The following is a 55,368-nucleotide window of genomic DNA, read 5'->3' on the forward strand; positions in this document are numbered from 1 at the left end:
CGGAGTACCTGCTTGACTTGGCCTGAACAGTATCGAGATTGGTCCTCATAACTATACAGGACATCCTGTATAGTTATCGCCGTAATCCACCCCCACCAGGTTCTCCCATGGCTTTGTCCCAGCCCTTGGCCGGTGCTCCGGCCCTGTCGCGTGCCCGTCGCTGGGCACTGTTGTTCACCGTCGCCGCCGGCCTGCTGCTGGTCACGCTCGACAACTCCGTGCTCTACACCGCCCTGCCCACGCTGACCGAGGAACTCTCGGCCAGTGCCGGCCAGGCGCTGTGGATCATCAACGCCTATCCGCTTGTGATGGCCGGCCTGCTGCTGGGTGCGGGTACGCTGGGCGACCGCATCGGCCACCGCCGCATGTTCCTGATCGGCCTGGTGGTGTTCGGCGTGGCATCGTTGGCAGCGGCGTTCGCCGACACCGCAGGGCAGCTGATTGCCGCGCGCGCCTTGCTGGCGGTCGGCGCGGCCGCGATGATGCCGGCCACGCTGGCGCTGATCGGCCTGAGCTTCCACGAAGCGCGCGAACGCAACATCGCCATCGCGATCTGGGGTTCGGTGGCGATCGTCGGTGCGGCACTTGGCCCGATCATTGGTGGCTGGCTGCTGCAGCATTTCTGGTGGGGCTCGGTGTTCCTGATCAACGTGCCGGTGGTCGTGGTCGCGTTCGTGGCCACGCTGCTGCTGGCACCGGAAGGCCAGCGCGACCCCTCGCGACCGTGGGACCTGGTTTCGTCGCTGCTGGCTCTGGCTGCACTGTCCGGCCTGGTGCTGGCGATCAAGTCACTGATCGCTACGCCGCCGTCGTATGCGCTGGGTGCAGGCGCGCTGCTGCTGGCCGCCATCAGTGGTGCGGCGTTCGCGCGCCGCCAGCAGCAGCTGCCGCACCCGCTGCTGGACTTCGCGATCTTCCGCAATCCGGCGTTCCTGGCCGGCACGCTGTCGGCGGTGTTCACCCTGTTTGCGATGGCCGGCCTGCAGCTGGTCACTACCCAGCGCTTCCAGCTGGTGGCGGGCTTTTCGCCGCTGCAGGCGGGCCTGCTGGTGTCGGTGGCCGCGCTGGGCAGCCTGCCCAGTGCGCTGCTGGGCGGCAGCATCCTGCACCGGGTGGGCCTGCGCCCGCTGATCTGTGGCGGCCTGGCCGCAGGTGCGCTGGGTGTCGGCGTGGTGGCATTCGGCTTCCCGCACGGCCTCGGCTGGGTGGTCGCCGGCATGGCGATCACCGGCTTCGGCATGGGTTCGGCCATCTCGGTGGCGTCCACCGCCATCCTCAACAACGTACCGGCGCACCGTGCGGGCATGGCCTCGTCGGTGGAAGAGGTGTCCTACGAGTTCGGCGGCCTGCTGGCGGTGGCGATGCTGGGCAGCTTGAGCGCGGCGATGTATGGCGCATTCCTGCCGGTCTCGGCCGACATGCCCGCGCTTGCACGGGAAGGCTTCACCCAGGCGCTGCACGTGGCACGTGAAAGCGGGCAGGGCGAGTGGTTCGCACTGGCCACGGCCGCGTATGACCGCGGCTACCAGATCGTGCTGCTGGTGATCACGGTGGTGCTGGCGCTGGGCGCGTCGATCATCGCGCGCCTGCTGCGCGGGCGCGTCGGCAGCCGCGTGGGTGCGGCCGATCGCGTAAAATGACGTTATGAGAACCAGCAAGCGCGACCGCATCCTCGACGCCGCCGTCAACGTGATCAATCGTGATGGCGTGCGCGCAGTGACCTTCGAGTCGGTGGCGGCCGAGGCCAAGCTGACCCGCGGCGGCCTGCTGTACCACTTCCCGTCGCGCGAGGCGCTGCTGCGCGGCATCGACGAGCACCTGGTGCAGGCCTGGGAGACGTCGATGGAAACGCTGCTGGGCAAGCGTGCAGACGAAGCCTCGGCGCTGGAGCGTTACCAGACCTTCGTGCGCGTCTCGGCGCAGAGCGCTACCCGTGCCGAGCTGATGTTCATGCTCGAATCGGCCGACCCGGACGCCGATGAGCGCCCGTGGGGGCCGGCGGTACGGCGTTGGGCGCCGTTGCCGCCGTCGACCGGGCAGAGCGACCCGGCCGCGCTCGACAATTTCGTGGCACGGCTGGCCGCCGACGGCCTGTGGATCTACGAGGCGATGTACGAGGGGCAGCTGGATGAAAGCGTGCGCGCCCAGGTGGCCGAACGGATCGCCGGGCTGCTGGCGAAGCCCGATGGAACGTCCAGTTGAGCGGGCAGCCGGCGCGCCGACATCGCCCGTGGCAGAGCCGACCGCCGGTCGGCTGCCCTTCGGTCAGGCCACGGAAATGCCGCTTCGATCGCCCGTGGTAGAGCCGACCGCTGGCCGGCTGCCCTTCGGTCAGGCCGCGGAAATGCCGCTTCGATCGTCCGTGGTAGAGCCGACCGCTGGTCGGCTGCCCTTCGGTCAGGCCACGGAAATGCCGCTTCGATCGCCCGTGGTAGAGCCGACCGCTGGTCGGCTGCCCTTCGGTCAGATCACGAAAATGCCGCTTCGATCGCCCGTGGTAGAGCCGACCGCTGGTCGGCTGCTCTTCGGTCAGATCACGAAAATGCCGCATCGGTAGAGTCGACTGTTGGTCGACTGCCCTTCGGTCGGACAACGAAAATCCCGCGCGTCGCGCGATGGTCGACCAGCGGTCGACTCTACCCCTCATCCATTTACCCAGCCTGCGCGGCGCCCGCGGCCAGCCACGCCCTCGGCGAAGCCCCCAGCCGCTTGCGGAACGCCTTCGACAACGATGCGGTATCGGCAAACCCCACCTCGATCGCCACCTGCTTGACCGCCACGCCGGCCCGCAGCTGCGCGCAGGCCAGGCTCAGCCGCCAGTCCAGCAGGTAGCTGGCTGGCGTTGCCTGCATCACGTCCTTGAACACGGCCGCGAACGCGCTGCGCGACATGCCGGCGGTCGCGGCCATGCGCGGCAGCGTCCATTCGTCCTGCGGTGCCTGGTGCATCGCCACCAGCGTGCGTGCCAGCCGCGCATCGGACAGCCCCCGCATCAACCCGTGGCTGACGCCGGCTGCATCCGGGTGGTCGACCACCCAGCGCAGGATCTGGATCAGCGCCACCTCGAACAGGCGGTTGGTCAGCAGCCGTGACCCGCAGCGCTGGCGATCGGCTTCGGCGAACAGCAGCTGCAGGGTGTCATCCAGTTCGGTGATCGCGGCCAGCGGCACCACCATCACCGGTGGCAGCGACTGCACGATCGGATTGCGCGCGCCACCATCGAAATCCAGCGTGGCACAGGTGAAATCCGGGCCGTCCAGCGGAGCGTTGAAGAACACATGGTGCAGCGGCTGCGGATACAGCAGGAGGCTGGGTGTATCGATCTTCAACCGGGGCAGCGCGCTATCGCCCCCAGGATGACGGACTTCCATCTCACCCTGGCGCAGGATGTGCAGGAACGCACGACCGGGCTGCGGCTCGAAGACATGCTGCCCGCACAGCAGGCCACTGTGGAACAGCGCCGCCTGCACCCGGAAGCGTTCCAGCAGCGAGGAGAGTCGATCTGGCGCAGGGGTGGCGGTGCGCATGCGCATGGACGTATGGACAACATATGTGGCGAATTGAGGACGTTCCGTCCAGGGAGTCTACCTAGGATGAGCGGGTCGTCCAATCCCGGGCGCTTTCCCAAGGAGATCCACCATGTCCCGTGTCCCCCTGATCGATGCCGCCAACACCACCGCCGACCGCCAGGCCCTGCTGGGCCAGGTCCACGCTGCCTTCGGCGCCACCCCGGCCATGTTCCGCGCCGTGGCCAACTCGCCGGCTGCCCTGCAGAGCATGTGGGGTTCGTTCGGCGCGCTGGGCGGCGGTCGCCTGTCGCCGCTGCTGGGCGAGCAGATCGCCGTGGCCATCGCCAACCGCAACGCCTGCGAGTACTGCCTGGCCGCGCACACGGCATTGGGCCGCAAGGCCGGCGCCAGCGGTGAGCAGATGGCTGCCGCGCAGATCGGCCAGTCCAGCGACCCGGCCACTGCGGCGGCGCTCGACTTCGCGTTGAAGGTGGTCGAGCAGCGTGCGCAGATCGCCGACGGCGACGTGCAGGCGCTGCGCGCGGCCGGCTTCGATGATGAGCAGGTCGTCGAGATCCTCGCGCATGTGGCGCTCAACCTGTTCACCAACTACGTCAACGTGGCGTTCGACGTGCCGGTGGACTTCCCGAAGGTCGCGCTGCGCTGAGGTGTACCGGTCCGGGGGACGCAGTGCTCCCGGCCATCCTCAGCGGGCGTGGCCGTCGTGCGCCTGCAGCCGCTCCGGATGGGTATACACATTGAACCCGCTTTCCCGCGCGAACCCGACCAGGCACAGGCCGGCGCTGCGGGCCAGATCGATCGCCAGCGCGGTCGGCGCGGACACTGCCGCCAGCACGCTGGCGCCGGCGCGCACTGCCTTGCTCACCATCTCGTAGCTGGCCCGGCTGGAAATCACCAGCAGGCCGCCTTCGATGGCGTGTTCGTTGTGGTGCAGGGCGCCGATCAGCTTGTCCAGTGCATTGTGGCGGCCGACGTCCTCGCGTACCCAGCCGATGCGCCCACTGGCGTCGGCCCAGGCCGCGGCATGGATCGAGCCGCTTGCCGCATTCATCGGCTGGTGCTGCGCCAGGCTGGCCAACGCCCGCTGCAGGGCGGTGGCGGAATAGCTGCGGCGCTCGCGGATCTGCGGCAGTGGGCGCAGCACTTCTTCCAGCTGGCGCGTGCCGCACAGGCCACAGCCACCACGGCCGGGCAGCAGGCGTCCCTTGTCGGGGTCGAGGTTTGCGCCGGGCGCAGCCTCGTCCACGGTCATCTGCAGCTCAATGCCTTCCAGCTGTGGGTGGATATCGATCGACAGCAGCTGCGAGGGCGCGCTGATCAGGCCTTCGCTGAGCGAAAATCCGAGTGCGAAGTCCTCCAGATCACAGGGTGTGGCCATCATCACGGCAAAGGGGGCATCGTTGTAGCGCAGCGCCACCGGCACTTCCTCGGCCACCACGTCGACCTGCTGCTGTTGCGTGCCGCCGCGCCAGCGCTGCAACGGGCGTTGGGCGGTGCCGGCAGGCGGGGTGTGCGGCGGGATCGAATCAGGCATGCAGCGCGTCCGGACAAGGGAGAAACGCGGGCGGGCCACCGCCGGCGGTTTCGAGGATAGCGCAGTGGTTGCGCGCAGACGCGGCTGTAACCGTTGCCATGGCAGGTTGTGCTGAAATCAGCCGGTGCCCTCTGGCGAAGCGCCGTGGGCCGTGCTTGACTGTGCGGCTGGTCGTGCCACTGAATGCACCGCCGGACCGCGTTGTGCCGTTCGTTGTTGCGTTCCTACTGCCAGGTTCCCGAACATGTCCGAGCAGAAACCGCCGCGTTACAAGCCCTACAACCAGCCCGCCGGAGGCTGGGGTGCCGCCGGCGCCACGGCCAAGGTGCTGCTGCAGCAGAGTGTGATCGGCAAGGGATCGAAGGCATTGCTGGCGATGAACCAGCCCGGTGGCTTCAAGTGCCCCAGCTGCGCGTTCCCCGATGCCGACGAACGCAAGAAGCTGGAGTTCTGCGAGAACGGCGCGAAGGCACTGGCCTGGGAAGCCACCCAGTTCCGCGCCGGCCGCGAACTGTTCGCCCGGTACACCGTGACCGAACTGATGGCGCAGACCGACTACTGGCTGGAGATGCAGGGCCGGCTGACCGAGCCGATGCGCTACGACGCAGCCACCGACCACTACGTGCCGTGCAGCTGGGACGATGCCTTCGCGCTGATCGGCCGCCACCTGCAGGCGCTGGACAGCCCGCACCAGGCCGAGTTCTACACCTCCGGCCGCACGCCCAATGAAGCCGCGTTCCTGTATTCGATCTTCGTGCGCGAGTTCGGCACCAATAATTTCCCGGACTGCTCGAACATGTGCCACGAGCCGACCAGCCGTGGCCTGCCGCCGGCCATCGGGGTGGGCAAGGGCACCATCGTGCTGCAGGATTTCGAGCATGCCGAGGCGATCTTCGTGATCGGCCAGAACACCGGTACCAATTCACCGCGGATGATGAGCAACCTGGTCGAGGCGCGTAAACGCGGCATCCCGATCGTGGCGGTCAATCCGATGCCCGAGCGTGCGCTGATCCGCTTCGCCGAGCCGCAGGACGTGGTGCAGATGGCCACGTTCGGTTCGACCGAGATCACCAGCGAGTTCGTGCATATCCGCATCGGCGGCGACCTGGCCCTGATCAAGGGCATGATGAAGGTGATGTTCGAGCGTGAGGCACAGGGCGAGCGCGTGCTCGACCATGATTTCCTGTCGGAACACACGGTGGGCCTGGAGGCGCTGCGCGAAGACGTGATGACGCAGGACTGGGACCAGATCGTGCAGGTGTCCGGCATTTCGCAGGCGCAGATCCGCCGCTGTGCGGAGATCTACATCCGTTCCAAGGCCACCGTGATCTGCTACGGCATGGGGCTGACCCAGCACCAGTACGGCTCGCGCCTGCTGCAGCAGGTCGCCAACCTGCTGTTGCTGCGTGGCAACTTCGGCAAGCCCGGCGCCGGCATCGGACCGATCCGTGGGCATTCCAATGTGCAGGGCGACCGCACCGTCGGCATCGACGAGAAGCCCAAGCCGGCCTATCTGGACCGCGTGCAGCAGGTGTTCGGCTTCGACCCGCCGCGCGAGCATGGCCACCATGTGGTCGAATCCATCGAGGCGATGCTGGACGGCAGCGCCAAGGTGTTCATCGGCCTGGGTGGCAACTTCATCCATGCCGTGCCCGATACCCCGCGTGCGTATGAGGCAATGCGTGGTCTGGAGCTCACCGTGGGCATTGCCACCAAGCTCAACCGCGGGCACCTGGTCCATGGCCGCGATGCACTGATCCTGCCGGTGGTGGCGCGCTCGGAGCGCATCGTTACGCCCGCCGGCGAGCAGTTCGTCACCATCGAAGACGCGATGTCGAATGTCACCGCGTCGCGCGGGGTACTGGAGCCGGTCAGTGCCGAGGTGTTGCCCGAGGTCGAGATCGTCTGCCGGATGGCACTGGCCACGCTGCCCGACAGCAGGGTTGACTGGGCCGGCTGCATGCACGACTACGCGCCCATCCGCGAGCTGATTGCCGCGGTGTATCCGGAGATCTACACCGGCTTCAACGAGCGCATCCAGCAGCCACACGGTTTCCATCTGGACATTCCGCCGCGCCGCCACGTGTGGCCCACGCCCAATGGCAAGGCCAACATCCTGGTGATGCCCGGCCTGGACGTGGACGATCCGGTGCACGATCCAGACATGTTGCGGTTGGCCACGGTACGCTCGCATGATCAGTACAACACCACCATCTACAGCTACAACGATCGCTATCGCGGCGTGTACAACGATCGCATGGTGCTGTTCATGAATATCGAGGACCGGCTGGCGCGCGGGCTGGAGAAGGAAGCGCTGGTCAGCCTGGAGACGATCAGCGGCGATGGCGTGCAGCGCCGCATCGAGGGCCTGACGGTGCTGGACTACCCGATGCCGCGCGGCGCGCTGGCCGGTTACTACCCGGAACTGAACCCGTTGCTGCCGCTGGACTACTACGACCGGATCAGCGGCACACCCGCAGCGAAGTCGATCCCGGTGCGGATGCGGGCGATGGCGGCGGCGATTGCGTGACGCGCATCGGCTATCATCGGCGGGTGAACCTGCCTGGCCTGCTGCTGCGATGGATGCTGCTCGTTGCCCTGGTGCTGAATGCACCGGCGCTGGCGCTTGGCTCGTCTTCGTACGACGGGTCGGCCAACCAGGATCACTGCGCTGCACCGCACGCGGCTGCGCTGGCGGCAGCCGGCTGCTGCGATGATGCGGCCCGGGCGGCCTGCCAGAGCGGTGAGTGCGAATGCCCGCCAGCCTGCCTTGGCATGCTGGCCACGTTGAGTGGAACGCCCGCCTCGCCGTGGCGTGAGGCGCCTGTAGCTGCCCGTTCCCAGCAACGCGCATCGCCGCCGATGCCGGACCCGTTGCGTCCCCCCATCGTGTGATGTCCTGCAGGCGCTCAAGCGCCTGCCATGACTGTTCGGCTCTTTCTCGCCTCTGCCTGCGCCTTCGATGCGCGGGCGGCGGGCCGCGTTGCCCGCCTCAGCAAAGGAATCACTCAATGAACCGTTCTCTCTCCCTCGGCCTGCTGCTGGGCACCGTGCTGGCCACCACCGCCTGTGCACGTGCCGCCGAAGAATCCGCCGCCGCACCGGTCGCCAGCAAGGCTCCGGTGGCACCGATCCAGGCCAGCCCGGCCAAGGTCGATCCGGCCCTGCCGGTGGCCATCGTGCACAAGACCGCCAGCTGTGGCTGTTGCGGTATCTGGGTCGACCATCTGAAGGCCGCGGGCTTCCAGGTGGACGTGCGCGATACCGATGACATGAATCCGATCAAGGTCCGCCTGGGCGTGCCGGTCGGCAAGGCCTCCTGCCATACCGCCGAGATCGGCGGTTATGTGGTCGAAGGCCACATCCCGGCCGAGGACATCAAGCGCCTGCTGGCCGAACGCCCGGCCGCACGCGGGCTGGTGCTGCCCGGCATGCCGGCCGGTTCGCCGGGCATGGAAATGCCGGATGGTTACGTGCAGTCGTACACCGTCGAGCTGGTGCGGACCGACGGCAGCACCGAGCCGTTTGCCCAGCACGGGCAGGGTGGCTGATGGAAGGCGGGTGCCGGTCGTCCTGACCGGCACCCTTCGACGCGTCTTGTGTAGGGCTGAGCCTATGCTCGGCTGTGTTTGGCCGGCAAGCCGAGCATGGGCTCGGCTCTACAGGATCAGCGTGCCGTGGCTGTTTCCTTGGCCAGCTGTGCGTCGAACTTCTTCTCGGCCGCATCCGCGTAGGCCTTGCAGGTCAGGGCGTTGGCTCCGGCCTCTGCACCCGCGGCATAGTTCCAGTTGCTGGCGCCCGGATGCGGCGTCAGCAGCAGGTCGCAGGGCAGGGCGCGCACCGTAGCGAAGCTGCGCCGGTAGTCCTCGACCAGGCGTGGATAACGAGCGTTGCCCTGCAGCTGGTAGCCCGGCGCACTCAGGCTGTCGGCGTAGGCGATGCGCACCGGCTGGCCATCGCGGGTATCGGTCCAGGTCCAGGCGGTGCTGCCTGGGGTGTGCCCCGGCATGAAGTGCGCGGTGAACGCGATGCCGCCTACGGTGACCCCTTCGCCATCCATGATGATGCGGTCGGCGCTGGCCGGCGGAAAGGTGATGCTGTCGCCAAAGTGCAGGTCGTTGCTGCCGCCGCGCGCCAGCAGCACGGCCGATTCGGCGTTGGCCGCTACGCTGGCGCCGGTACGGCGCTTCAGCTCCGCCACCGGGCCGGCATGGTCGGCGTGTGCGTGGCTGAGCAGGATCAGCCGTAGATCCTGTGCTGCCACCCCGCGTGCCTTCATGTTGTCCAGCAGGTGACCGGCCATCTGCGGCATGCCGCCGTCGAGCAGTACCGCACCGTCGGCGGTCTGCACCAGCAGCGCGGTCAGGTCCTCGGTGCCGATCTGCCAGGTGTGGTCGGCAATCTGCAGCGGTGCCATCGGCTGCAGCCACGAGGCGTCCACGGTGTAGGCCTGCAGCTGCGGCAGCGGTGCGTCGGCGGCAGTCACATCAAAGGCAAGTGTGGCAGTCAGGGCAAGGGTCGTCAGGCAAAGGCGCATGGCGGAGAGGTGTCTGGGCAGGGTCGGATGAAACTACCACGCGGGCCGCGCGGACCGTTTCGCGAATAATTCATGGCTGCGATAAGGTGCGCCGCAGACTGCCCAGGGATTGTTCGCTGGCCATGGATTGTGAATCCACCTCCACGGGCTGGAGCGCAGAATCGGCCGGGGCTAGCCTGCTACCAGGCTCAAGGAGGTGGACCATGCACGTGCTCATGGTGATGCTGGGTGGCGTACTGCTGCTGGGGGTATTCGTGCTGTTTGGCCATCTCTGGAGCACGGGCACCTCGCAGCTGCCCACGGCACTGATCGCCTTCATCGCCACCTGGCTGCTGGTGGCCGTGGCCAACATGTGGGTAGGGGTCAGCAAGGCCGGCTACGCGGTACGCGAGGAGCTGCCGATCCTGTTGCTGGTATTCGCCATGCCGGCGCTACTTGCCGGTTTCCTGTACTGGCGCCTGGCGCGCTGAAGGAGTTCCATGAGTACCCGACTGCGCCTGCCCGCGCTGCGCCACCGCGATGGCCATCATGCCCGCGTGACTTACGAAGAACTGTTCTTCGACCTGGTCTACGTGTTTGCGGTCACCCAGCTCAGCCACCATCTGCTGCACCACCTGGACCTGGCCGGCGTGCTGCAGACCCTGGTGCTGTGGTTCGCGGTCTGGCTCGGCTGGCAGTACGCGTGCTGGGTCAGCAACTGGTTCGACCCGGAGGCGCCGCGCATCCGGGGCCTGATGTTCGCCACCATGCTGCTGGCGTTGTTGATGTCCTCGTCCATTCCCGAGGCGTTCGCCGATCGTGCGTGGATCTTCGCCGGGGCGTACGCCACGATGCAGGTCGGACGCACCGCGTTCGTGCTGCTGGAAGTCGGCCGCAACCATACGTTGGCGCCGAACTTCCGCCGCATGCTGGCCTGGGTCAGCGTGTCGGCCTGCTTCTGGCTGGCCGGCGCGGCGGCCGAGGGCCACCTGCGGCTGGCACTGTGGGCGATGGCGGCGGCCTGCGAATACATCTCGCCGATGTTCGGCTTCGCGTTCCCGGGCATGGGCCGGTCGCACACCCGCGACTGGACCATCGAGGGCGGTCACCTGGCCGAACGCTGCCAGCTGTTCGTCATCGTCGCACTGGGCGAGACGTTGCTGGCCACCGGGGGCGTGCTAAGCGATGTCGAGCACTGGAGCCTGCAGGTGATCTCGGCGGTGCTGGCCACCTTCGCTGGCACGATTGCCATGTGGTGGCTGTACTTCGGCATCTCCAGCCGCGATGCCACAGAGGCCATCACCCACGCCGAAGACCCGGGCCGGATGGGCGCCAATTTCCATTACGTGCATGCCCTGCTGATCGCCGGCATCATCGCCACCGCGGTGGGCAACGATCTGGTCATGGACCATCCGGCGGCGGCCGTCACCACGGTGTACGCCACGGTGATGGTGGCGGGCCCGCTGATCTATCTGCTGGGCAGTGCCCTGTACAAGCACGTGGTCTATGGGCGCGCGCCGCGCTCGCACCTGCTGGGCGCCGCCGCACTACTGATGCTGGGCCTGGTGTTGCCCTGGATGCACCTGCTGGCCGCCGGATGGCTGACCAGCCTGGTGCTGCTGGGCGTGGGGTTGCTGGATGCGCGGCTGAAGCGGCGCACCCGGCCGTTGCCGGGCTAGAACCCGCCGCCGGTCTTGAAGTCACCGCCGCCGCTGATACCACCGCCGCTGTGGAAGCTGCTGCCGCTGGAACTGGAGCTGGAGCTGGAACTGGAGCTCGAACTGGAGCTCGAACCCGAGCCGGAACTGCTGGAACCGCCCGAAAGCAGGTCGAACAGGCCGCCAGAGGAGCGGGTGGTGCTTCGGCTGCTGGTGGTGCTGAAGAAGGATGCGGCGACGGTGGCCGGCGCGGCGGCCCGGTAGCTCGGCGCCTCGTAGGCCTGGCGCTCGATGTCTGCTGCCGCCTGGTAGCTCCTCCGCGCCGCCTGCAGGCTGTCCAGGCGCTTTTTCAGCACGGCCATTTCGCGGGTGTGCTCGCCTACCATCCCATCGATCTCGCCCAGGCGCAGGCGACTGCGATGGATGCGCTCGAGCACGGCATCGTCCTCGCCGGAGGCGGTGGCGGCCACGCGCCGGTACAGGTCGTCCATGCTCTTGGCCGACAGCGTGCGCGCCAGCGCGGTGAGCAGGGCGCTGCCTTCGGCATCGGTCCAACTGCGGAAGCCGTCGATCTGTGCCTGCTTGGCATCCAAGGTCTGACGATGCAGCTGCTCGGCCAGCAGCGCCTGCGCTACTGCGCCCTGTGCCGTCTGCAGCTGCTGGCGCAGCGGGTCGCCACCGGCGCGGGCGAGGGCGGCATCGCGGGCCTGCTGTACCGGTTGGCGGGCCGCCTCCACGTCGTCGCGGGCGCGTCGGGCATGTTCCTGCAGATAGGGCGGAAGCTCGACCAGCGTGGCGTACTCGCGACGGGCACGGTCAAAGCCGCACAGTTCGGCCAGCCAGCCGTCGACGGTGCGCACCAGTGGCCAGCCGCGGTAGGCCGTGCTGCCGTAGCTGCGCCGGTGCAGGTACATGAAGATCGGGTCGGCCTGATAGGCGCCGGCCTTGGCGTCATGCTCCGATTGGGCAGAGGAAGCCATGCGCTCGACCGTGTCGGCGCGTGCCACGGCCAGCTGCAGGTCGTCCTGCAGCACCCTGTAGGTGGGTTCCGCTTCCAGCGTGGTGTCCACCTGGTCCTGCAGGGCCTGCCAGCGTTCGCCGGCGGCGTCGCGTGCGGCAACGGCCTCCTGCGACCGCTGCTGCAAGGACTGCTCGATGTCCAGCAGCGCCTGCAGTTCGTCGTCCAGCACCGCCGCTTTGCGGTCACGGCGCTGCAGATCGGCGCTGGACTGCTGCAGCAGGTCCCGGGCCAGCATCGGCGGCGCATCGTTTGCGGCCTCGGCCTGCAGGCGCGCCAGGGCGTTGAAGTCGTCGCGGACCCGCCCGTGCAGCGCTTCCTGTTCCTTGATCAGCTCCCGGCACTGATCGCCACGCGCGGCCAGTTGTGCCTGCACCTGGCCGATATCGGTTTCGACATCGGCAATCGCGTCGTTCAGGTCTCTCATGTCAGTTCCTTACCCATCACCATTGGGTGATGTAGCCACCGGTGGCGGGCATGCGGAACCGCGGCGACAGGCTGCCGCGCGGCTTGCTGCCGATCTGGTCGTCTTCGATGATGCCGTTGTCCTGCTTGTCGGCGGCAACCCGGTTGTAGGTGGCCTCGGGCACGCGTACGGCAAACACCGAGACCCGTTCCTCCTTGCCGGTTTCCTCGTTGCGGATCGGCAGTTCGGCAGCATTGCCGGCCTCGTCCAGCGCTTCGGTCACCAGATAGTAGTTGCGGCCACCATTGGCCTTCTCGTTGTAGCGCCAGACGCCGGTGCGTTCATCGTCACGGTTGACGATGCGGTAGACCAGGGTCTGCGACAGCAGCCCCACCAGCTGGCTGACCTCGTCCAGGGCCGGCCCGGCTTCGGCCAGCGTCTCGACCCGGATCAGGCGGGCGGCCTGCTCCAGCGCACGTTCGAAGCGCTTGCGGTCTTCGCCGGCGACACCGGTGGCGAGGCCGTCGGCCTTGAGCTGGGCCAACCGCTCGTTGAGCGCGGCCAGCGTGGCGGCGCTGCCGATCAGCTCCTTCAGGGTTGCTACCGCCTGGCCGGCCGCGGCGATGTCGCCCGCGCGCAGTGCCACGTCGCCGCCGGTGTAGGCGCGTGCGCGCGCCTGCTCTGCATCCGGCGCGAGGCGTGCCGCCTTTGCAGCGGCGTTGGTGGTATCCAGCAGCTCGCTGGCCTCGATCGCCTGGCCGAGAATGTTCACCCGCTCGGTCAGCGGCGGCAGGGTTTCCCTGGCATTCGCCAGCAGCTGCGCGGCGGCCTGCCGATGCTGCTCAACCTGCGCGGCCGCCTGCTCGCCGGTGGCACTGCCACCACTGCTGAGCCGGGTGAGCTTGTCCTTGCGCACAAGGGTCGGCTGTGCGGCCAGCGCGGCGGGAACCCCGGCGAAGCGCCGCTGTGCTTCGGCCAGCGCGGCCTGTGCGCCTTCGGCCAGTGGCTGCAGGCGCCCACCGCTGGCCGTGGCACGTGGCAGCAGCCCCTGCAGGGCCTGTTCCTGTGCCGCCAGCAGGGCGCGCGCTGCAGCAGCCTCCTGTTGCTGCGCGGCCACCTTGTCGTTCAGCACCTGCACGTTCTTCTGCACGTTGCTCTCGTGCACGAACGCTCCGAAGCTGCGTGCCATGACCAGCAGCATGCCGAGCACCAGCAGCAGGAAGGCCGCCAGCAGCGCCCACTTCAACAGGCGGGCCCGATCGATCCAGCGCCGCGCCAGCCACGCCTTCCAGCCACGCGGCGCGGTGTAGAGGTAGCGCTGCTCGCGCTGGGCCTGGATGCCGGCCTCGAGGATCTCGTCGGAGACCTCGATGCCCTGCGAGCGGTACAGCTCAAGCAGGCGCTGCTTCAGCGTCGCCTTGTCGTGGCCGCTGTCGGCCAGCGCCTTCATTTCGGCATTGCGGTAGCGCAGCTGGTCGACCACATCCATGGTCAGCAGCGCAGCCTGCAGCTCGGCAGGGGCCATCGTCGCACTCACCTCAGCGCGGCTCCGGGCTCGGCGGCGCCTGCAGCAGGGCGGCGAAGCGCTGCTTGCCCTGTTCGACATACTCGGCGATCTCGGCCGAGTCGCGGGTCGCCTGGCCGCGCAGCTGCTCGATCTCCTGCAGCGAGGTCTCCTGGAAGCGCACCACCGCATCGACCAGCTTGCGCACCGAATCGACGCCGATGGTGGCGCCGTAGCCGGCCTTCAGGCCCTCGTGCAGCACGTCATCGCCAATGTTGGCCACCGCTTCCAGGCCCTTGGAGGTGCCCTCGGTCATCGCATTGAGCGCCTGCGTGGACTCATGCAGGCCCATCTGCGTGGTGAAGGCCAGGTTCAAGGCGGTGAAGCTGGTTTCATTGGTGGAGAAGAACACCACCGAGCGCTCGTTGACGCGGCGCTTGATCTCGTGCGACTGGTGCACGCGCAGCATGATCGCCTCGGAGGTGGCGTAGTTCACCTGCAGGTTCTCGGCCAGGTCCTTGGCCAGCTGGTAGCGCGACTCCTCGGCCTGGTTGTTGCGCAGGGCCTCGTCGCGGGCCATGACCAGGCGGCCGGTGTCGGCGGCATCGGCGGCCGGATCGGCCGACTCCACGCGCTGCTGCGCCTGCTTCAGCGCCTCGCGGGCATCGGCCAGCGCCTGCTCCTGCAGCTTCAACAGCTCATGGGCCTGGATCTCGGCATCCTTGATCGACAGGCGGAAGTCGCCGTACATCTCCAGCACGCGTGACTCGCGCTGCAGCTGCTCGGCCGAATCGCGGCTGACTTCCAGGAATGTGCGGCGGATCTTCTCGAACCGGCTCGGGATGTCGCCGCGGGTGACCTTCATCCACAGGTTCTGCAGGCGCTCGCCCATGTCGATCCTGCCGTCGCGCACCTGCTCGACCATGGTGCTGGCATCGTCACGGATGCTGTCGAACGCGCGGATGATCTCGGTATAGCGGTCGGACACCTTGGCCGAGCTGATTTCATCACGCATCACGGCATTGAAATGCCCGGACTGCTGCAGCACGCGGGCAATGGCCACCACGCGGCCCTGGTCAAGGGTGGACAGCTGCGAGACCAGCGCGATGGCCGGTGCGTTGTTGTCCTGGGGAGCGGCCAGGCCCAGGCTGCGCAGCGTGGCCATGGCGCGGTCGAGGTACTTGATCGGCGCGGTAGCGGCCGGCGTGGCAAGGAGGGTGTTCTCGGACATTTCGACGGCTCCGGTCAGGGCAGGCAATGAGGAACCTGCCGCGCGGAACGGGCAGGTTGCTGCGAAACGAAGGGGAAGGGGAGCGGCAGCCGTGCGGCGCACGACAGGCGGGCCCGGTCAAGGGCCGACGGCCCGGTATGGGCGAGGGTGGTGTCCTGTTCAAGCATGGCGCATTCCCTGCAGATCGCCCCCCTGGCGATTCCGTCCCATTGTAGCGGCGGTGATGGGCAGGTGAAGCCCCACCGATGGCAGGGTGGAGTAGCGTTGGCGCACGCTCATCGGTTGCGGCAAGCGAGGGCTTCGTGCAGAACGTACCGCAATGGTTGCTCTGGGCGGGACTGTCCGCCGTGTTCGCAGCGCTGACCGCGCTGTTCGCCAAGGTCGGCGTCAAGGGTGTCGACCCGGACCTGGCCATGGCCATCCGTACCCTGGTGGTGGCGGCGGTGATCCTGCCGCTGGTGGTGGTCACCGGCAAATGGTCCAACCCGTTGCTGCTGCCGGGGCGCACCCAGCTGTTCCTGGTGCTGTCGGCGCTGGCCACCGGTGCGTCGTGGCTGTTCTACTTCCGCGCACTACAGAGCGGTGAGCTGGCCAAGGTGGCCGTGGTGGACAAGTTCAGCGTGGTGCTGGTGATCGTGCTGGCCTATCTTCTGCTGGGCGAGCGGCCCAGCCTGCGGGAGTGGAGCGGCATCGGCCTGGTGCTGGCCGGGGTGATCGTGCTGGCCACGAAGAAGTAGCAGCGTTGAACCGACCAGAGGGGAGAGCAGGATGCAGGGCGAAGCACACGGTACGTTTGAAGTGGATCTGCGGCCGATCGGTGGCAATGACGGCCCGATTGCGGTGATGTCGATCAACAAGACCTTCGCCGGCGACCTGCACGGCAGCAGCGTCGGCCAGATGCTGGCCTTCCGCACGCCGGTACAGGGCTCGGCCGGCTACGTGGCGATGGAGCGGGTAACGGCCACGCTGGCCGGGCGCCAGGGTGGGTTCACCCTGCAGCACAACGGACTGATGACCCGGGGCAGGCCGGAGCTGAGCGTTGTGGTGGTGCCCGATTCGGGCAGTGAAGGACTGCTCGGCCTGAGCGGCACGCTGGAGATCACCATCAGCGAGGGCCGCCATGACTACCGGCTGGTCTACAGCCTGCCGGACGAGATCTAGCGGAGTTCCGCTGCCATCGCCGCGAGCCGGGCGACGGTATTGAGATTGCGCGCCGTGCCCTGTGCCGAGCCGGGAATGCGCAGGCGCGAGTCGGCCATGCCGGCGCCGTAGTGGATGAAGATCTCGCGCGTGCCGAGTGCAAGCTGTTCGTCGCGCCGGCCGGTCACGCCATCAAGCGGGTCGGCAGGCAGGCTGCCGTCGAGGAACAGGGCGACCACACGGTTGCCGGCGGCATCCGGAAACGGATTGCGTGCCACCACGCCTGCGATCTCGCTGGCCGAACGCACCAGTACGCCCACCGGCTTGCCGGCATATTCCTGGAGCCGCTGGCCGAGGGCCTGGCGCACGCCCGTTTCGTCGAGCGAGCTGCGCAACACCACATTTCCGCTGGCGATGTACGTGCGGACATCGGCGAAGCCTGCGTCCTCGCACATCGCCACCAGTTCGCGCATCGGCAGCCTGCCGGTGCCGCCGACGTTGACCGCGCGCAGCAAGGCGACGTGGACGTTCATGGCGTCCCCGCCTGCAGGCGGTCGTACATGCGCACCAGGTCGACCAGGGTGCGCGCGCCCATCTTGCGCATCACCTGCGCGCGGCGCACCTTCACCGTAATCTCGCTGACGCCGAGGTCGCCGGCGATCTGCTTGTTGAGGCGGCCACGCACCACGCCATCGACCACCTCGCGCTCACCCGCGTTGAGCGTGTTCCAGCGCTGCTGCAGGGCATCGAGCGCCTCGCCCTCGCGGCGGCGCTGGCGGTCGATCTCGATGCCCTTGTGGATCGCATCCAGCAGTTCCTGGTCGCGAAAGGGCTTGGTCAGGAATTCGATGGCACCGTCCTTGATCGCGTTGACACCCATCGCGATGTCGCCGTGGCCGGTGATGAACACCACGGGGAGCTGCAGGCCATGGCTGCCCATCGTGCGATGGAATTCAAGACCGCTCTGGCCGGGCATGCGCACGTCCAGCACCAGGCAGGCCGGCGCGTCTTCCAGGTCGTGTTCGAGGAAGGCCTGGGTGGAGGCGAAGGCCCGCACCTGCAGGCCCATCGAGGCCAGCAGGTCTTCCAGCGCCGCGCGCACCGACGGATCGTCGTCGACCACATAGACAATGGGCGCCGGATCGGCGATGGGTGCAGTGGGCTTACGCATGGTGGACATCCGTGGCGACGGGCAGGTCGAAGACGAAGCAGGCACCGCCGCCTGCCGGTCGTTCGGCGCGGATCTGGCCGTCGTTGGCCTCGATCATCGAGCGGCTCAGGCTGAGGCCCAGCCCCAACCCGTGCGACTTGGTGGTCCAGAACGCGTCGAACACGCGCTCGGGATGGTCGGCGGGCAGGCCGACGCCACGATCGCGTACGCTGAGGCTGACCCGTTGGCCCTCACGCCGGGTCAGCAGCGACAGACGCCGGTCGCCTGCGGGTACGGCTTCCATTGCATCCACCGCATTGAGGATCAGGTTGCCGATCACCTGCTGCACCTGTACGCGATCGGCCTGCACCGGCGGCAGGTCGGCGTCCAGCAGCAGGGCCACGGCCACGCCATGCTGGTCCAGTTCGCTGCGCGACAACGCCAGCATTTCCTCCACCGCCTGGTTCAGGTCGAAGGCGCGCCGTTCCGGTGCCGCGCCCTGGGTCAGGCCGCGGATGCGGGCGATCACGTCACCGGCGCGGTGCGCGTCTGCCAGGATGCGGGCCACGGTCTGCCGGGCCTTGTCCACGTTCGGCGGGTCCTGCGCCAGCCAGCGTTGGCAGGCTTCGGCGCTGCTGGCGATGGCCGCCAGCGGCTGGTTCACTTCGTGGGCGATGGAGGTGGTCAGCTCGCCCACGGTGGAGGCGCGCGCTACCCGCAGCAGACGGCCCTGTGCTTCCTGCACGGCGGCCTTGGCCGCTCCCATGTTCAGGGCGAGGTAGGTGGTGATGCCGATCACCAGCATGCCGATCACCGAATTGACCAGGCCGATGCGGTAGGTGCCGAAGCGGGTCAGGAAGAAACTCAGCCCGGTCAGCGCGATGCAGGCGATGGCCAGGGAGATCAGCCCGCGCGCACCCAGCACGCGCGATGCCGCGAGGATGACCGCTGCGTAGAAGCAGGCAGCAGCAACCGCGTAATCGGTGACGGTGTCGATCAGGAAGATCGCGGCCATCACGACGATCAGGGCCAGCAGCACCAGCGGGCGGCGGGGCGACAGCGATGGCATCGGGACGGCTCCCTGGCGTGGGGTGAAAGGATAGCAAAGCCGCCATCGGCAGATGCCGATCTTGGTCGGCAGGCTCTTTTACTGTGGGTGCCGACCGTTGGTCGGCACAAGCCAGAACGATGTCTGGTAGTGCCGGCCGCTGGCCGGCAACTGCACGGTGTTGCCGGAGCTCATGAGGTTGCCGGCCAGCGGCCGGCACTACCGCAGGGATGGACACGGTCTCTGAAGGTTCTCTGCCGACCAAGGTCGGCACCTACCAAAGCGGTGCACGGTGTTGCCGGCCAGCGGCCGGCACTACTCCTCCAGGCTGGCGTTCCAGAATCCCTGCAGCACACCGGGCGTGGTCGCCAGCGTCGCAAGTACGGCGTCCAGTTCGCCGGCATCCACCGTGGTGGCATACAGCACCGCTTCGATCTCCACATCGCGCTCACCGAACGGGCGCTGGTCCACCGCGCGCACCGGGTAATGCGCCTGCTCAAGCAGCAGCAACAGCTGGTCCAGCACCTCGGCCTGCTGCTCGCGCTGGCAGACCACGTTGATCGCATAGGTCGCCTCGCTGAACGCTTCCGGCAGCGGCTGCCGCTGGATGCGGTTCACCACCGGCCGCAGCAGGGTATTGGCGGCCAGCACGAAGACGGCGGCCAGCACCGCTTCCGGCAGCAGCTTGATACCTGCACATGCTCCCACCGCCGCCGATCCCCACAGGGTGGCGGCGGTGTTCAGGCCGGACACCTGCGCGCCGTCCTTCATGATCGCGCCGGCGCCGAGGAAGCCGACGCCGGAGATCACATAGGCCACCACATGCAGCGGCGAGGGTGGTCCGCCGTACAGGTCATGGAAGCGCACCGCCAGATCAACGAACACTGCCGCACCCACCGCCACCAGCGTATTGGTACGCAGGCCGGCGGTGCGTTGCCGCAGCTGCCGCTCCAGGCCGATGACCGTGCCCAGCACGAACGCCACCGACAGGCTGATCAGCGAGCTGAGCGTGGCGCCGGCGTTGAACGCCGGCAGGTTCGGATTGATGTCCATTGTGTTTCCCCCTGGACAAGCGGCGGGCGCTTACTGCCAGCCGTAACGACGGATGTAGAACTTCTTCAGCGCGGTGGTCAGCACCGCATAGCCGAACAGGATCGCCACCAGGAACGGCCAGTAGCCGGCCGGCAGGGCCTGAAGCTTGAAGTAGCCGGCCAGCGGGCTCATCGGCAGGGCCACGCCGATGGCCATGATCAGGCCGGTCATCAGCAGCAGTGGCGGCGCGGCGATGCTCTGCAGGAACGGCACCTTCGGCGTGCGGATCATGTGCACGATCAGGGTCTGGGTCAGCAGGCCGACCACGAACCAGCCGGACTGGAACAGGCCCTGGTCGGCCGGCGTGCGTGCATCGAACACGTACCACATCAGCGCGAAACAGCTCAGGTCGAAGAGCGAGCTGATCGGCCCGAAGAACACCATGAAGCGGCCGATGTCCGCCGGGTTCCACTTCAGCGGATTGCGCACCAGTTCCTCATCCACGTTGTCGAACGGAATGGCGATCTGCGAGATGTCATACAGCAGGTTCTGCACCAGCAGCTGCAGCGGCAGCATCGGCAGGAACGGCAGGAAGGCCGAGGCCACCAGCACCGAGAATACATTGCCGAAGTTGGAGCTGGCGGTCATGCGGATGTACTTCAGCATGTTGTTGAACGTGCGCCGGCCCTGGATGACGCCTTCCTCCAGCACCATCAGGTTCTTTTCCAGCAGGATGATGTCGGCCGCCTCCTTGGCGATGTCCACCGCGCTGTCCACGCTGATGCCGATATCGGCTGCGCGCAGCGCCGGCGCATCGTTGATGCCGTCACCGAGGAAGCCGACCACCTTGCCCTGCGCCCGCAGCTCGCGTACCAGCCGCTCCTTGTGCAGCGGCGTCAGCCGGGCAAACACGCGATGGTGGTGCAGCGCCCGCGACAGCGCGCCGTCGTCCATGCGCTCGATCTGCGGGCCGGTCAGGATGGTGTCCGCGTCCAGCCCCACCTGTGCGCAGACACGGGCGGTCACCAGTTCGTTGTCGCCAGTGAAGACCTTGACCTCGACACCGTGTGCGGCCAGCGCCTGCAGCGCCTGCGCAGCCGACTCCTTCGGCGGGTCCAGGAAGGCCACGTAGCCGACCAGCGTCAAACCGCACTCGTCCGCTTGCGAGTAGGCGCTCTGACTGGCCGCGGTCTCCTTCATCGCCACCGCCACCACGCGCAGGCCCTGTTCGTTCAGTTCCTCGGTGGTCTGCCGCACCCGCGCCAGGCGGCGCTCGTCCAGTGGCATGTCCTGGCCGTTCTCGCGCACGGTGCTGCACACCGCCAGCATCTCTTCCACCGCGCCCTTGCAGATCAGCTCATGGTGGTCCTCGCGCTCGGACACCACCACCGACATGCGGCGGCGCTCGAAGTCGAACGGAATCTCGTCCACCTTGTGGTAGTCCTGCGACAGCCGCAGCGAACTCTGCAGCTCCACGTGCTCCAGCACCGCGCGGTCCAGCAGGTTGATCAGCCCGGTCTGGAAGTGGCTGTTGAGGTAAGCGAACTTCAGCACGTCTTCCGAATCGTGACCGAACACATCGGTGTGGCGCTCCAGCGCGATCCTGTCCTGGGTGAGCGTGCCGGTCTTGTCGGTGCACAGCACTTCCATCGCGCCGAAGTTCTGGATCGCATCCAGGCGCTTGACGATCACCTTGCGCCGCGACAGCAGCACCGCGCCCTTGGCCAGGGTGGAGGTGACGATCATCGGCAGCATTTCCGGCGTCAAGCCCACCGCCACCGACAGCGCGAACAGGAACGCCTCGGTCCAGTCGCCCTTGGTCCAGCCGTTGATCAGCAGGACGAACGGCACCATCACCAGCGCGAAGCGGATCAGCAGCCAGCTGACACTGTTGACGCCGGCCTGGAACGCGGTGGGCGCACGGTCGGTGGCTGTGCTGCGCTGGGCCAGCGTGCCGAAGTAGGTGCGGTTGCCGGTGGCCAGCACCACGGCGGTGGCCGTGCCGGACACCACGTTGGTGCCCATGAACAGCAGGTTGTGCTGCTCCAGCAGGCCAGCCAGGCCGTCGCCGGGGTGCGCGAACTTTTCCACCGGCAGCGACTCGCCGGTCATTGCGGCCTGTGCCACGAACAGGTCCTTGGCGGTCAGTATGCGGCAATCGGCCGGAATCATGTCGCCGGCCGACAGCACGATGTGGTCACCGGGCACCAGCTCACGGATCGGCAGGTCCAGCAGGCGAGCCGGACGACGGCTGTGCAGGTGCGCGCCGAAGTACTGGTCGGCCACATCGGCGGCCTCGGTGCCCGGATTGCGGCGCAGCACGCGCGCGGTGTTGCCGACCAGCGCCTTCAGCCGCTCGGCGGCACGGTTGGAGCGGCCTTCCTGCACGAAGCGGATCAGCGTGGACAGCAGTACCATCGCACCAATCACGATCGTGGCCTTGATGTCCTCGGTCAGCCAGGACACCGCCGCCAGTACGGTCAGCAGCAGGTTGAACGGATTGCGGTAGCACTGCCACAGGTGCCGCCACCACGGCAGCGGCTTTTCGTGATCCACCTCGTTGGGGCCGAGCGTGGCCAGCCGCTCCTCGGCTTCATGCGGGCTCAGGCCATCGGCATGCGACTCCAGCGTGGCCAGCAGCTCGGCTTCTTCCTGCTGGGCAAGGGTGACCAGGCCGGTGGTAAGCGCGAACGGCGCCGCTTCGGCGCTGCCCGGGCCAAAGCCGGCTTCGGGCATCGCACGACGGCGGAACAGGTTGCCTGCGCGACGGCTGCGCAGGAAGGCGTTGAACCAGGCGTTGAGCAGGCTCATGGGACGCTCCTCGAATGTCAGAGCCGGCCGCAGCCGGAACACGAACGGAATGGGTGAGACAGATCAGGCGTGGCGCATGGCCAGCACCGCCGGCGACCACGGCTGCATGTGCAGGCGCTGGCTGCCGCCGATGCATAGCGGCTTCATCGCATCGCGCAGCGGGTAGGGCAGATGGCGCAGCACGGTGATGCGTTCGCTGATCGGCAGCAGCGACAGCGCGTCAGCCACCACGCGCGGCGAACCGAGCGACAGCGAACGGCCGAACATGACCGGGCCGTGCTGCAGCAGCTGGCTGCGCAGGGCGGCAGCATCGCGCTCGCCAATCAGGCGGCGCAGGGTGATGTAGAGGATCTTGTAGGACATGGGGGTGATCTCCAGGCAGGCGGCGCCTGGCGATCCCCCGTCACTCAGGCAGGCAGGGACCGGCGGGCAGGCGCCAGGAACAGGCAACAAGCGGTCATCCGGGGCGCGGTGCGCCCGGCAGGGTCGGGGTCCATCTGCGTCTCCATGAGGGGAGGGTGCCAGCCAGGGTTGCCCTGGCCAGTGGCGCTATTGTCCGCCCCTGAATGGGGCAGGCCTAGAGGCCCGTGGGTTAGCCCGGCTATACCTTGGTATAGCCGGGCGTATGCGGTGCCGATCGAGGGTTCAGTGATGGGTCAATGCGCGCCGCTGGTCTGCTTGCAGACGTCGTACTCGCCACGGGTCAACGTCTTGTCACGGTCGGTATCGCAGGCATGCAGGCGCTCGGCCCAGTCGGGTGCCACGGCATCCACTTCGGCCAGCGTGACGATGCCGTCCTTGTTCTTGTCCAGCGACTCATACGGCGGTATCAGCTTCACTTCGGTGACGTCCTCGGCGGCGGTGGCCTTGCTCGCCTCCTGGGTTCTGGAACAGGCGCCCAACAGCAGGCCGATGGTGATGACGAGGACAGCAGGAACGTAGCGAATACCGGTCATGACAGGCTCCAGAAGTGGGGACGCGGGCCATGGGTCTGGATGGCCACGGCCGGATATTCGGCCCGGATCTGTAAGCGAGCTGCGAAGAACCGACCGGGTCGCCAGATGGCGGTGGGCGCCCGTTCACCCGCACGCCCCATGCGTGTACCAGCCGCCGATGCTGTTCCAGGGCGTGCCGTCGCGATGTGCAACGGGCCAGACCGCCGCGGCCGAGTGCGCGGACAGGATTTCCGGGTTGACCTGGGCGGAGCCACTTTGCGAGGTCGGAAATATCTGACCTTTTTGCAAGTTGTTGCATGGCCTGATTGTAAATCTGCCGTGAAACTAACCGCTCGCCTCTCCCCGCGGGTTCGTCATGCAACGCGCACTCCTTCTCCTCCTGCTGGCCCTGTTCGCCAGCAGCGCTCATGCCACGACACCACAGATCAACGTGGGTCTCCTGTTCGATCATCTTGCGCCCGCGCACAGCAACCTGCTCAAGCGCATACGCAATACCGGTGATGTGACCGCATACGTGCGCGTTGAGGTCACCCAGATGCACTTCGATGCAGACGGCAAGGTTGTCGAAACGCCAGTGGACACCGTGGCGCTGGTACGCAATGCACCTGGCGCGCACGGGGTGATCGCCAGCCCCAGCCGCCTGATCATTGCCGCCAACGGCCAACAGGCGACGCGCCTGGTCTATCGCGGTGACCGTGATGAGGAGCGCTACTACCGGCTCCGCTTCATTCCGGTGGTGCCCAGCGCCGAGGAATTCTCACTCAGCGATGCGCAGGTGCAGGAGATCACCGGGCTGACTTCGGCAGTTCGCGTGTTCACCGGCTACGGCACCATCCTGTTCGTGGCACCGCGGAACACGCGCTATGACACCCGTGTGCAGGACGGTCACGTGCACAACGGTGGCAACGCCACGGTGGTGCTGGACAACCTGCGGTACTGCGAGCGAAGCAGTCCGGATGCCTGCACGCCCGGCATCATCGTCCATGTCCGGCCCGGGCGAACCTATGCGCTGCAGGCCGACGACAGCCGGTTCGCCCGCTACGACCTGAGGGAGGGCGACGACCGGCGCAGCATCGACTCGCGCCGCTGATCGTCTGCCCATCTCCCCTTTCTGCAACGTCTCCACCGGGTTCGCCAGGCGCCCGGCGGGGAGGCTGTGTCTTCGTCCTGGCGTCGTATCCCATCGTATCCATCCACCGATCCCGGAGCATTTCCATGTCCCTGAAGAAGTACGCCCTGGCTGCAGCCGCTGCAGCCCTCATCGCACCGGCTGTCAGCCTGGCAGCCACCGAATCCAAGTCGATCACCGTCAACGTGACCGCCGACGTCCCGAACACCGCTGGCCTGCAGGTGTCCACGCCTGACGGCTGGGAAGGCCTGCCGCAGAACCTGCCGTGGGACACCGCGCGCGAAACGCTGGGCGAACTGACCGGGCGCGTCATCAACATCAAGTCGCCGGCTGCCATCACCGCCTACCTGACGTCGCCGGCACAGATGGCGTCGGCCGCAGACGTCGTGGACCTGGTGGTGAAGCTGGACAACGTGGAGGTTCCGGCAACGGCCGCGGCCAAGATCACTGTTGCCAACGCGTCCCAGGCCGCCGCGGGCAAGTCGCTGGCCTTCGCCATCGCGCCGACCGCGCCGTCGGGTGGCTACAAGCAGGGCAGCTACGGTGGCCAGTTCCACATGATCTTCGAAAGCGACATCACCCCCTGAGTCCTTTCAGGCGCCCCGTCGCATCCAATGATGCGGCGGGGACGCCGGAACAGCGCCCATGCTCTCGTCCTCCAACCACCGTCGATTCCGACTGGCCCGACTCGCGACCGCGATCGGTGCCGTGGTCCTTGCCACCTCAGCGCATGCGGCCGGCCTCGCGCCGGGCGAGCTGCCCAGCCTGCTGCAGCAGCGCGAACGCATGCCGGCCGAGTTCCGCGAGCACCTGTTTGGCAACCCGCTCACCGTGCGCGTGGAGCTGGACGGCCAGTATCTGGGTGACGCCGAGGTTCTGCTGCACGAAGACAACCGGGTGCAGGTGATCGGCTTTGGTGACAGCCACGAAAGCCGGCTGGCACAGACCGAGCGTGCCCGTTGGGGCGAGCAGCTCGCTGAACCGATGGCGCTGGGCGTATGCAGGCAGCAGTGCCGGGGCATGGCAGCGCTGCACTACAGTCTGTCCAACTCGCTGCTGAGTGTACTGACGCCTGCCGGCGCGCAGAAGGAGGGGCGCCACATCGCCTTGCCGGACGCGGGCAGCCGGGGGCTGATCGTGCGCAACAGTCTTGCCGTGCACGGCGGCCAGGAACAGCAGGCCACCGTACGCTACAGCGCTGAACTGCGCGGCAGTGCCGGCCACTGGAGCACGGTTGGCAGCTACCAGTACTACGCCCAGCCCGGCAGCAGCGAGCACTACCTCAGTGCCCTGTATGCCCAGCGCGAACTGGGCGATCATTTCGTTCGCGCCGGCTACTTCCTGCCCACCTTCGAGGGCATTGTGCGCCAGCCCCGGGCACCGGGTACGCAGAACGATACGGCGCTGGGCCTGATGTTCGGATCCTCGGACGTACTCCTGGCCGATACGCGAAGCCCCAGTGTCTATCCCGTCTATGTCACCGCCAGCGGCGAAGGCGTGGTGGAGATCTATCGCGACGGGAACCTGCTGTCCACGCAGGCCGTCAAGCCCGGCATCCAGGAAATCGATACGCGCCGGCTACCCGGCGGCATCTACGATGTGGAACTGCGGGTGGTCCAGGACGGTCGAGAAGCGTCCCGCGAAAGCGCCTCCATCCACAAGCCCAGCCGCTGGCAGGATCCCAGCCGGCGGTGGCGCTACAGCGCGTTCGCAGGGCAGCAGCGCGGGTTGCTGGCCAGCGCCGGAAGCGCCCGCGAGGGCGGCGCCGCGGCCGGTGCCGTGGTCAATTACCTGTTGCATTCCCGTGCGGTGGCCGGGGCCACCGTGCAGCGGATCGGCGCGCGGCATGCGGCGGGTGTGTCGATGGACTGGCAGGCCAGTGACCGCTTCAGCACCTACACCAATGTCTATACCTCCAGCGACGCCGGGCGCGGCGTGGACCTGCAGGGCCTGTACCGCTATCGTGCCGGCTCGGTGGTGGCCAACCATGCGCGCGGTTGGGTGGAGCAGCGCGAGCGCGTCGTGGCAGACGACAGCGGCGCCCCACGCTGGGAGACACGCGGCGGCTGGCAGGACACGACGGCCGTCTCGATCACGCATCGTTTCGGGCACCGTGATACTGCCAGCCTGCGCGTGGCCCGCAGTTCGGGCTTCACCCGCGGGACCGGCATCGATGTCTCTTACGGGCGCCGGGAGACGGTGTTCGGCAAGCACGATGTCAACTGGCGCGTTTCCGCCTATGACCGCCCCGGCGCCCGCTACACGGGCTATCGGCGGCAACGCGGGATCGACCTGACGGTGAGCGTCTCGCTGGGCAGCGATCAACGCAGCTACAGCGGCAGCCTGGGCAGCCGCACCGGCGATGCCGGTCGCCGCGATACCTATGTGACCGCCTCCTCCACACAGCGCGTGGACGGCGCCGTACTGCAGAGCGTGAATGGCACGGTCACCGCCGAACGGGGCGGGCTGGGCGCAGGCGCGGGTGCCTCGCTGCAGAGCGCGTTTGTGGAGGGTGACATGCAGGTCTACCGCGGCGCGGCGTCGGGCCGCATCAGCGGCACCGCCAACCTCGACAGCACCGTGGTCATTGGCGGTGGGCGCGCCGCCGTGCTGGGGCAGGGGCGCGGCAGAAGCGCCGACACCGGGCTGATTGTCGATGTCCGCAGCGATTATCCCGATCTTGCCCTGCGTGCGGACGACAGCCACGGCGGCGGCGTTGCGCTGCGCCCGGGCCGCAACTTCGTCCCGGTGGCCGCGTATCGCGCAGGCCACGTGCAGTTCGACTTTCAGGGGCGGCATGCGCCGTCGGCAACGCTGCAGCCCTCGGTCGTCAGCTATCACCTCAACAAGGGCGGCGTGATGCATGCCACGCTGGACGTGCTGCGCACCTTCACCGTCATGGGCCAGGTACTGGATGCAGACGGCAACGGTGTGCGCGGCGTGCAGGTGATCAACCACGCCGGCCGCAGCGTCAGCCAGGAGGATGGATTCTTTACCCTTGAACTGAGCGCCCGTGCGCCGGTGGTGGAGTTGCGCTACCCCAACCTGGTCAGCTGCACGCTGACGATGGAGGAGGGGCGCTACCCCAGGGAAGGAGATGTGTTGATGGTGGGGGCGACGGGATGCCCGCCGTCGATCGCGAGAACCGAGGAGCATACGAAATGAGAATCCGCTCGCTGATGGCGGCGCTGCGAGGCGCGGCGCTGATCGCGCTTGGGATGGGGTCAGCAACGCAGGCGCCTGCGGCAGAAGTGCTGGTCACGGCAGAGTTTGCCCCGTCAGCCCTGGACCCGGGCCGGATGGTCTTCCGTAATACAACGCCGCGCGGCACCTACTGCTCGTGGCGCCCAGAGTTCTGCACGGAGGATGGCGCCTACTCCATCGACGTTCCATTGCAGTGGAGCAAAACCTACGAACACAACGGTGATGTTCGCAAGCGCTTCTATCTCATATTGCCCGCCCCTCGAACGGTCATGCTGCGGAACACCACGACCGGTACCGAAGCGGAAGTCCGGATTACGATCGCCACTGTCAGTGGCCAGGTGACGCCAGGAGGTGGCACCAATCCAGTATTCACACGAACCGTGTTGGGAGGATGCAGCTACGTGCATACGGCTGGAACCGCGTCGTATGTCAGATTCGGATGGACTGTCAGAAGACCCGAGGCACCAACACCGTGCTGGTCGCAGTCGGATACCGCTCTGCCGCAGCCGGCCGACTATGCGATGTCCTGGTTTGGTCTGGGCCTTCTTATAACCGCGCCTTCGCCGCTGTCGCTGAACGACGGTGTGTATGAAGGAGAATTGACTTACAGTGCGGGAGGCGCGGGCAGCGACATCGACTTTGGCGATGACGTCACGACCGAGCCGATCACGTTGAAGTTCCGCTTCACGGTATCCCACCAGTTCCAGGTGCGTTTCCCGAGCGAAAATCCGCAGGTGCACCTGGCGCCGGAGGCAGGTTGGGCGCAGTGGACCGATCAGGGCCGTGCCCCGACACGCCTCTTTCAGGAGCTGCCATTCCATCTGACCAGCTCGATGGACTTCAGCATGAAGCTGCGCTGTGAGCACGACGCAGGCACTCGCTGCGGCATTCGCAACCACGCGCTTGGGGAGGTTGTACCGGTGGATGTGGACGTCACCCTGCCCGGCATGCGCAATCTGCGCGATGGGCGCCCGGCGCAGGATACACCGCTGTCGCCCGACGACGCACAGGCGCCGCGCTTCACACCGGATGGCTATCTGATGCAGCGGCGGTCGACCTTGCGGTTCACCGCAGGGCGGGACGCCGTAACAGAGATGCTGAAGGCGCCAGGCTCGCATTGGGAGGGCAACATGACCGTGGTGTTTGACGCCAACCCGTAGTCGCACGCGGGAGTGTGTTGCGGGGTGCCGGCCAGCGGCCGGCACTATCCCAGGCGTTCAGAACCGGTCGGCAAAGGCATCCGTCGCCCGCACCAGCGCATCGACCGTGGCCGGCTCGTTGGCGCTGTGGCCGGAGGTCACCATCTCCAGGCGCGCTTCCGGCCAAGCCTTGGCCAGGTCCCACGCGCTGCGCGGCGGGCAGATGATGTCGTAGCGCCCCTGCACGATCACGCCGGGCAGGTGGCGGATGCGATCGATGTTGCGCAGCAGCTGGTCCGGCTCCAGGAAGATGCCGTTGCGGAAGTAGTGCGCTTCGATGCGGGCCTTCGCCAGGGTATCCAGCGGATCATCGGTGGATTCGGCATCCACGTCGTGCTGCAGGGTGGCCGCATTGTCTTCCCAGCCCAACCAGGCCTGCGCGGCTTCGATACGGGTTGCTTGATCCGGGCCATCCATGCGCGCCCAGTAGGCCGCGATCATGTCGCCACGCTCGGCTTCCGGGATATAAGCCTCGTAGCGGTCCCAGCGCTCCGGGAAGATCCAGCGCGCACCGCCATCGGCCTCGGCGAACCAGCGGTTCTCGATCTCACGACCGAGGAACACGCCACGCACGATCAGGCCGGTGGCGCGTTCCGGATGGGCCTGCGCGTAGGCCAGCGACAGCGTGGAGCCCCAGGAGCCGCCATAGACCAGCCAGCGCTCGATGCCCAGGTGCTCACGCACCTTTTCGATGTCCGCCACCAGGTCCTGCGTGGTGTTGTCGCGCAGCTCGCCGAACGGCGTGGAACGGCCGCTGCCGCGCTGGTCGATCAGCACGATGTGGTAGCGCGCCGGGTCGAAGAAGCGCCGATGGGTCGGCGAGATACCGGCGCCCGGGCCACCGTGCAGGTACACCACCGGAATGCCCTCCGGCGTGCCGCACTCTTCGATATGCAGCGTGTGCAGATCGCTCACCGGCAGGGCGAATTCGCGGTAGGGCTCGATGGCCGGGTACAGGGTGCGCATGGCGGGTGTCTCACAAGCAGGGGCGGCCAGCATAGCGCCGCCATCTACGGCTTGCAGTGGCGAGCTCCTGCGCGGCGCTGGAAATGCGCTGGCCGATGCGCATAAGCTTCCGCGATGCAAGCGACCACGACCGGGACGTCCACGTTCAAACTCAGCCTCGGCAGCGGCGCGCGCGAGCTGTTGAAGTGGATCGCGCTGCTGGCCATGACCGGCGACCACGTGGCCAAGGTGGTGTTCGGGGGCTACGTGCCGGTGGTCAGCGAACTGGGGCGTATCGCCTTCCCGCTGTTCGCGCTGGTGATGGCCTGCAACCTGGCCCAGCCGGGCGCCGACCTGCGCAAATCGATGCGCCGGCTCGCGCTATGGGGGCTGATCGCGCAGCCGTTGCACGCCTTCGCGTTCGGTTCCTGGCTGCCGCTCAACATCCTGCTCACCTTCACCTTGGCGGCGGTGGCCGTGCATGCGCTTGCGAGCCATCGGCCTGTGCTGCTGTTGCTGGCTGCCGGTGTGCTGCCGATGTTCGTGGACTACCAGTGGGCCGGCGTTGGCGCCGTGCTGCTGGCCTGGATCGCGTTCCGGCATCGGGCGTGGTGGCCGCTGCTGGTCGCGCTTGCGGCGGCGTGCTGGGCCAACCACAACGGCTGGGCACTGCTGGCCGTTCCGGTGGTCGTGCTGGCGACGCGGGTGCCGTGGCAACTGCCGCGCTGGCGCTGGGTGTTCTATGGGTACTACGTGGGACATCTGGCGGTGCTGGCGTTGATTGCCCATCTGCTTGTGTAATGTCGGAACTGGCGTGTCGCGCGTCTTGAAAGCCGGATGCGGTCAAGGAACGCGTGGTGCCGATGCGGGTGGGGAACGCCGCCGTTGGCGTGGCGCAAGTTGTTGAATCTTCGGCTCGATTGTCGATATGCGACAATGCGGCCACTGCGTGAACGTTGCTGTCTTTGCACTTGGGTTGTTGGCGCCTGCCACCCCGTTGTGCACATGATGGGGTGCCATCGAAAAAGGATGGCCGGGGGCTGGAATCCCCGCTGGTTGTGTTGTTCGCGCTTGTCAGCCGGCGTCGCCTTGTGCGGCGCCGGCTGACAACCCGTCCGCGCCTTATGGCGGGCGGTGCGTGGAGGCGCGCGCAAGCGTGCCTACCGGACTGTCTTCACGCAACCACCGGATTCCAGCCACGCACCGTCCGCCGCCTTGATTGTTAAGGGTGGTGGTCCCGCATGCCTTGCACGGAGACCTGCCATGAACGCATCGGAGTTTCCCCATCAGCGCGCCCCGGCCAATGCCGATGAGGGGCACGACATCCCGCCCGATCCCAACAACCTGACGGCCCTGCTGCATCGCATCGGGTTGGGCGCGGCTGCCGACGGCCAGCCCTGGCCCGAGCGCCATCAGCTGCCGGGCCGGTGCCTGGCGTTGGCCGACGCCGACGGTGCACTGGCCGGGCTGCGTATCGTGCAGGAGATCCTGCTGGCGGCCGAACGCGCCCGCCAGAATGGCGGCCCGGAACAGTACGTGGGCGATCGCGTAATGGAAGGGCTGAAGCTGGCGGCATTGGCGTTGACCAGCCACGCCATCTATCGCCTGCATCCGGAATGACACGTAGATCCACGCCATGCGTGGATGCCGTTCGCGGATTGCCCGACGTCCTGTAGAGCCGAGCCTATGCTCGGCTCAGCGGACGAAACGGAGCCGAGCATGGCTCGGCTCTACAGGGGTTCCACGCCAGCTTAGAAATCCATCGTTGCCGACACCAGCACCGTCCTCGGTGCACCCAGCGCCAGGCTCGACAACAACGGCATGCCCCAATACGACTTGTTGGTCACGTTGTTCACGCTGGCCCGCAGCGCAAGCGATCGACCCGCCACGGTGGTGCTGTAGCGCGCCCCCACGTCGAACAACGTACGCCCCGGCACCGACAGGCTATTGTCGGCACTGATGTACTGCCTCGACATCGCCGTGGCATTGCCGGTCAGGGTCAGGCCCTGCAAGGTCGGCACATCCCATTCCACGCCCAGCTTGGCCTGCCGCTGCGCCACGGCGGTGGCGATGCGTCCTTCATTCACGCCACCGGCCGTGCGGGTCAGCTTCGGCTGCACATAGGCCGCTCCACCGAGCAGGCGCACGCCGTCCATTGGTGCGCCGAAGAAGCCCCATTCCACGCCCCGGTTACGTTGCTCGCCGCCAAACGAGAAGATATTCGTGACCGGGTCGGTGTAGCTGTTCGGTCGCTTGATCTCGTACACGCTGAAGGTGTGCGCGAAGCTGCCCAGGTCCAGCTTCAGGCCCAGCTCCTTCTGCCTGGTGCGGAACGGTGCGAACACATCGCCGGCATTGGCGGCGGTCATCGGCGCGGTGGCGCCCTGGCTGAGGCCTTCGATGTAGTTGGTGTAGAGGGAGATCGCGTCGGTGGCTTTCACCAGCAGGGCCGCTGCCGGCGTGGTGGCGCTCTCGTCGTAGCGCGAGGTGCGTGCACCCGTGGACACGTTGAAGGTCTCGCTGACCACCTGCTGGCGGCGCACGCCCAGCGTCAGCTGCACGCGGTCATCGGCGAAGGCGAGGGTGTCGGCGAAGCCGAGGCTGTCCAGCGTCAGCTCGGTATGCGAGATGTGCGGTGCCACGAACGGCGCCGCCGGGCCCCACACTGGGTTGTACAGATTGGTGGTCCAGTCCCAGCCGGGTACGCTGCGCCGGCCGTAGTCGTTCTGGGTGTGCTGGTAGTGGGTCACGTTGGCGGCCCACTGGTGGCCGACGTTGCCGGTGTGGAAGGAACCGCGCAGGCCGGCATCTGCGGACTGCTTCCTGATGTCGAAGGCGAGCTGGCCGATCACCGTGGTGAAGTTGCCGGCTGGATTGAGGATCTGCGCGCTGATCGAACCGTTGTAGCGGTAGTCGGTCCTGCTGGTGCCGTACGCGAGGTAGGCCATCAGGCTATCGTTGACATCCAGTTCTCCGCGCACCATCGCGCCCTTGTCCTGGCTGTCCACGTAGGCCCAATCCGGGTTGATCAGCGTATCGCCGCGTGGCGGGCGCGGAATGGCCACGCCCGGTGCCAGGCCGACGCCACGCGCCGGGCCGTCAACGCGGTCGTCGGCGCTGTACAGATCGGCCGACAGCCGCATACGTTCGCCGCGCCAGTCCAGTGCCAGCGAACCGAGCTGTACCTTCTTGCGCTGCTTGCCGACGGCGCCGTCACCATCACGGTAGGCACCGTTGAAGCGGATGCCGAACTGCCTGTCGGCGCCGAGGCGACGGCCCATATCCACGTGAGTGCCGAACTGCGCATCGGAGGCGAAGTTGGCACTGACCCGCAGCAGCGGTTGCTCGCTTGCGCGCTTGGGCACCAGGTTGACGCTGCCACCGACCGAGCCGCCCGGCGGCATGCCGTTGAGCAGCGCAGACGGTCCCTTCAGCACCTCGATGCGCTCGAACATTTCCGGCGAGGTGCGGTAGTAGGGCGCCATGCCGCTGAGGCCATTGAACGTGGTGTCGCTGGTGTTGGAGGCAAAGCCGCGGATCGCGTAGTTCTCGCTCCATGCACCGGTGACGCCGTTGCTGAACACCGTGGGGTCGGTGGCGGCAATGACGTCGGTCAGGTCCTTGGCCTGGCGATCGCGGATGAAGGACTCGGTGTAGCTGATCGTATTGAACGGCGTGTCCATGAAATCCTTGTCGCCGAGCAGGCCGACGCGGCTGCCGGCAGCCACTTGCCCGCCCGCATAGTCTGCAGTGACCCGGCGTTGTTCCTGCACCTGCACCGACGGAAGGGTGGACGGCGCGGCGTCGGCCAGCGCGGCGAACGAGGCCAGCAGCCCCAGCGCGAGGGCGGACACCCGGTAGCGCCGGACCATGCCCGGCGAATACATCAGGCCGGAGGATGCGGCGGCAGCGCGATGCTGTGCAGAAGTGAAGTTGAAAACGGTCATGCCAGAGTCCTGTGAATCGCAGGCGCGAGCGCGCCTGGCGCGCTGCCGACGGCAAGCACGGGGAAAGGGCGCAGCGCAGGGTTGTTGGCTGGGTGGGGACCTGGCGGGAGGTGAGCCATGGGCTCGGTTACGGGTGCGCGGCGGACGCATTCCGAATTAGTTGAGTAAAGTAAACTAAATCAGTCGAAGCGGACAAGAGGGTCCCTTTGCTGGCACCCTCAGCAGGGTATGGACGCGCACCGTAAGAGCAGGCACCGTATGAGCACGCACCCCGATCCAACGGCGCCGACCCGTGGCCGCCCGCCCACCATCACCCCGGAGCGTCTGGCCGACATCGGCATCCGCCTGGGCCTGCCCAACCTGACCATGGCCAACGTGGCCGCCGAACTGGCGGTGACCCAGGCAGCGCTGTACAAGCGCGTGGCCAACCTGGAGGCGTTGAAGCGCCTGGTGGCGGAGGCGGTGTTCCAGCGCTGGCAGATTCCGCGCGCGTCGGTCGACGCACCGGGTGGGCTGGAGGCCTATCTGATGGGGTTCGTGGAGTCGCTGTGCGAAGTGGTGAAGGCGCATCCCGGGCTACCGCCCTACCTGCTGCGGCGCACGGTGGCGACCGCGCCGATGCTGGAAAAGATCGCCTCGCACCAGGCGCACGTGGCCGAGGTGTTCGGCCTGCCGGTGGACAAGGCGCGCTGGCTGCTGGCCACGATCGCGTTCTACTGCATCGCCGGCGCCGACACCATCTACGCGATTGCGGATGACGAAGAAGGGCAGGTGATCACCGAGTTCAAGCAGGGCATGCGGGCCCTGGTGATCGGTTCGCTGGAGGTATCGCGGCTTCGGTAGATGCACGCCATGCGTGGATGATCGCGGCCGTTCACCATGACGCCAGCCAGGCGTGGCCTGGCTCTACTGGACGGATCGCGTAGTGTCGAGAATACAATGCGGCCATGCCTGCCACGCCCACTCTCGATGACCTTCGCCGCTACGCGGTGGCGCGCACCTTGTTCAAGCCGACCACGCTGCTGACCGCGATCCGGCGGCTGGGCTTCGTGCAGGCCGACCCGATCCGCGCACCGGCACGCGCACAGGACCTGACCCTGCGCCACCGGGTGAAGGACTACCGCGCGGGCGATCTTGAGCGCCGCTACACGCGTCTGCCGGTGGAAGAGGATTGCCTGGTGAACTACGGCTTCCTGCCGCGCGAGCATCTGGCGCTGATGCACCCACGGGTTTCCAAGCGCGAGTGGGATGCCGAGACCCATCGCCGTGCGGCCGACGTGCTGGCCTTTGTGCGCGAGCGTGGCAGCGTGCACCCGCGCGAGGTCGACCAGGCCTTTGCGCATGGGCGGGTGACCAACTACTGGGGCGGCACCAGCAACGCAAGCACGCATCTGCTGGATGGCATGCACTACCGCGGGATGCTGCGGGTGCAGCGGCGCGACAGCGGCACGCGCATCTATGCGGTGGCCGATCATGCCGAGCCCGACTCCAGCGAACAGGCGCAGATCGAACGTGCCGCCGCCCTGATCGACCTGGTGGTGCGCAAGTACGCGCCGCTGCCCTCGGCCAGCCTGACCTATCTGGTGCGCCTGCTGGGCTATGGCGCGCCGCACCTGGCCGAGCAGACCCGAAAGGCATTGGCGCTGGCCAAGCAACAACTGGCCAGCTGCACGCTGGAAGGCACCACCTGGTACTGGCCGGCGGACGAGAATCCGCGCTCGCGCCGCCATGCACCGGATGAGCAGGTGCGCCTGCTGGCGCCGTTCGATCCGGTGGTGTGGGACCGCCGCCGCTTCGAGCTGTTGTGGGATTGGGTGTACAAGTTCGAGGCCTACACGCCTGCACCGAAACGCCAGTACGGCTACTACGCACTGCCGGTGTTGTGGCATGAGCAGGTGGTGGGCTGGGCCAACTTGAGCGTGCGCGAGGGTGAGTTGGTGTCGAGCGTGGGCTATGCCGGCAAGTCGCTGGCCCGCGACAAGGTATTTCGTGGCGCGCTGGACGACGAGCTGCAGCGCATGGCGGAGTTCCTGTAGCGCCAAACGGCGCATGGGTATCTATCGATCCCGGTAGCCGCCAACCTCGGTTGGCGCTGGCTTCCATCGGTGCCCACCAAGGTGGGCAGCTACCAGAGCAAGACCGCTCAGGCCCGGTAGCCGCCAACCTTGGTTGGCGCTGGCTTCCGTCGGTGCCCACCAGGGTGGGCAGCTACCAGAGCAACACCGCTCAGGCCCGGTAGCCGCCAACCTTGGTTGGCGCTGGCTTCCGTCGGTGCCCACCAAGGTGGGCAGCTACCAGAGCAGCACCGCTCAGGTTTGGTAGCCGCCAACCGTGGTTGGCGCTGGCTTCCATCGGTGCCCACCAAGGTGGGCAACTACCAGAGCAACGCTGCTCAGGCCCGGCAGCCGCCAACCTTGGTTGGCGCTGGCTTTCATCGGTGCCCACCAAGGTGGGCAGCTACCAGAGCAACGCTGCTCAGGCCCGGCAGCCGCCAACCTTGGTTGGCGCTGGCTTTCATCGGTGCCCACCAAGGTGGGCAGCGACCGGTCAAGCGGCGCCCTTGTGGTCCGCATCGTCCATGCCGGGGCTGACACGGCGGCCGATATCCTTCAGCCGCGCAAGCTGATCCACCATTGACGGCGCATCGTCCAGGCTGCCGACGAAGGTCCACAGGTAGGTCATCACCGCGTAGACGTGGCCCGGTGTAACGCCTTCACTGGTGGCAAGGCGGCCGATGGTCAGCGCGAACAATGCCGCGGCAGCCAGCCCGATCACCACATAGGCGCCGGCTTCGCGGTCGGACAGCAGGATGCGCAGGCGCGACAGCGTGGTGTAGTGGCGGCGCAGCACCGAGGGGCTGACCCGGTCGACCAGCCGGATTTCGTGTTCCAGGCGGTTGTTCAGTCGGCCGTGCAACTGCTCGTTGCGGCGTGCGAACGAGGGCGGCACCAGCAGGGCGCCGAGCAGGGTGACCAGGCCAGCGGCACCGACCATCGGCTCGATCGCCAGCAGCATGGCCACCGCACCGAACATCGATGCCAGCGCGGTGGCGATGATCGGCACGTGCTTTTCAAAGAAGTCGACGAACTCGCGGGCCAGCACCACGCGTGCCGCCGAAGTGGACGTCGCCTGGCCCAACCGGCGCTGCGCCTGCACCACGCTCACTGCCAGATCGGCATAGATGCGGGTGAAGGTGCGCGTATCCACCGCCCGACGGGCGGCACCCACCAGCCAGAACAGCAGTACCACGCCGGCATAGGAGATGGCATGGCCGATGTTGCCGCTGATGATCGCGTCTACCGCGAAGCCGGCGAACAACGGATAGGCCAGCAGCAGGGTGTTCTCCAGCGCCACCAGCGAGAACGTGCCGGTCAGCTGCCAGGGGTAGGTGCGCAGGATGGCCTTGAGCGTGGCGGCCACATTCTGCTGGCCGATGCTGCCGGCGGCGGCCGCTGGATCGTGGGGGAGTTCCATGGGATGCCTGGGGGGGTCGGGGACAGGGCAGGGGACGGATGCCTGCCATCTGCCGGGTCGCGCCCAGTATCTGCAGCCCTTTGGAGCGGGCATGGAGGGATGATGGAGATTGCGTGGAGAAATCGGCGGCGTTCAGCCACGCGCGTGGTGCCCACCAAGGTGGGCCGCTGCCAGGGCAGCGTCTACGGCCTCAACGGCGCACGTGCACCGGCCAGCGGATCTCGAACGAACTGCCGCCACGCTCGGTAGCTCGGCACTGCGCCGTTCCGTGATGGGCCACGGCAATCGCACGCACGACCGCCAGGCCGAGACCTGAGCCCCCACTCTGCCGTGAGCGCGACACATCGGTGCGCTGGAAGGCTTCGAAAATGCTGTCGCGCAGGTCGTCCGGCACGCCGGGGCCACCATCTTCCACGGCCACCGCGCACTGCCCCTCAGCGAGGGTGACGCGCACCCGCAGCGGGCAGGGGATGGCATGGCGACGGGCGTTCTCCAGCAATGCCAGCACCGCCTGGCGGATGCGGGCCGGATCGCAGTCCGCCAGCGACGGCCGCGCGTCCAGGCTCACCGAGAAGCCGCTTTCGGTCAGCGCCTCGGACATCGCCTCCACCACCGCCGCCACCTGCACGCTGACGTCGCTGCGTTGCAGGCGCAGATCCAGGTGGCCACTCTCGGCCAGGCTGACCACGCGCAGGTCCTCGATGATGCGGGTCAGTCCCTCCAGCTGGGTGAGCATGCTGTTGAACTGCTCGGGGCCCGGCTCGAATACACCTTCGGCGATGCCTTGCAGGCGGCCACGCAGGATGGTCATCGGCGTGCGCAGTTCGTGTGCGATGGCCGCGTTCCAGAACACGCGGTTCTCGGACATCCGGCTGAGCCGCTCGGCCATGGAATTGAAGTCGTTGACCAGCGTGGCGGCCTCGGCCATCGAGGTGTCGCCGCCGCGCGCGCGCGCCTCCAGGTCACCGCTGGCCACGCGACGCAGGCTTGCGGCCACCGAATTCAACGGGGTGATGATGCGCCGGGTCAGGCGAGACGCGATCAGGGTGGCCAACGCCACCACCACGGTGGCGGTCAGGCCGATCCACAGCCACTCCAGCCCGGAGGGCATCATGGACTTCGGCTCGTCATACCAGCGCGGATAGAACACCTCCAGCAGGTAGTAGAACAGGTAGAAGCCGCTGATCGACAGCACCGTCGAACACAGCGAGGCCACGGTGATCGACAGGCTGATCTGGCGGCCGATGCTCTTGCCTTTCGCAGTCATCATTCAGTCCAGGAAGCGGTAGCCGACGCCACGGATGGTGGCGGGAATGCCGATCACGCCGACATCCTCGAGCTTGCGCCGCAGCTTGCTGACGTGGCTGTCGACGGTGCGCTCCTGCGCATCGCCCTCGGGCAGGCAGGCGTGCAGCAGGTCCACCCGCGCATGCACCTGGCGCGGCGCGCGCGCCATGTGCACCAACAGCCGGAATTCGGTGAGGGTGACGTTCAGTGCGTGCGCCTGCTCGCCGTTGCGGACCGTCACTTCGTGGCTGCGCAGGTCGATCTCGAACGGGCCCTGGCGGATCAGCCCGGTGGGTTCTTCGGCCACGCTGCGGGCACTGCGGCGCAGCACGGCCTGGATGCGTGCAACGATCTCAGCGGGATTGAATGGTTTGGCCACGTAGTCGTCAGCGCCCACACGCAGGCCGGTCAGCTTGTCCACGTCCTGGTCGAGCGCGGTGAGCATGATCACCGGCGTGTTGCCGCGACGCCGCAGTTCGCTCAGCACCTGCCAGCCATCCAGCTTGGGCATCTGCACATCCAGCAGCACCAGGTCCGGGCGCAGCTGGCGATGGCTGGCCAGGGCTGCTTCGCCGTCGGCGGCGCGGGCGCTGCGCAGGCCGGAACGGGCCAGGTAGGCACCGAGGATCTCGGCGATTTCGCCCTCATCTTCGGCAATCAGCACCAAGGGGAGCTGTCGGTTACGGGGTTGGTATTTCATTGCGAGCGGCAGGTTCGAGGCCAAGGGCGGGCAGGGCGGGACAGGGGCGGGGTCATCGTCGGCGTTCCCTGGCCTGCGCCTCTTCGTTGGCCGCCCAGGCCAGCGTGGCCAGCACCAGCGAGCGCTGCAGGCTGGGGTCCACCGAACCCGCGCCGCGCAGCTGCTGCAGCGTCAGGGTAGACACCGCGGCAGGCAGCGCGTTCCAGCGCGAGGCCATGGGGGTGGCGTTCACCCGGGCCTGCAGCCGCGAGGCCATGCCCACGATGGCGCGCAGGCGCACTGCCAGCAGGGCGGCGACCACGGCGGTGGCGGGCGCAAGCAGCAGATGCAGGTTGACGTTGGCGGCCGGAGGTGTTGCCGACCAGAACGCCAGGCCGATCAAGGCCAGCGATGCGAGCGACCCGGAGCGGCGGGTGCGTCCGGGCCCGTCACTGCGGAACCCCAGCAGGGCGGCGGCCCCGAAGCCGGCCAGCAACGGCAGTCGCGGATACGGTGCGACCCACATCCATGTGCTGGTCGATGCCAGCACCAGTGCGATCAACCACGGCGAAGGCGCACACCACGCCAGGTAGGCACGGCGCACATCGAGGGGTGGCAGGTCCGGGTAGGAAAGGGGCACGGCAGGCTGGCAGTCGGCGAGGCCGCCGAGGCTAGCGACCGTTGATGGAGACTTGGTCGAGATTGTGTCGAGATTGCGTGGAGCCGCGCCATGGATTCAGCGGCCGACGCGGTCCCTGAACGGCGGTCGCGTCTCCATCCAATCTCCACAGCGGCTCCAAGAAACATCCACCTGGGGCTTCCAGACTGCGGCCCTGGCGGTCGCACCGGGCGACTGCACGCACCCCCGGAAGTTTCGATGAACAACCGCAGGACCTGGATCATTGCCGCAACGCTGGCCGTTCTTGCCGGCGGCGGTTGCTGGTGGGCGTTTGCCGATGGCGAGGATGCCGCGTTGATCACCGCACCGGCAAGGGTCGCCGGTCTGGAAAAGACCGTGCAGGCGGTCGGCCGGGTCAATCCGAAAGAACTGGTGGCCGTGGGCGCGCAGGTCTCCGGGCAGGTCACGCGCCTGCATGTGGTGCTGGGCCAGCACGTGCGGGCCGGCGACCTGATTGCCGAAGTGGATTCACAACCGCAGCGCATTGCCCTGCGCAGTGCCGAAGCCGCCGCCAACGCGCTGCGTGCGCAACATGCGGCCAGCCAGGCGCGCTACCGCCAGGCCCTTCGCACGTACGATCGCCAGTCGCAGCTGGTGGCGTCGCGGCTGGTCTCGCAGGAAGGCTTCGAAGCGGCACGTGTGGCGCGCGATGCGGCGCGCGCGGATGCCGCTGCGTTGCAGGCGCAGATCGACCAAGCGGTGACCCAGGTGGAAACCGCCCGCATCAACCTGGGCTACACGCGTATCGTGTCGCCGTCCGAGGGCTACATCGTGGCCATCGTCACCAAGGCGGGGCAGACGCTGAACTCGATGCAGACCACGCCGACCATCGTGATGCTGGCACAGATGGACACGATGACGGTGCGCGCCGAGATCGCCGAGGCTGACGTGGAACTGATCGCACCCGGCCAACCGTTGTGGTTCTCGACGCTGGGACCGAGCGGGCGCCGCTATGAATCGCACCTGCAGCAGCTTGAGCCAGCGCCGTCGTCGATTGCCGACGCGTCCAGCGGCAACAGCGGCGGATCGGCGCAGACGCCGAAAGCGGTGTACTACGCGGGGCTGTTCGACGTGGCCAATCCGGGCTTGATGCTGAAGCCTTCGATGACGGTGAAAGTGACGATCCAGCTGGCACGCGTGGCCAATGCACTGCAGGTGCCGCTGACCGCCCTGAGCGAGTCCGACGACAAGAACGGCAACGGCGCAACCGTGCGGGTAGTCGATGCGAAAGGCCGCGCCCACGAGCGCGCTGTGACTACCGGCCTGCGCACCGCCACCGCCGTGCAGATCCTCTCTGGCCTGGAAGCGGGCGAGAACGTGGTGGTCGGCCAGGCGCCCAGCGGTGGCGATGCCGAACCCACCAGCCTGCTGGGGATGTGAGCATGGCCGACGCACTGCTGGAATTGAAGGGCGTATCCCGCGCCTATCGCTCGGCCGCCGGCGAGGTGGTGGTGCTGAAGGAGGTCTCGCTGCGCATCGATGCCGGCGAGTTCATCGCCATCATCGGCCCCTCGGGTTCGGGCAAGTCCACGCTGATGAACATCCTGGGCTGCCTGGATCGGCCGACCGAAGGCAGCTACCGCGTGGAGGGGGCTGCGACCGAGCAGATGTCGCCTGACCAGCTGGCGCGCCTGCGCCGCGAGCACTTCGGCTTCATCTTCCAGCGCTACAACCTGATGGAGAACCTCAGTGCCACCGAGAACGTGGCCTTGCCCGCCGTCTATGCGGGGGTGGAGGCCGATGCGCGCACCACGCGTGCCCGCCTGCTGCTGGAAACGCTCGGCCTGGGCGAGCGGACCGCGAACCGGCCCAGCCAGTTGTCCGGCGGCCAGCAGCAGCGCGTCTCCATCGCACGCTCGCTGATGAACGGCGGCGCGATCGTGCTGGCCGATGAGCCGACCGGCGCGCTGGATCATGCCAGTGGCAGGCAGGTGATGGCGGAGCTCAAGCGCCTGCATGCGCAGGGCCATACCGTGATCCTGGTCACCCACGATGCGGCGATTGCTGCCCACGCGTCACGGGTGATCGAGATCGCCGATGGGCGTGTGGTGGCGGATCGCCAGGAGCGCGGCCCTTCGGTGCGGCGGCGTGCGGACGAACCGGGGCGCACACCCACGGCGGCTACCGAGCGGCGCGCCCGCATCGATGCCGTGCGCGAGGCGACGCGCATGGCGGTGCGTTCGATGCTGGCCCATCGCCTGCGCACCCTGCTGACCATGCTCGGCATCATCATCGGCGTGGCCGCGGTGGTGACCGTGGTTGCGCTGGGCAAAGGCGCGCAGGCGCAGGTCGAGGCGCAGATAAGCGCGCTGGGCGCCAGCACGCTGGAGATCTTCCCGGGCGCCGATTTCGGTGACCCGCGCTCGGCGGAGATCGAAACGCTGGTGGTAGGCGATGCCGATCACCTGGCCGCCCTGAGTTACGTGGACAGTGTCAGCCCCAACCTCAGCGGTTCGGTAGCAGCACTGCAGGGCGGCCGACGAGCCAATACGCAGGTGCTGGGCGCCGGTGCCGATCTGCCGCGCGTGCGCGGGCTTCGCCTGAAGGCCGGCCGGTTTTTCACCGATGCCGAGGTGGAGGCGCATCGGGCAGTGGGCGTGGTCGACCAGAAGGCAGCGAAGGCACTGTTCACTGGCAACCCCGTCGGCAGCACGGTGCTGCTGGGCGGCATGCCGGTCGAGGTGATCGGCGTGGTGGGTGCCAATGCATTCGCCGGTGGGGCCACGCCAACCGTCTACGTTCCCTATACGTCGGCTGCCTCCCGGCTGCTGGGCAGCCAGCGCCTGGAGAGCATCACCGTGCGCGTACGCGACAACGTACCCACCAATGCCGCCGAGGCCTCGCTGGGCGCCGAGCTGGAGCGCCTGCATGGTCGTCGCGATTTCTTCATCTACAACTCGGACCAGATCCGCAAGGCGGTGATGAAATCCAGCCAGACCATGGCGGCGCTGGTTTCGGCGATCGCGGCGGTGGCGCTGGTGGTTGGCGGCGTGGGCGTGATGAACATCATGCTGGTGTCGGTGAAGGAGCGCGTGCGCGAGATCGGCGTGCGGCTGGCGGTGGGGGCGAGGCAGGGCGACATCCTGCGCCAGTTCCTGATCGAGGCGGTGCTGATCTGCCTGTCCGGTGGCGTGCTGGGCGTACTGCTGGCCTTCGCCGTGGGTGCGCTGTCCAGCCTGCTGTCGCTGGGGGTGCCCTTCCTGTTCACGCCAGGGCCGGTGCTCGCCGCGCTGGCATGTTCGTCTGCGATCGGGCTCGGTTTCGGCTACTTCCCGGCACGCAACGCCGCACGGCTGGACCCGATCCAGGCATTGGCAGCGGAGTAGGGTCGCCCGCTGTGGCACCTTGAGCCGAGCCCACGCTCGGCTGCGCTCCGTTCGGCCGCGACGCACCCTGCGCTGCGCGCAGCGAGCCGAGCATGGGCTCGGCTCTACAGCGACTCAGCGCACCTTGCCCTTTATCGGCAGGCTGCCCGGCAGCTGCGAATAGCCGCTGTCACCCCAGTGCCGGGTGATGCGCTGGAAGAACAACGAGTTCGGCACGCGCAGCAGACAACCGCGCGCGCCTTCGCCACGGTCACTCAGCGTGGTGTAGATCAGGTTGATGTCCACCACCTGGCCGCACAGGCCCGGCTTGTCCACGCTTTCCAGCACTTCGATCGTGTCGTTGATGCGGAACGGACGCGTAGCCACGATCAGGAACGAACAGAACAGGTTGGACAACACGCTCCATGCTGCGAAGAACGCCACCGCGCCGACCGCCATGAACCCGGTCAGCGCGGTCCACAGCACCGAGCGCGAAACGCCAAGTCGCTCCAGTATCAGCAGCGCAGCCGCCAGATACAGCAGCAAAGCACCGCCGCGGCGCAGGCCTACATGAAGCTCTGGAGCCAGCCTGCCGCGCTGCCGGGCCTGCACGAGCAGCCACGCCAGCGCACGCACCATCAGCCAGGCCACCCCGAGAATGACCAGCACCTCGGCCACCGGTACCACCACCAGCAGCCAATCCGCGATCCAGGCAGGCAGTCCGGCCATGGGCGGTCACAGCGTTGCCGCGCCGCCGGAGATGGTCAGCAAGGCACCGGAGGTATAACTGGCGCTGTCCGAAGCCAGCATCACGTAGGCCGAGGCCAGTTCCGCGGGCTGCCCGGGGCGGCCGAACGGCGTCTGCGAGCCGAATTGCTCGACCTCTTCGGAGGCCATGCCTGCCGGAATGAACGGTGTCCAGATCGGGCCGGGCAGCACGGCGTTGACGCGTATCTGGTGCTCGGCCAGCAGGCCCGCCAGCCCCAGCGTCAGGTTGGCGACGGCGCCCTTGGTCGCAGAGTACGGAAGGATGTTCGGGGTCGGTCGCTTGGAATTGACCGATGCGGTGTTGATGATCGCGCCGCCACCGCGCAGGTGTGGCACGCACAACCGCGTCAGATTGAACACGGCATGGACATTGGTATCGAACGTCCGCTTCCAGTCATCCAGGGTGATGTCGTCGAAGTGTTCGTAGTAGCGCTGGTAGGCCGCGTTGTTGACCAGGATGTCGAGACCGTCCAGCTCGCTGGCCACGCGGTCGACGAGCGAGCGCGCCTGCGCCGGGTCGCTGATGTCACAGGGCACCAGCACGGCCTTGCGCCCGGCCTGTTCGATCTGCTGCTGCACATGGCGGGCGTCGTCCTGCTCGCCATCAAGAAAGGCGATGGCGACGTCGGCACCCTCGCGCGCGAAAGCGATGGCCACCGCTGCGCCGATGCCGCTGTCACCGCCGGTGATCAGTGCCTTCTTGCCCTGCAGCAGGCCATGGCCGCGGTAGCTGTCCTCGCCGTGGTCCGGCCGGGGCTGCATCTGCGCGGTCTTGCCGGGGAAGGATTGCTGCTGCGCCGGGAACGGCGGACGTGGGTAGTCGGGCAGGGCCATCGTCACTCTCCGAAAGGGAACCTGGCGGCAGTCTCGCTCGGCGCGGGTAAACGGCCGGAGGGCGCGGTGTCGTGGCAGCGTGGACGACTGCGCACGGTGCTTCACAACGGATGGGCGATCGTGGTCATGATGCTGTTGGCCGGCTGCCGTGAATCCAGCCGCGTGTGCTGCACGATGATCGGCTGGTCGGATTCGATGAGGGTGGCGAAGCCGGTGCCGCGTGGTACCGGCGCCGGATCCTGCAGGTCGTTGAAGCGCAGGTGGCAGGTGCGTCGTGCTGGCACGGTGATCCGGTAGGGACCGACAGGATCGCGGTCCTCGAAGTAGAGGGTCAGCGTGACATGCGCGTCCTCGTTGCCCGCATTGAGGACGCAGCAGGTTTCGTGACTCTGCATCTCCGGCGACGGGCCGTTGCTCCAGGCTGGAATGTAGCCTTCGGCGATAGCCCAGCGTCGATGCCCGATGCAGGAGGTGTTCGTTTCCATGACGCCGTTTTAGCTGGAGGGGTGTTGCCATCGTGTCCAGTCCCCGCACGGAATCCGTGATGACCATCGGCTACCACGCATCGCATGAGCAGTTCCCGCCCGCCACCTTGCTGGGCCTGGCGCTGCGCGCCGAACAGGCGGGATTCGAGGCTTTGATGTGCTCGGACCATTTCCACCCGTGGACGACTGCGCAAGGGCAGTCCGGCCACAGCTGGGTATGGGCCGGCGCGCTGGCGGTGCAGAGCGCATTGACCCTGGGCATGGTGACCTGCCCGATGCTGCGCCAGCACCCGGCATTGGTGGCACAGGCAGCGGCGACGCTGGAACAGTTGGCGCCGGGCCGGATCTGGCTGGCGCTGGGTACCGGCGAGGCCCTGAACGAGCGCATCACCGGCCAGCCGTGGCCAGCCAAGCGCGAGCGGCAGAAGGCATTGCGCGATGCGGCCGAGGTGATGCGGCGGCTGTGGGGCGGCGAGCAGGTCGACCACGACGGTGACTTCCGGGTGCGCCAGGCACGGCTCTACAGTCGCCCGGCGCTTCCCCTGCCGCTGCTGGGGGCGGCCGTCACCGAGGAAACCGCACGCTGGATGGGGGGCTGGGCCGATGGCCTGATCACCATCAGCCAGCCACTGGCGCAGTTGCGGCGTGTGGTGGCGGCGTTCGAGGACGGCGGCGGCAGGGGCAAGCCGATGTACCTGCAGGCCAAGCTCTCCTACGCGCGCGCCGAACAGGCGGCGCTGGAAGGCGCGATGGAGCAGTGGAGCGCCAACGTGCTGCCGCCGGAACTGGCCGAAGGCCTGGACCAGCCCGAACAGTTCGAAGCACAGGCCCGATCGGTCAGCGCCGAGGTGGTGCGCGAGCACGTGCATGTCTCGGCAGACCTGGGCCAGCATCGGGCCTGGCTGCAGGAGCTGCAGTCCCTGGGGTTCGATCGCATCTACCTGCACAACGTGAACCGCGAGCAGGAACGCTTCATCGACGACTTCGCCGAACACGTACTGCCTGCGCTGCGCACTCAGGCACCCTCGGCAGCCAGCCACGTATAGCCATGGCCCTGCAGGTAGCAGCGGCGACCCTGCAGCTTGGCGCCGTGGCCCACCAGCGTGTGCAGCGGGCCGTGCAGGGGTACGTCCACCTCAACCGGGTTGTCGCCGAAGTTGATCAGTGCCAGTGCCTGATGGGGTGCCTCACCGAAGCGGAGCATCAGCAGCGCGGGTGAGGGTGGGTCGAGCGTGTGTGGCCCCTGCTGCAGCACGGGATGGGCATTGCGTTGCTGCAGCAGCTCGCGCACCCGCAGCAGCAGTGAGCCCGGCATCGCGCGTTGCGCCTCGACATTCACCGTGCGGTAACCGTAGGGGCCATCCGCCGGTGGCGCGCGCCAGGCATGCCGCGGTTGGTCGGTGAACCCAGCCCCTGGGCCACCGTGCCAGTGCATCGGCATGCGCACGGCATTGCGTTCGGGCAGCTCCAGGCAATCACCGAGGCCGATCTCTTCGCCATAGCGCACCACCGGCACCTGGCCCAGCGACAGCAGCGCCGCCCAGGCCATCGCCTGCCATGCGATGTCGCCGTCCAGCATCGGTGCCAGCCGACGGCGGATGCCACGGCCATAGATGCGCATGCCACGCTCAGGAGCGAAGCGTTCCATCACCGCTTCGCGCTCATCCGGCTCCAGCTGCTCCAGGTCCAGTTCATCATTGTTGCGCAGCCAGGCAATGCGTGTGTCCGGCGGCGCGTGCGGGCCGTATTCGGCCATGACCCGGGCCACTTCGCTGGCATCGCCGCGTGCCAGTGCCAGGAAGAAGTGATTGTTGAGGTGGAAATCCAACAGGTGCGAAAGCCGCCGCCCGTGGCACAGGAAGTCACCGTAGCGGGACGCGCGGACATCCGCTTCGCCGATCAGTGGCAGCCCTGGTTGCTGCGCGTCTGCCGTGGCGCGCATCGCCTCCAGCAGCCACAGCCCGTCGTCGCGCGGGTCCGCGTGGCGGGCGCGCTCGACCATGTACGGGACCGCGTCGACGCGGAAGCCGGCCACGCCGCGCTGCAGCCAGAACGTCATTACCTGCAGCAGTTCCTCGCGTACCGGCGCATGGGCCAGGTCGAGGTCCGGCTCGTGCCGGTAGAACATGTGCCGGTTGAAAGCGCCGGCCTCGGCATCCCAGGTCCAGACAGAGGCCTCGATCGGCGGGAACATCGGCTGCAGGCCGTCGTCAGGCATGTGGTCGCTCCACAGGTACCAGCGGCGCCAGGCCGGGTCACCCTGCTGCGCGGCGACGAACCACGGGTGCGCGCTGGCGGTGTGCTGCATCACCAGTTCGACGATGATGCCGATGCCACGTGCGTCGGCGGCATCGACCAGGCGCTGGAACGCGGCCTGGTCGCCCAGGCGCGGATCGATACGGTAGTGATCGGTGACATCGTAGCCACCATCGCGGCCGGCGTTGCAGTAGAACGGCAGCAGCCAGACATGGCTGATGCCAAGCCACTGCAGGTAGTCCAGCTTTTCCGTGATGCCATCCAGCGTGCCCCAGCCACGGCCGTCGCTGTCGCGGAACAGGTAGGGGTCGATCTGGTAGATGGCGCGCAGCGGACGCACCGCCATGGGCTTCTCCGGCACTGTTCACGGGTGACCAGCCTGCTGTCGCGCGTGGCAGCGGTTCGTGAAACGAATGGCACCGCATCATGACGTGGCATCCACGGCCCGTGCATGCCCGGGCGCGCACAGTGAATGCTCATTCCCGGCACCGAGGAGGCTTCCTGCATGGCCCGACGCAAGACGCTTCGTATTGCCACGTTCAACGTCAACGGCATCGGCACGCGCCTGCCACAGCTGCTGGACTGGCTGCACAGGGAATCGCCGGACGTGGTTGCCCTGCAGGAACTGAAGGCGACCGACGCCGCGTTTCCGGCTGCGTCATTGGAGGAGGCTGGGTACGGTGCGCTCTGGCAAGGTGAGGCGCGCTGGAACGGCGTGGCGCTGCTGGCTCGCGGGACCACGCCGGTCGAGAGCCGCCGCCGATTGCCCGGCGAGCCCAGCGACACGCAGAGCCGCTACCTGGAGGCGGCGGTGCACGGGGTCATCGTGGGTGCCCTCTACCTGCCCAACGGCAACCCGCAGCCCGGGCCCAGGTTCGACTACAAGCTGCGCTGGATGGAGCGCCTGATCCGGCATGCGCGCAGCCTGGTCGAACTGCCGCACCCGGCGCTGCTGCTGGGTGATTTCAACGTGATTCCCACCGAAGCCGACGTCTACGACCCCAAGGCCTGGCGCCGCGACGCGCTGTTCCAGCCCGAGGTTCGCGATGCCTTCGAGCGGCTGCTCGCGCAGGGCTGGACCGATGCGCTGCGGAAGGTGCACGGCGACGCCACGATCTACACCTTCTGGGACTATTTCCGCCAACATGCCGAGCGCGACCGTGGGCTGCGCATCGATCATCTGCTGTTGAATCCCGTACTGGCGGAGCGACTGAAGGACGCTGGCGTCGACCGTTGGGTGCGTCTGCAGGAAAAGGCCAGCGACCACGCGCCGACGTGGGTGACGGTGCGGGCGGCGTGATCAACGCACGGCAGGGCCTTCGCGCCGCTCGCGGCGCACGCGCGCGCGGGTCCGGTAGAGGCGGCTGTCCGCCTTCTGGATGGTGTCGGCCACGGGCTCACCGGCCGTATTGATGGCTGCACCCATCGAGAAAGCGCTGGGCGACAGCGCAGCGTGGTCCTGGTACCAGTGCTCCAGTTCGCTCAACCGGCCATCCGCGGGCGCGACCAGTACCACCATGAATTCGTCGCCGCCCAGCCGCACCACCGTCTCCTCCTTGCCCAGCGGCGAGCGCAGGAAGGTGGCGAACTCGACCAGGACGGCGTCGCCGCGGCGGTGGCCCTGGGTGTCGTTGATGTGCTTGAAGTGGTCCAGATCGAACATCACGCAGGCCCAGCGCTCATCAATCAGTTCATCCAGCCGGTGCAGGTAACGCCGGTTGTAGCACTGCGTGAGGGGATCCTTGAAGGACATTTCGCGCAGCTGCTGCTCCTGCATCCTCAGCGCGGTGACGTCCTGTGCATGCCCCAGCACGTAGGGCGGGCTGGCCTCGCTGTCGAGCACGTTGTGGTACGCCCAGTAGTGGCGCGTACCGTCGGCGGCAATCAGCTCGATCACGCCAGCGTCGGTGTGGTTTGCCTGGATCCGAGCGAGGTAGGCCTTGAAGCCCTCGCGTTTTTCCGGTGGCATCAGGTCGCACAGGCTGCGCCCGACCATCTGGCTTTCCTCGAAGCCCAGCGACTGCACCGCCGCGGGATTCACCGAGGTCAATGTCCCGTCCAGCGTGTGGGTGCAGATCAGGCCCAGGCTGTAGTGGAACAGCCGCCGGTAGCGGGTCTCGCTCGCTTCCAGCGCGTCGAGCGCGGCTCGCTCGTCCGTGATGTCCTGGATCGCCCCGACCAGGCGCGGATGGCCGTCGACCTGTTGCCGGCTGCCGACCACCCGGGTCCAGATCGCGCGCCCGTCGGCGGTGGTCATTGGCAGCTGCACCTCCCAGGACGTGCCTTCGTCGATGCAACGCTGCACGGCCGCGCGGATGATGTTGCGGCTGTCTTCGCGGTAGAACGACAGCGCGGTGTCGAGCGTCGGTTCAAAGTTGCTGCGCACGCCGTGCAGCTGCTTGGTCTCGCGGGTCCAGCGCACTTCGTTGGTGACCAGGTCCATCTCCCAGCCGCCCACCCGGGCGGCGCGGTTGGTCCGCTCCAGGAAGTCTTCGCTGCGTTTCAGCTCGCGATGCAGCGCTTTCGCCTGGCCAACCTGCGCCATCAGGGTACTGCGCTGTTCCAGCACCTGGGTGGTGACCCGCGCCAGATGCACCATCAGTTCGCGCTGGGAGGGGGACAGCACGCCGGGCATCGGGTCGAGCAGGCACAGCGTGCCAATGCGTGCACCATGGGCCGAGCCCAGCGGGATGCCGGCGTAATGCCGGATGCGCGGCCCGGCGGTCACCAGGGGATTGGTCGAGAAGCGAGGGTCCTGGCGCGCGTCGGGTATCTCGAACAGCTCGTCGTGGCGGATCGCATGCGTGCAGAAGGAGATCTCGCGGGCCGTTCCGGTGACGGCCTCCAGCCCGATATTGGCCTTGAACCACTGCCGGTCTTCGGCCACCACGGTGATCAGCCCCATGGTCATGCCGGTCGCGGCGCGGGCGGCGGCGACGATGGCATCGAACACCGGCTCGGGGGGCGTATCCAGCAGGTGCAGTCGTTCGATTTCGAGCAGACGTTCGGCTTCGTCCATGGCGCTTTTCAGGGCTGGGTAGCGAGGGCGGTTGCGGCAGCTGGCTGGCGCTACGCTAGTGCGCACGGCGTTATGTATCGCCATGGCAGAGTGATGCCGATGTGAGGTGGCCGCGCCCGCTCAGTGTTGCTGGAGCGATGCCTGCAGGGCGGTGGCCAGTGCGGCATCACCGGATACCAGGTCCTGCCAGCGTAGCGTGATGCCCTTGCGTCGCCCCTTTTCGACCAGCTTGAGGCCTTCGGGGTCCACGGTGAGGGTATGGGGCCGGCCATCGATGTCCAGTTCGCGTCGCAGTGGTTTGTCGAGCGGGGTCATCATCGTTTCCTCGCAGGGGCGGGAGTACGCCGTGGCTGAATCGATACGTGACGATTGTCACGGATGTGCCAGCGCCAAGGGAAATCGACAGCGCGGGTGATGCCGATGCGTGGACCAATTAGCGGGTCGGACGGAGGCGGGGTCCCATCGCTTGCGATCACGATGCCATGGCTGCCAGTCACCAGGTCGGCGCCGTCGAAACTGCGGTCCAGTCCGAATGCCTGCGAGAGCTTGCCGGGGCCGCTGGCCAGATCGTGATCCCGGCGCGCGGCGGGGCGCAGCTCGTGCATGCGCTCAAGGCCCGCCAGCGGCTCGATGGCCCGCAGCAGCACCGCCACGCCTTCACCGACCTCTCCGCAGACCACGTTGCTGCCCCAGTGCATGCCGTAGGTGAAATAGACATACAGGTGGCCGGCCTCACCGAACATGCTGGCCGTGCGCGGCGTCTGCCCGCGATAGGAGTGCGCCGCCGGATCGACGCTGCCTGCGTACGCTTCGACTTCAACGATGCGACCCGTTCGGCCATCGTCACGGACCAGAAGTTTGTTGAGCAGCTCGGGCGCAACCTCGACGGGCGGGCGCCGGTAGAAGCTGCGCGGGAGGATCTGGAGAGAGGCGGGCAACCAATCCGGCACGGTAGAGGCAGGTTCGGGCAGATGTTGGTGGCACTGTGGCATTGGACTGGTGAAACGGGCGCAGACGCAGCGTCATTCCGGCGCGGGCGGTGCCGCCAGCGTGGCGCGCCGGGCGGCGTAGACCTCGGGCGTCTGCGGCTTGATGAACAGTGCCACCAGCTCCGGATACTCGCGCTTTACCGCCGTTTCGATGCGGGTGATGCAGGCTTCAATCTGTGGGGTCTGCCGATCGTCCTCGAACTCGGCGCTGAGCATGGCCACGACCTGTTCCGGTCCCATCTGCATGGTGGTCACGCCGTTCGCGCGACGCAGGTCCGGATCGGTTTCGGCCACCGCCATGATCCGCTCGGCCACCGCAGGGTGGGCAGGCTCTCCAACCAGGAGGCCCTTGGTTTCACGGGCCAGGAGGAAGGCGGTTGCGGCCAGCACGCCGGCGATGCACAGCGACGCCACGCCATCAAGCACCGGCATATCCAGCACCTGCGCGGCCACCAGGCCGATCAACGCGAAGCCCAGCCCGAGCAACGCAGCGCTGTCTTCCAGCAGTACGGTGAAGGTGGACGGATCCTTGCTGCGGCGGAAGGCTTCGAAGTAGCCCAGTCTGCCTTTGGTACGCCGGAACTCGCGCAGCGCCACCCACCAGGAGGCCCCCTCGAACAGGATGGAAATGCCCAGCACGCTGTAGCTCAACGCGTGGTTGGTAGCCGGCTCCGGCCGGCGGATGTGCTGGATGCCCTCGTACGCCGAGACGCCGGCGCCAGCGGCGAACACCAGCAGGGCGACGATGAAGCTCCAGAAGTACAGCTCGCGGCCATAGCCGAATGGATGTACCGGGTCTGGCGCCTTGCCGGCACGGCGCAGCCCGTACAGCAGCAGGAGTTCATTCAATGTGTCGACCAGCGAATGCACGCCCTCGCTGAGCATGGCCGAGCTGCCGGAGATGCCGGCAGCGATGAACTTGGCGATGGCAATGGCCAGGTTGCCCGCGAGGGCGGCATAGATGACCAGACGGGAACCGGTGGGAGCGGACATTTCGGCGGCGGGGCGGGGCGGACGCCTGATCTTCCCGATCAGCGCGTGCCCATTGCGTGCACGGCGCGATCAGTGCCCCTTGGGATTGAGGTACAAACGCGCCCCATCCGATTCACGGTAGCCCGTCCAGCGCCCACCGCCTGACGCGCGGAAGCGCCCGAACACGGTGTTGCTGGTGTCGGTGAGCAGCAGCTGGTTGCCCGACAGTACCCAACGGTTGGCCGAGAAGAAGCCATCCGGGCAGCCGGCGGGCACGTAGGCACTGTAGCCGCCGAACCACTCGATGTTCTTCAGCTCGATGGAGCAGGTGTTGCCGTTCTCCTGGCCCAGCGTCCAGCTGCCGAACAGATCGCTGTCGCGCACATCGCGGCCGCCACGGTGGCGGTCGCGGCCCCAGTCGTCGTTGTCGTCGTGGAAACCGAAGCCCACGTCGATCTCTTTGCTTTCGCTGCGTGACCCGGACTGCGAGCTGCCGCTGGTGGTGGTCTGGGTGGTCACCGCGCCACTGCTCTGGGTCCGGGTGCTGCTGGATTGCGTGGTCTGGTCGGTGTGGGTGGTCTGTTCGCCGAAGCCGAACGAGGCGTCCTGGGCCAGGGCGGGCAGGGCCAGGCAGCACAACGCGGACAGGCAGGTACGGGCGAGCACGGCAGCCATTGCAGCATCCTCGGAAGGGCGGACCGCGCGAGTATCGAACCGGTGGGGCGGGAGACGGTGTGAGGGTGTGCGCTGGGGCAGCCCAGCGAAGGGTAGTGCCGGCCGCTGGCCGGCTCCCTCTTGGCGCCCAGGAACCGAAGGAATGCCGGCCAGCGGCCGGCACTACCCGCGGCCAGGCAGGGCCTGGCGCTATGGGTCGGGCTTTACCCGCACCACCCGTTTCCGGTACTCATACACATTGTCACCGCGGATGCGCTTTTCCTCGGTGCCGGTAACCCGGCCTACCTGCTGGTCCGAGCCGGTGACCGGCTTGGCCTCGATGGCGGTCTCGTGCTCGAAGGAGTGCGATTTGTCGGTGTTGCGGTAATAGCGGTACAGCGCCCAGTACAGCGCGGTTGCGCCGGCCGGACCTGCCGCCAACAGCCAGAGGCCACTGTCGTCGCTCATGTCGATGCCACCAGGAAGGCAATTGCGAGGGCTTCAATGACGGTGCCGGTGGCCAGTGCCGCCAGCAGCATCTTCCATTGCTGCACGGGCACGCTGCCCATGGTTTCGCCGGTACGGCCGTTCACCGCGATGTAGTGCAGCATGCCGCCGTTCTTGCCGGGCTGGTGGTAGGAGTACAACCACACCGGCAGGTACATCGACACCCAGCGGGTGCCATGCACCTCCAGCTGCTCCTGTTCCCAGCGCACGCCACGGTTGTAGCGCTTCACCGAACCTTCCACCTGTGCGCGGGCGATCGACAGCAGCTGGTCTTCCAGCCGCGGCCGCAGCTTTTCCACATCCAGGTTGCGCTTTTCGGAGGTGAAGCCGGCCAGGTACGAGGCGTTCCATTTCACCGCGTTCTTGGTATCGAACGGCAGGATGGTGTTGATGATGTTGTTTGTATTGGCGCGGGTATCGAGATTCCCGCGCTCGGCCGAGGATTCCAGTGGCAGGTCATCGACCGTGAAGTCGACCTGGCGCTCGACCTGGTAGACATCGGCGTCGTACAGGGTGCGCTTGTTCTTCTCGCTGCCCACGGTGTACTGCCGGGTCTGGATCTCACCCTTGCCGGCCACGGCCGCGCTGACATTGCTGTCGACGATCATGTAGGGCAGGAACACGCCCACCACGTTTTCCGGGGTGAACTGGTCCTTGAATGCCTTCAGCGCGAACATGCGGCGCTTGTCGACGAACTGGCGGATGCGCGCGACCGCATCGTCCTTCCTGATATGGAAGGGCAGCACTGCATCGGGCACCGCGCCGTTGGCGATCTGCTCGTTGACGCCGAACACATGGCGGCACCAGTGGCAGCGCGCCGTCATCGTACTCTCGGTATTGACCGTGACTTCAGCGCCGCACCCGGTGCATTTGAACGTCATCAGTGCCGAGGTGTCGGCGTCGATGTCACGTGCGCCAGAGGCAATGACCGTACCGCGCAGCTGGTCGATGGCCTCGCCCAGGCCGAACTCTTCCTCGACGCGTGCGCCATGCCATTCGTGACGGCAGTAAAGGCAGACCAGGATGTCGGTGCCGGCCTTGGGCCGGATGTCGGTGGCGCCGCACTTCGGGCAGCGGTTGGGGCCGTCCTTCAGCTCGCTGGCCGACGTATCGATGGCCACCGGGTCGGGCGCTTCCACTTCATCACGGATGGCCTGTGGCAGTTTCGAGGTGTCCAGCGGGAAGCTGCCGGGCAGGGGAGGGACGTCCTGCGGCGAACCGGGCCCATCCAACGACGCCGCCGGCAAGGGCGGCGGCGTCGCGGGCGCGGATCCGGGCAGCGGCGGCGGGCCGTTTCGGGGATCGGACATGTTCGTTGTGCGTCCTGCTGTTACAGGCCCAGTGCCTTGGCCTTCAGGGCGTCATAGTCGCCCTGGGTGATCAGGCCCAGATCCAGCATTTCCTTGGCCTTCTTCAGCTTGGCCACCGGGTCGTCGGCAGCCGGGGCGACCGGCTGCTGCATGCCGCCGACACCGAACATGCCCGAGGCCATGCCGACACCG

52 protein-coding genes (1 of these 52 only partly in view) are annotated in these 55,368 nt (G+C 67.4%); 21 read left to right on the forward strand and 31 right to left on the reverse strand.

Annotated features, from left to right (window positions below):
* Positions 1-107 precede the first annotated feature (107 nt).
* Positions 108-1,640 (forward strand): MFS transporter, encoded by a 1,533-nt coding sequence (locus ACUVWL_RS05835; RefSeq protein WP_445978912.1) that lies wholly within the window; start codon positions 108-110, stop codon positions 1,638-1,640.
* Between the two features lie 4 nt (positions 1,641-1,644).
* Positions 1,645-2,202 carry a TetR/AcrR family transcriptional regulator gene (locus tag ACUVWL_RS05840; RefSeq protein WP_032962647.1) on the forward strand — a complete coding sequence of 186 codons (558 nt, stop codon included), beginning with the start codon at positions 1,645-1,647 and terminating at the stop codon, positions 2,200-2,202.
* A gap of 449 nt (positions 2,203-2,651) precedes the next feature.
* Here ACUVWL_RS05840 and ACUVWL_RS05845 read toward each other — a convergent pair whose 3' ends face one another.
* Entirely contained in the window at positions 2,652-3,533 is an 882-nt protein-coding gene (locus tag ACUVWL_RS05845; RefSeq protein ID WP_241886894.1) for an AraC family transcriptional regulator, read from the reverse strand.
* 106 nt (positions 3,534-3,639) lie between these two features.
* Here ACUVWL_RS05845 and ACUVWL_RS05850 point away from each other — a divergent pair, with 106 nt between their 5' ends.
* The gene (locus ACUVWL_RS05850) at positions 3,640-4,176 is read left to right on the forward strand and encodes a carboxymuconolactone decarboxylase family protein (protein ID WP_046430864.1); all 537 of its coding nucleotides are present in this window, start codon (positions 3,640-3,642) and stop codon (positions 4,174-4,176) included.
* Positions 4,177-4,215: 39 nt separating this feature from the next.
* Here the strand turns inward: ACUVWL_RS05850 and fdhD are convergent, their stop codons facing one another.
* Entirely contained in the window at positions 4,216-5,064 is an 849-nt protein-coding gene (gene fdhD / locus ACUVWL_RS05855) for a formate dehydrogenase accessory sulfurtransferase FdhD (RefSeq protein ID WP_445978913.1), read from the reverse strand.
* Positions 5,065-5,308: 244 nt separating this feature from the next.
* Here fdhD and ACUVWL_RS05860 point away from each other — a divergent pair, with 244 nt between their 5' ends.
* Positions 5,309-7,594 (forward strand): FdhF/YdeP family oxidoreductase, encoded by a 2,286-nt coding sequence (locus ACUVWL_RS05860; RefSeq protein WP_445978914.1) that lies wholly within the window; start codon positions 5,309-5,311, stop codon positions 7,592-7,594.
* 481 nt (positions 7,595-8,075) lie between these two features.
* Entirely contained in the window at positions 8,076-8,615 is a 540-nt protein-coding gene (locus tag ACUVWL_RS05865) for a DUF411 domain-containing protein (RefSeq protein WP_014647305.1), read from the forward strand.
* A 116-nt stretch (positions 8,616-8,731) separates the two neighbouring features.
* On the opposite strand, the gene blaL1 is transcribed toward ACUVWL_RS05865, so the two are convergent.
* Positions 8,732-9,601 carry a L1 family subclass B3 metallo-beta-lactamase gene (gene blaL1, locus ACUVWL_RS05870; protein ID WP_100450128.1) on the reverse strand — a complete coding sequence of 290 codons (870 nt, stop codon included), beginning with the start codon at positions 9,599-9,601 and terminating at the stop codon, positions 8,732-8,734.
* A 203-nt stretch (positions 9,602-9,804) separates the two neighbouring features.
* Between blaL1 and ACUVWL_RS05875 the strand changes: the two genes are divergently transcribed.
* A complete protein-coding gene (locus ACUVWL_RS05875) occupies positions 9,805-10,071 on the forward strand; it encodes a hypothetical protein (protein WP_126412345.1) in 267 nt (88 codons plus the stop codon).
* Between the two features lie 9 nt (positions 10,072-10,080).
* On the forward strand, positions 10,081-11,259 hold the full coding sequence (locus tag ACUVWL_RS05880; RefSeq protein ID WP_046430856.1) for a low temperature requirement protein A: 1,179 nt from the start codon (positions 10,081-10,083) through the stop codon (positions 11,257-11,259).
* Here ACUVWL_RS05880 and ACUVWL_RS05885 read toward each other — a convergent pair.
* Genes ACUVWL_RS05885 through ACUVWL_RS05895 form a run of 3 tightly spaced genes read right to left on the reverse strand, consistent with a single transcriptional unit; the run spans position 11,256 to position 15,397 of the window.
* A complete protein-coding gene (locus ACUVWL_RS05885; RefSeq protein WP_126412343.1) occupies positions 11,256-12,683 on the reverse strand; it encodes a hypothetical protein in 1,428 nt (475 codons plus the stop codon). The two genes, ACUVWL_RS05880 and ACUVWL_RS05885, sit on opposite strands and share 4 nt — an antisense overlap.
* Positions 12,684-12,699: 16 nt before the next feature.
* On the reverse strand, positions 12,700-14,187 hold the full coding sequence (locus ACUVWL_RS05890) for a DUF6384 family protein (protein WP_049439567.1): 1,488 nt from the start codon (positions 14,185-14,187) through the stop codon (positions 12,700-12,702).
* A gap of 13 nt (positions 14,188-14,200) precedes the next feature.
* Entirely contained in the window at positions 14,201-15,397 is a 1,197-nt protein-coding gene (locus tag ACUVWL_RS05895) for a cell surface protein (RefSeq protein ID WP_075076982.1), read from the reverse strand.
* A 302-nt stretch (positions 15,398-15,699) separates the two neighbouring features.
* Between ACUVWL_RS05895 and ACUVWL_RS05900 the strand changes: the two genes are divergently transcribed.
* Positions 15,700-16,134 (forward strand): EamA family transporter, encoded by a 435-nt coding sequence (locus ACUVWL_RS05900; protein WP_032962665.1) that lies wholly within the window; start codon positions 15,700-15,702, stop codon positions 16,132-16,134.
* A 31-nt stretch (positions 16,135-16,165) separates the two neighbouring features.
* Positions 16,166-16,558, forward strand: coding sequence for a DUF3224 domain-containing protein (locus ACUVWL_RS05905; protein WP_126412339.1), 393 nt, complete (start codon positions 16,166-16,168; stop codon positions 16,556-16,558).
* Here the strand turns inward: ACUVWL_RS05905 and ACUVWL_RS05910 are convergent.
* The 7 genes from ACUVWL_RS05910 to ACUVWL_RS05940 form a co-directional block, all read right to left on the reverse strand.
* Positions 16,555-17,070, reverse strand: coding sequence for a DUF1697 domain-containing protein (locus tag ACUVWL_RS05910; RefSeq protein ID WP_197604667.1), 516 nt, complete (start codon positions 17,068-17,070; stop codon positions 16,555-16,557). The two genes, ACUVWL_RS05905 and ACUVWL_RS05910, sit on opposite strands and share 4 nt — an antisense overlap.
* Positions 17,067-17,708: a response regulator transcription factor gene (locus tag ACUVWL_RS05915; protein WP_014647295.1), complete on the reverse strand. Its 642-nt coding sequence runs from the start codon at positions 17,706-17,708 to the stop codon at positions 17,067-17,069. The genes ACUVWL_RS05910 and ACUVWL_RS05915 overlap by 4 nt, the downstream gene beginning before the upstream one ends.
* Positions 17,701-18,756, reverse strand: a complete 1,056-nt coding sequence (locus ACUVWL_RS05920; protein ID WP_445978915.1) for a sensor histidine kinase — start codon at positions 18,754-18,756, stop codon at positions 17,701-17,703. The genes ACUVWL_RS05915 and ACUVWL_RS05920 overlap by 8 nt, the downstream gene beginning before the upstream one ends.
* A gap of 294 nt (positions 18,757-19,050) precedes the next feature.
* Positions 19,051-19,788, reverse strand: a complete 738-nt coding sequence (locus tag ACUVWL_RS05925; protein WP_012511185.1) for an MgtC/SapB family protein — start codon at positions 19,786-19,788, stop codon at positions 19,051-19,053.
* Positions 19,789-19,818: 30 nt separating this feature from the next.
* Complete coding sequence (mgtA, locus tag ACUVWL_RS05930) at positions 19,819-22,578, reverse strand: magnesium-translocating P-type ATPase (protein WP_445978916.1); 2,760 nt, start codon at positions 22,576-22,578, stop codon at positions 19,819-19,821.
* Between the two features lie 63 nt (positions 22,579-22,641).
* Positions 22,642-22,941, reverse strand: a complete 300-nt coding sequence (locus ACUVWL_RS05935; RefSeq protein WP_111206282.1) for a hypothetical protein — start codon at positions 22,939-22,941, stop codon at positions 22,642-22,644.
* A gap of 293 nt (positions 22,942-23,234) precedes the next feature.
* Positions 23,235-23,534, reverse strand: coding sequence for a hypothetical protein (locus tag ACUVWL_RS05940; RefSeq protein WP_049439579.1), 300 nt, complete (start codon positions 23,532-23,534; stop codon positions 23,235-23,237).
* Positions 23,535-23,889: 355 nt separating this feature from the next.
* On the opposite strand from ACUVWL_RS05940, the gene ACUVWL_RS05945 reads away from it, so the two are divergent.
* The 4 genes from ACUVWL_RS05945 (at position 23,890) to ACUVWL_RS05960 (ending at position 29,027) form a co-directional block, all read left to right on the forward strand.
* Complete coding sequence (locus tag ACUVWL_RS05945) at positions 23,890-24,624, forward strand: CS1 fimbrial subunit B flags: Precursor (protein WP_111206280.1); 735 nt, start codon at positions 23,890-23,892, stop codon at positions 24,622-24,624.
* A 125-nt stretch (positions 24,625-24,749) separates the two neighbouring features.
* Entirely contained in the window at positions 24,750-25,250 is a 501-nt protein-coding gene (locus ACUVWL_RS05950) for a CS1 type fimbrial major subunit (protein ID WP_014647290.1), read from the forward strand.
* Positions 25,251-25,308: 58 nt separating this feature from the next.
* The gene (locus ACUVWL_RS05955; protein ID WP_445978917.1) at positions 25,309-27,828 is read left to right on the forward strand and encodes a TcfC E-set like domain-containing protein; all 2,520 of its coding nucleotides are present in this window, start codon (positions 25,309-25,311) and stop codon (positions 27,826-27,828) included.
* A complete protein-coding gene (locus ACUVWL_RS05960; protein WP_445978918.1) occupies positions 27,825-29,027 on the forward strand; it encodes a hypothetical protein in 1,203 nt (400 codons plus the stop codon). The genes ACUVWL_RS05955 and ACUVWL_RS05960 overlap by 4 nt, the downstream gene beginning before the upstream one ends.
* 57 nt (positions 29,028-29,084) lie before the next feature.
* On the opposite strand, the gene pip is transcribed toward ACUVWL_RS05960, so the two are convergent.
* On the reverse strand, positions 29,085-30,032 hold the full coding sequence (gene pip, locus ACUVWL_RS05965; RefSeq protein WP_445978919.1) for a prolyl aminopeptidase: 948 nt from the start codon (positions 30,030-30,032) through the stop codon (positions 29,085-29,087).
* Between the two features lie 114 nt (positions 30,033-30,146).
* Between pip and ACUVWL_RS05970 the strand changes: the two genes are divergently transcribed.
* Together ACUVWL_RS05970 and ACUVWL_RS05975 are read left to right on the forward strand one after the other, a co-directional pair.
* Positions 30,147-30,812, forward strand: coding sequence for a TraX family protein (locus ACUVWL_RS05970; protein WP_241886882.1), 666 nt, complete (start codon positions 30,147-30,149; stop codon positions 30,810-30,812).
* Between the two features lie 462 nt (positions 30,813-31,274).
* Positions 31,275-31,631, forward strand: a complete 357-nt coding sequence (locus ACUVWL_RS05975; protein ID WP_032962681.1) for a hypothetical protein — start codon at positions 31,275-31,277, stop codon at positions 31,629-31,631.
* Positions 31,632-31,762: 131 nt separating this feature from the next.
* Here the strand turns inward: ACUVWL_RS05975 and ACUVWL_RS05980 are convergent, their stop codons facing one another.
* Positions 31,763-33,958: a TonB-dependent receptor gene (locus ACUVWL_RS05980; RefSeq protein ID WP_445978920.1), complete on the reverse strand. Its 2,196-nt coding sequence runs from the start codon at positions 33,956-33,958 to the stop codon at positions 31,763-31,765.
* A gap of 258 nt (positions 33,959-34,216) precedes the next feature.
* Between ACUVWL_RS05980 and ACUVWL_RS05985 the strand changes: the two genes are divergently transcribed.
* Complete coding sequence (locus ACUVWL_RS05985) at positions 34,217-34,801, forward strand: TetR/AcrR family transcriptional regulator (protein WP_014647283.1); 585 nt, start codon at positions 34,217-34,219, stop codon at positions 34,799-34,801.
* A gap of 104 nt (positions 34,802-34,905) precedes the next feature.
* Positions 34,906-35,994 carry a DNA glycosylase AlkZ-like family protein gene (locus tag ACUVWL_RS05990; protein WP_445978921.1) on the forward strand — a complete coding sequence of 363 codons (1,089 nt, stop codon included), beginning with the start codon at positions 34,906-34,908 and terminating at the stop codon, positions 35,992-35,994.
* Between the two features lie 511 nt (positions 35,995-36,505).
* On the opposite strand, the gene ACUVWL_RS05995 is transcribed toward ACUVWL_RS05990, so the two are convergent.
* The 4 genes from ACUVWL_RS05995 to ACUVWL_RS06010 form a co-directional block, all read right to left on the reverse strand.
* Entirely contained in the window at positions 36,506-37,432 is a 927-nt protein-coding gene (locus ACUVWL_RS05995; protein WP_445978922.1) for an ABC transporter six-transmembrane domain-containing protein, read from the reverse strand.
* A 190-nt stretch (positions 37,433-37,622) separates the two neighbouring features.
* Positions 37,623-38,699, reverse strand: a complete 1,077-nt coding sequence (locus ACUVWL_RS06000) for an ATP-binding protein (protein WP_445978923.1) — start codon at positions 38,697-38,699, stop codon at positions 37,623-37,625.
* Positions 38,700-38,702: 3 nt separating this feature from the next.
* Positions 38,703-39,419, reverse strand: a complete 717-nt coding sequence (locus ACUVWL_RS06005) for a response regulator (protein ID WP_288496409.1) — start codon at positions 39,417-39,419, stop codon at positions 38,703-38,705.
* Between the two features lie 52 nt (positions 39,420-39,471).
* Positions 39,472-40,038, reverse strand: coding sequence for a hypothetical protein (locus ACUVWL_RS06010; protein WP_262225088.1), 567 nt, complete (start codon positions 40,036-40,038; stop codon positions 39,472-39,474).
* A gap of 237 nt (positions 40,039-40,275) precedes the next feature.
* On the opposite strand from ACUVWL_RS06010, the gene ACUVWL_RS06015 reads away from it, so the two are divergent.
* Positions 40,276-41,457 carry an efflux RND transporter periplasmic adaptor subunit gene (locus ACUVWL_RS06015; RefSeq protein ID WP_049439599.1) on the forward strand — a complete coding sequence of 394 codons (1,182 nt, stop codon included), beginning with the start codon at positions 40,276-40,278 and terminating at the stop codon, positions 41,455-41,457.
* Between the two features lie 2 nt (positions 41,458-41,459).
* Positions 41,460-43,403 (forward strand): MacB family efflux pump subunit, encoded by a 1,944-nt coding sequence (locus ACUVWL_RS06020; RefSeq protein ID WP_445978924.1) that lies wholly within the window; start codon positions 41,460-41,462, stop codon positions 43,401-43,403.
* A gap of 114 nt (positions 43,404-43,517) precedes the next feature.
* Here ACUVWL_RS06020 and ACUVWL_RS06025 read toward each other — a convergent pair whose 3' ends face one another.
* From ACUVWL_RS06025 to ACUVWL_RS06035, 3 genes are all read right to left on the reverse strand, one after another.
* Complete coding sequence (locus ACUVWL_RS06025; RefSeq protein ID WP_014647275.1) at positions 43,518-44,111, reverse strand: mechanosensitive ion channel domain-containing protein; 594 nt, start codon at positions 44,109-44,111, stop codon at positions 43,518-43,520.
* Between the two features lie 6 nt (positions 44,112-44,117).
* Positions 44,118-44,984 (reverse strand): glucose 1-dehydrogenase, encoded by an 867-nt coding sequence (locus tag ACUVWL_RS06030; RefSeq protein ID WP_032962699.1) that lies wholly within the window; start codon positions 44,982-44,984, stop codon positions 44,118-44,120.
* A gap of 101 nt (positions 44,985-45,085) precedes the next feature.
* Positions 45,086-45,469: a sensory rhodopsin transducer gene (locus ACUVWL_RS06035; protein ID WP_014647273.1), complete on the reverse strand. Its 384-nt coding sequence runs from the start codon at positions 45,467-45,469 to the stop codon at positions 45,086-45,088.
* 59 nt (positions 45,470-45,528) lie between these two features.
* Here ACUVWL_RS06035 and ACUVWL_RS06040 point away from each other — a divergent pair, with 59 nt between their 5' ends.
* Entirely contained in the window at positions 45,529-46,515 is a 987-nt protein-coding gene (locus tag ACUVWL_RS06040; RefSeq protein ID WP_134808910.1) for a TIGR03885 family FMN-dependent LLM class oxidoreductase, read from the forward strand.
* Here ACUVWL_RS06040 and ACUVWL_RS06045 read toward each other — a convergent pair.
* On the reverse strand, positions 46,485-48,071 hold the full coding sequence (locus ACUVWL_RS06045) for an alpha-amylase family glycosyl hydrolase (RefSeq protein WP_445978925.1): 1,587 nt from the start codon (positions 48,069-48,071) through the stop codon (positions 46,485-46,487). The genes ACUVWL_RS06040 and ACUVWL_RS06045 overlap by 31 nt on opposite strands.
* 159 nt (positions 48,072-48,230) lie before the next feature.
* On the opposite strand from ACUVWL_RS06045, the gene xth reads away from it, so the two are divergent.
* Positions 48,231-49,025: an exodeoxyribonuclease III gene (gene xth / locus ACUVWL_RS06050; RefSeq protein ID WP_014647270.1), complete on the forward strand. Its 795-nt coding sequence runs from the start codon at positions 48,231-48,233 to the stop codon at positions 49,023-49,025.
* Here xth and ACUVWL_RS06055 read toward each other — a convergent pair whose 3' ends face one another.
* The 8 genes from ACUVWL_RS06055 to ACUVWL_RS06090 all read right to left on the reverse strand — a co-directional run.
* The gene (locus ACUVWL_RS06055; RefSeq protein WP_126412308.1) at positions 49,026-50,744 is read right to left on the reverse strand and encodes a sensor domain-containing diguanylate cyclase; all 1,719 of its coding nucleotides are present in this window, start codon (positions 50,742-50,744) and stop codon (positions 49,026-49,028) included.
* Positions 50,745-50,864: 120 nt separating this feature from the next.
* Entirely contained in the window at positions 50,865-51,059 is a 195-nt protein-coding gene (locus tag ACUVWL_RS06060) for a hypothetical protein (protein WP_014647268.1), read from the reverse strand.
* Positions 51,059-51,694 carry a DNA-3-methyladenine glycosylase gene (locus ACUVWL_RS06065; protein ID WP_049439916.1) on the reverse strand — a complete coding sequence of 212 codons (636 nt, stop codon included), beginning with the start codon at positions 51,692-51,694 and terminating at the stop codon, positions 51,059-51,061. Before ACUVWL_RS06065 ends, ACUVWL_RS06060 begins: the two co-directional genes overlap by 1 nt.
* A gap of 72 nt (positions 51,695-51,766) precedes the next feature.
* On the reverse strand, positions 51,767-52,726 hold the full coding sequence (locus ACUVWL_RS06070) for a cation diffusion facilitator family transporter (RefSeq protein WP_053495012.1): 960 nt from the start codon (positions 52,724-52,726) through the stop codon (positions 51,767-51,769).
* A 69-nt stretch (positions 52,727-52,795) separates the two neighbouring features.
* Positions 52,796-53,380: an AprI/Inh family metalloprotease inhibitor gene (locus ACUVWL_RS06075; RefSeq protein WP_134808907.1), complete on the reverse strand. Its 585-nt coding sequence runs from the start codon at positions 53,378-53,380 to the stop codon at positions 52,796-52,798.
* A 189-nt stretch (positions 53,381-53,569) separates the two neighbouring features.
* A complete protein-coding gene (locus ACUVWL_RS06080) occupies positions 53,570-53,827 on the reverse strand; it encodes a hypothetical protein (RefSeq protein ID WP_014647264.1) in 258 nt (85 codons plus the stop codon).
* A complete protein-coding gene (locus ACUVWL_RS06085) occupies positions 53,824-55,176 on the reverse strand; it encodes a TFIIB-type zinc ribbon-containing protein (protein ID WP_445978926.1) in 1,353 nt (450 codons plus the stop codon). Before ACUVWL_RS06085 ends, ACUVWL_RS06080 begins: the two co-directional genes overlap by 4 nt.
* Positions 55,177-55,196: 20 nt before the next feature.
* Positions 55,197-55,368, reverse strand: partial view of an SPFH domain-containing protein gene (locus ACUVWL_RS06090; RefSeq protein WP_445978927.1) — the 3' end only. It continues 968 nt past the right edge of the window; 172 of the gene's 1,140 nt are visible here — the last part of the coding sequence; its start codon lies off the right edge, out of view; it ends in the stop codon at positions 55,197-55,199.

Source organism: Stenotrophomonas muris (genome assembly GCF_052751275.1).

Bases quoted from the DNA above. Each gene is read 5' to 3' on its own strand.
- ACUVWL_RS05835 (WP_445978912.1), top strand. From the start codon at position 108: ATGGCTTTGTCCCAGCCCTTGGCCGGTGCTCCGGCCCTGTCGCGTGCC.
- ACUVWL_RS05840 (WP_032962647.1), top strand. From the start codon at position 1,645: ATGAGAACCAGCAAGCGCGACCGCATCCTCGACGCCGCCGTCAACGTG.
- ACUVWL_RS05845 (WP_241886894.1), bottom strand. From the start codon at position 3,533: ATGCGCATGCGCACCGCCACCCCTGCGCCAGATCGACTCTCCTCGCTG.
- ACUVWL_RS05850 (WP_046430864.1), top strand. From the start codon at position 3,640: ATGTCCCGTGTCCCCCTGATCGATGCCGCCAACACCACCGCCGACCGC.
- fdhD (WP_445978913.1), bottom strand. From the start codon at position 5,064: ATGCCTGATTCGATCCCGCCGCACACCCCGCCTGCCGGCACCGCCCAA.
- ACUVWL_RS05860 (WP_445978914.1), top strand. From the start codon at position 5,309: ATGTCCGAGCAGAAACCGCCGCGTTACAAGCCCTACAACCAGCCCGCC.
- ACUVWL_RS05865 (WP_014647305.1), top strand. From the start codon at position 8,076: ATGAACCGTTCTCTCTCCCTCGGCCTGCTGCTGGGCACCGTGCTGGCC.
- blaL1 (WP_100450128.1), bottom strand. From the start codon at position 9,601: ATGCGCCTTTGCCTGACGACCCTTGCCCTGACTGCCACACTTGCCTTT.
- ACUVWL_RS05875 (WP_126412345.1), top strand. From the start codon at position 9,805: ATGCACGTGCTCATGGTGATGCTGGGTGGCGTACTGCTGCTGGGGGTA.
- ACUVWL_RS05880 (WP_046430856.1), top strand. From the start codon at position 10,081: ATGAGTACCCGACTGCGCCTGCCCGCGCTGCGCCACCGCGATGGCCAT.
- ACUVWL_RS05885 (WP_126412343.1), bottom strand. From the start codon at position 12,683: ATGAGAGACCTGAACGACGCGATTGCCGATGTCGAAACCGATATCGGC.
- ACUVWL_RS05890 (WP_049439567.1), bottom strand. From the start codon at position 14,187: ATGGCCCCTGCCGAGCTGCAGGCTGCGCTGCTGACCATGGATGTGGTC.
- ACUVWL_RS05895 (WP_075076982.1), bottom strand. From the start codon at position 15,397: ATGTCCGAGAACACCCTCCTTGCCACGCCGGCCGCTACCGCGCCGATC.
- ACUVWL_RS05905 (WP_126412339.1), top strand. From the start codon at position 16,166: ATGCAGGGCGAAGCACACGGTACGTTTGAAGTGGATCTGCGGCCGATC.
- ACUVWL_RS05910 (WP_197604667.1), bottom strand. From the start codon at position 17,070: ATGAACGTCCACGTCGCCTTGCTGCGCGCGGTCAACGTCGGCGGCACC.
- ACUVWL_RS05915 (WP_014647295.1), bottom strand. From the start codon at position 17,708: ATGCGTAAGCCCACTGCACCCATCGCCGATCCGGCGCCCATTGTCTAT.
- ACUVWL_RS05920 (WP_445978915.1), bottom strand. From the start codon at position 18,756: ATGCCATCGCTGTCGCCCCGCCGCCCGCTGGTGCTGCTGGCCCTGATC.
- ACUVWL_RS05925 (WP_012511185.1), bottom strand. From the start codon at position 19,788: ATGGACATCAATCCGAACCTGCCGGCGTTCAACGCCGGCGCCACGCTC.
- mgtA (WP_445978916.1), bottom strand. From the start codon at position 22,578: ATGAGCCTGCTCAACGCCTGGTTCAACGCCTTCCTGCGCAGCCGTCGC.
- ACUVWL_RS05935 (WP_111206282.1), bottom strand. From the start codon at position 22,941: ATGTCCTACAAGATCCTCTACATCACCCTGCGCCGCCTGATTGGCGAG.
- ACUVWL_RS05940 (WP_049439579.1), bottom strand. From the start codon at position 23,534: ATGACCGGTATTCGCTACGTTCCTGCTGTCCTCGTCATCACCATCGGC.
- ACUVWL_RS05945 (WP_111206280.1), top strand. From the start codon at position 23,890: ATGCAACGCGCACTCCTTCTCCTCCTGCTGGCCCTGTTCGCCAGCAGC.
- ACUVWL_RS05950 (WP_014647290.1), top strand. From the start codon at position 24,750: ATGTCCCTGAAGAAGTACGCCCTGGCTGCAGCCGCTGCAGCCCTCATC.
- ACUVWL_RS05955 (WP_445978917.1), top strand. From the start codon at position 25,309: ATGCTCTCGTCCTCCAACCACCGTCGATTCCGACTGGCCCGACTCGCG.
- ACUVWL_RS05960 (WP_445978918.1), top strand. From the start codon at position 27,825: ATGAGAATCCGCTCGCTGATGGCGGCGCTGCGAGGCGCGGCGCTGATC.
- pip (WP_445978919.1), bottom strand. From the start codon at position 30,032: ATGCGCACCCTGTACCCGGCCATCGAGCCCTACCGCGAATTCGCCCTG.
- ACUVWL_RS05970 (WP_241886882.1), top strand. From the start codon at position 30,147: ATGCAAGCGACCACGACCGGGACGTCCACGTTCAAACTCAGCCTCGGC.
- ACUVWL_RS05975 (WP_032962681.1), top strand. From the start codon at position 31,275: ATGAACGCATCGGAGTTTCCCCATCAGCGCGCCCCGGCCAATGCCGAT.
- ACUVWL_RS05980 (WP_445978920.1), bottom strand. From the start codon at position 33,958: ATGACCGTTTTCAACTTCACTTCTGCACAGCATCGCGCTGCCGCCGCA.
- ACUVWL_RS05985 (WP_014647283.1), top strand. From the start codon at position 34,217: ATGAGCACGCACCCCGATCCAACGGCGCCGACCCGTGGCCGCCCGCCC.
- ACUVWL_RS05990 (WP_445978921.1), top strand. From the start codon at position 34,906: ATGCCTGCCACGCCCACTCTCGATGACCTTCGCCGCTACGCGGTGGCG.
- ACUVWL_RS05995 (WP_445978922.1), bottom strand. From the start codon at position 37,432: ATGGAACTCCCCCACGATCCAGCGGCCGCCGCCGGCAGCATCGGCCAG.
- ACUVWL_RS06000 (WP_445978923.1), bottom strand. From the start codon at position 38,699: ATGACTGCGAAAGGCAAGAGCATCGGCCGCCAGATCAGCCTGTCGATC.
- ACUVWL_RS06005 (WP_288496409.1), bottom strand. From the start codon at position 39,419: ATGAAATACCAACCCCGTAACCGACAGCTCCCCTTGGTGCTGATTGCC.
- ACUVWL_RS06015 (WP_049439599.1), top strand. From the start codon at position 40,276: ATGAACAACCGCAGGACCTGGATCATTGCCGCAACGCTGGCCGTTCTT.
- ACUVWL_RS06020 (WP_445978924.1), top strand. From the start codon at position 41,460: ATGGCCGACGCACTGCTGGAATTGAAGGGCGTATCCCGCGCCTATCGC.
- ACUVWL_RS06025 (WP_014647275.1), bottom strand. From the start codon at position 44,111: ATGGCCGGACTGCCTGCCTGGATCGCGGATTGGCTGCTGGTGGTGGTA.
- ACUVWL_RS06030 (WP_032962699.1), bottom strand. From the start codon at position 44,984: ATGGCCCTGCCCGACTACCCACGTCCGCCGTTCCCGGCGCAGCAGCAA.
- ACUVWL_RS06035 (WP_014647273.1), bottom strand. From the start codon at position 45,469: ATGGAAACGAACACCTCCTGCATCGGGCATCGACGCTGGGCTATCGCC.
- ACUVWL_RS06040 (WP_134808910.1), top strand. From the start codon at position 45,529: ATGACCATCGGCTACCACGCATCGCATGAGCAGTTCCCGCCCGCCACC.
- ACUVWL_RS06045 (WP_445978925.1), bottom strand. From the start codon at position 48,071: ATGGCGGTGCGTCCGCTGCGCGCCATCTACCAGATCGACCCCTACCTG.
- xth (WP_014647270.1), top strand. From the start codon at position 48,231: ATGGCCCGACGCAAGACGCTTCGTATTGCCACGTTCAACGTCAACGGC.
- ACUVWL_RS06055 (WP_126412308.1), bottom strand. From the start codon at position 50,744: ATGGACGAAGCCGAACGTCTGCTCGAAATCGAACGACTGCACCTGCTG.
- ACUVWL_RS06060 (WP_014647268.1), bottom strand. From the start codon at position 51,059: ATGACCCCGCTCGACAAACCACTGCGACGCGAACTGGACATCGATGGC.
- ACUVWL_RS06070 (WP_053495012.1), bottom strand. From the start codon at position 52,726: ATGTCCGCTCCCACCGGTTCCCGTCTGGTCATCTATGCCGCCCTCGCG.
- ACUVWL_RS06075 (WP_134808907.1), bottom strand. From the start codon at position 53,380: ATGGCTGCCGTGCTCGCCCGTACCTGCCTGTCCGCGTTGTGCTGCCTG.
- ACUVWL_RS06080 (WP_014647264.1), bottom strand. From the start codon at position 53,827: ATGAGCGACGACAGTGGCCTCTGGCTGTTGGCGGCAGGTCCGGCCGGC.
- ACUVWL_RS06085 (WP_445978926.1), bottom strand. From the start codon at position 55,176: ATGTCCGATCCCCGAAACGGCCCGCCGCCGCTGCCCGGATCCGCGCCC.